The 57,476-nt window shown below is 65.5% G+C and carries 49 protein-coding genes and 3 pseudogenes (1 of these 52 running past the window's edge); 28 read left to right on the top strand and 24 right to left on the bottom strand.

Features of this window, described 5'->3' with window-relative positions:
- Positions 1 to 489 carry the 5' portion of a SulP family inorganic anion transporter gene (locus E3O22_RS04365; protein WP_134395346.1) on the bottom strand. Its footprint begins 1,029 nt before the window's first position, so only the first 489 of its 1,518 coding nucleotides appear in the window; it begins with the start codon at positions 487 to 489; its stop codon lies beyond the left edge, outside the window.
- Positions 490 to 1,369: 880 nt separating this feature from the next.
- Between E3O22_RS04365 and E3O22_RS04360 the strand changes: the two genes are divergently transcribed.
- Positions 1,370 to 3,472 carry a UvrD-helicase domain-containing protein gene (locus E3O22_RS04360; RefSeq protein WP_134395345.1) on the top strand — a complete coding sequence of 701 codons (2,103 nt, stop codon included), beginning with the start codon at positions 1,370 to 1,372 and terminating at the stop codon, positions 3,470 to 3,472.
- Between the two features lie 410 nt (positions 3,473 to 3,882).
- The gene (locus E3O22_RS04355; RefSeq protein WP_241976511.1) at positions 3,883 to 6,606 is read left to right on the top strand and encodes an HAD-IC family P-type ATPase; all 2,724 of its coding nucleotides are present in this window, start codon (positions 3,883 to 3,885) and stop codon (positions 6,604 to 6,606) included.
- A 984-nt stretch (positions 6,607 to 7,590) separates the two neighbouring features.
- Here the strand turns inward: E3O22_RS04355 and E3O22_RS04350 are convergent.
- The 3 genes and pseudogenes from E3O22_RS04350 to E3O22_RS16670 all read right to left on the bottom strand — a co-directional run.
- Positions 7,591 to 8,067 (bottom strand): annotated as a pseudogene (locus E3O22_RS04350) (transposase); the annotation flags it as partial.
- 241 nt (positions 8,068 to 8,308) lie between these two features.
- Positions 8,309 to 9,718: a CoA transferase gene (locus tag E3O22_RS04345; RefSeq protein ID WP_134395344.1), complete on the bottom strand. Its 1,410-nt coding sequence runs from the start codon at positions 9,716 to 9,718 to the stop codon at positions 8,309 to 8,311.
- 203 nt (positions 9,719 to 9,921) lie between these two features.
- Positions 9,922 to 10,041 (bottom strand): annotated as a pseudogene (locus E3O22_RS16670) (hypothetical protein); the annotation flags it as partial.
- Positions 10,042 to 10,178: 137 nt separating this feature from the next.
- On the opposite strand from E3O22_RS16670, the gene E3O22_RS04335 reads away from it, so the two are divergent.
- The 5 genes and pseudogenes from E3O22_RS04335 to E3O22_RS04315 all read left to right on the top strand — a co-directional run.
- Entirely contained in the window at positions 10,179 to 11,831 is a 1,653-nt protein-coding gene (locus tag E3O22_RS04335) for an ABC transporter substrate-binding protein (protein ID WP_134395342.1), read from the top strand.
- Positions 11,828 to 12,793 carry an ABC transporter permease gene (locus E3O22_RS04330; RefSeq protein WP_241976510.1) on the top strand — a complete coding sequence of 322 codons (966 nt, stop codon included), beginning with the start codon at positions 11,828 to 11,830 and terminating at the stop codon, positions 12,791 to 12,793. Before E3O22_RS04335 ends, E3O22_RS04330 begins: the two co-directional genes overlap by 4 nt.
- Positions 12,790 to 13,635 carry an ABC transporter permease gene (locus E3O22_RS04325; protein WP_241976509.1) on the top strand — a complete coding sequence of 282 codons (846 nt, stop codon included), beginning with the start codon at positions 12,790 to 12,792 and terminating at the stop codon, positions 13,633 to 13,635. The genes E3O22_RS04330 and E3O22_RS04325 overlap by 4 nt, the downstream gene beginning before the upstream one ends.
- On the top strand, positions 13,632 to 15,206 hold the full coding sequence (locus E3O22_RS04320; protein WP_134395341.1) for an ABC transporter ATP-binding protein: 1,575 nt from the start codon (positions 13,632 to 13,634) through the stop codon (positions 15,204 to 15,206). The genes E3O22_RS04325 and E3O22_RS04320 overlap by 4 nt, the downstream gene beginning before the upstream one ends.
- Before the next feature lie 2 nt (positions 15,207 to 15,208).
- Positions 15,209 to 15,357, top strand: a pseudogene (locus tag E3O22_RS04315) (ISL3 family transposase); the annotation flags it as partial.
- Positions 15,358 to 15,364: 7 nt separating this feature from the next.
- Here the strand turns inward: E3O22_RS04315 and E3O22_RS04310 are convergent.
- On the bottom strand, positions 15,365 to 15,634 hold the full coding sequence (locus E3O22_RS04310; RefSeq protein ID WP_134395340.1) for a hypothetical protein: 270 nt from the start codon (positions 15,632 to 15,634) through the stop codon (positions 15,365 to 15,367).
- A gap of 793 nt (positions 15,635 to 16,427) precedes the next feature.
- On the opposite strand from E3O22_RS04310, the gene E3O22_RS04305 reads away from it, so the two are divergent.
- A complete protein-coding gene (locus tag E3O22_RS04305; protein ID WP_166784551.1) occupies positions 16,428 to 16,889 on the top strand; it encodes an SRPBCC domain-containing protein in 462 nt (153 codons plus the stop codon).
- Between the two features lie 1,099 nt (positions 16,890 to 17,988).
- Here E3O22_RS04305 and E3O22_RS04300 read toward each other — a convergent pair.
- Positions 17,989 to 18,603, bottom strand: a complete 615-nt coding sequence (locus E3O22_RS04300; protein WP_134395338.1) for a hypothetical protein — start codon at positions 18,601 to 18,603, stop codon at positions 17,989 to 17,991.
- Positions 18,604 to 18,860: 257 nt separating this feature from the next.
- Between E3O22_RS04300 and E3O22_RS04295 the strand changes: the two genes are divergently transcribed.
- Positions 18,861 to 20,237, top strand: coding sequence for a DUF2254 domain-containing protein (locus tag E3O22_RS04295; RefSeq protein ID WP_134395337.1), 1,377 nt, complete (start codon positions 18,861 to 18,863; stop codon positions 20,235 to 20,237).
- 442 nt (positions 20,238 to 20,679) lie between these two features.
- Here E3O22_RS04295 and E3O22_RS04290 read toward each other — a convergent pair whose 3' ends face one another.
- From E3O22_RS04290 to E3O22_RS04275, 4 genes are all read right to left on the bottom strand, one after another.
- Positions 20,680 to 21,075: a hypothetical protein gene (locus tag E3O22_RS04290; RefSeq protein WP_134395336.1), complete on the bottom strand. Its 396-nt coding sequence runs from the start codon at positions 21,073 to 21,075 to the stop codon at positions 20,680 to 20,682.
- A gap of 796 nt (positions 21,076 to 21,871) precedes the next feature.
- A complete protein-coding gene (locus E3O22_RS04285; RefSeq protein WP_134395335.1) occupies positions 21,872 to 23,983 on the bottom strand; it encodes a glycosyl hydrolase in 2,112 nt (703 codons plus the stop codon).
- On the bottom strand, positions 23,980 to 24,711 hold the full coding sequence (locus E3O22_RS04280; protein ID WP_134395334.1) for an HlyD family efflux transporter periplasmic adaptor subunit: 732 nt from the start codon (positions 24,709 to 24,711) through the stop codon (positions 23,980 to 23,982). Before E3O22_RS04280 ends, E3O22_RS04285 begins: the two co-directional genes overlap by 4 nt.
- Positions 24,708 to 26,474: a glycosyltransferase family 2 protein gene (locus E3O22_RS04275; RefSeq protein ID WP_241976508.1), complete on the bottom strand. Its 1,767-nt coding sequence runs from the start codon at positions 26,472 to 26,474 to the stop codon at positions 24,708 to 24,710. Before E3O22_RS04275 ends, E3O22_RS04280 begins: the two co-directional genes overlap by 4 nt.
- Before the next feature lie 505 nt (positions 26,475 to 26,979).
- Between E3O22_RS04275 and E3O22_RS15820 the strand changes: the two genes are divergently transcribed.
- The 3 genes from E3O22_RS15820 to E3O22_RS04265 are packed head-to-tail and all read left to right on the top strand — an operon-like array spanning position 26,980 to position 27,852.
- On the top strand, positions 26,980 to 27,156 hold the full coding sequence (locus E3O22_RS15820; RefSeq protein ID WP_166784550.1) for a hypothetical protein: 177 nt from the start codon (positions 26,980 to 26,982) through the stop codon (positions 27,154 to 27,156).
- Positions 27,149 to 27,616, top strand: coding sequence for a hypothetical protein (locus tag E3O22_RS04270; protein WP_134395333.1), 468 nt, complete (start codon positions 27,149 to 27,151; stop codon positions 27,614 to 27,616). Before E3O22_RS15820 ends, E3O22_RS04270 begins: the two co-directional genes overlap by 8 nt.
- Positions 27,604 to 27,852 carry a tyrosine-type recombinase/integrase gene (locus E3O22_RS04265; RefSeq protein ID WP_134395332.1) on the top strand — a complete coding sequence of 83 codons (249 nt, stop codon included), beginning with the start codon at positions 27,604 to 27,606 and terminating at the stop codon, positions 27,850 to 27,852. The genes E3O22_RS04270 and E3O22_RS04265 overlap by 13 nt, the downstream gene beginning before the upstream one ends.
- A gap of 249 nt (positions 27,853 to 28,101) precedes the next feature.
- Here E3O22_RS04265 and E3O22_RS04260 read toward each other — a convergent pair whose 3' ends face one another.
- Both E3O22_RS04260 and E3O22_RS04255 read right to left on the bottom strand, forming a co-directional pair.
- A complete protein-coding gene (locus E3O22_RS04260; RefSeq protein WP_134395331.1) occupies positions 28,102 to 28,935 on the bottom strand; it encodes a shikimate 5-dehydrogenase in 834 nt (277 codons plus the stop codon).
- 60 nt (positions 28,936 to 28,995) lie between these two features.
- Positions 28,996 to 30,006: a LacI family DNA-binding transcriptional regulator gene (locus E3O22_RS04255; RefSeq protein ID WP_134395330.1), complete on the bottom strand. Its 1,011-nt coding sequence runs from the start codon at positions 30,004 to 30,006 to the stop codon at positions 28,996 to 28,998.
- Between the two features lie 223 nt (positions 30,007 to 30,229).
- Between E3O22_RS04255 and E3O22_RS04250 the strand changes: the two genes are divergently transcribed.
- From E3O22_RS04250 to E3O22_RS04210, 10 genes are all read left to right on the top strand, one after another.
- Positions 30,230 to 31,765 carry a sugar ABC transporter ATP-binding protein gene (locus E3O22_RS04250; RefSeq protein ID WP_134395329.1) on the top strand — a complete coding sequence of 512 codons (1,536 nt, stop codon included), beginning with the start codon at positions 30,230 to 30,232 and terminating at the stop codon, positions 31,763 to 31,765.
- Complete coding sequence (locus tag E3O22_RS04245) at positions 31,762 to 32,808, top strand: ABC transporter permease (protein WP_134395328.1); 1,047 nt, start codon at positions 31,762 to 31,764, stop codon at positions 32,806 to 32,808. Before E3O22_RS04250 ends, E3O22_RS04245 begins: the two co-directional genes overlap by 4 nt.
- The gene (locus tag E3O22_RS04240; RefSeq protein WP_134395327.1) at positions 32,801 to 33,964 is read left to right on the top strand and encodes an ABC transporter permease; all 1,164 of its coding nucleotides are present in this window, start codon (positions 32,801 to 32,803) and stop codon (positions 33,962 to 33,964) included. Before E3O22_RS04245 ends, E3O22_RS04240 begins: the two co-directional genes overlap by 8 nt.
- Before the next feature lie 2 nt (positions 33,965 to 33,966).
- Positions 33,967 to 35,031, top strand: a complete 1,065-nt coding sequence (gene rhaS / locus E3O22_RS04235) for a rhamnose ABC transporter substrate-binding protein (protein WP_134395326.1) — start codon at positions 33,967 to 33,969, stop codon at positions 35,029 to 35,031.
- A gap of 123 nt (positions 35,032 to 35,154) precedes the next feature.
- Complete coding sequence (locus E3O22_RS04230; RefSeq protein WP_134395325.1) at positions 35,155 to 36,615, top strand: L-fucose/L-arabinose isomerase family protein; 1,461 nt, start codon at positions 35,155 to 35,157, stop codon at positions 36,613 to 36,615.
- Between the two features lie 3 nt (positions 36,616 to 36,618).
- Positions 36,619 to 37,005, top strand: coding sequence for an L-rhamnose mutarotase (locus E3O22_RS04225; RefSeq protein WP_134395324.1), 387 nt, complete (start codon positions 36,619 to 36,621; stop codon positions 37,003 to 37,005).
- Positions 37,006 to 37,012: 7 nt separating this feature from the next.
- Entirely contained in the window at positions 37,013 to 38,179 is a 1,167-nt protein-coding gene (gene rhaI, locus E3O22_RS04220) for an L-rhamnose isomerase (protein ID WP_134395323.1), read from the top strand.
- Between the two features lie 129 nt (positions 38,180 to 38,308).
- Positions 38,309 to 40,345: a bifunctional aldolase/short-chain dehydrogenase gene (locus E3O22_RS04215; protein WP_134395322.1), complete on the top strand. Its 2,037-nt coding sequence runs from the start codon at positions 38,309 to 38,311 to the stop codon at positions 40,343 to 40,345.
- A complete protein-coding gene (locus E3O22_RS15815; RefSeq protein WP_166784549.1) occupies positions 40,342 to 40,485 on the top strand; it encodes a hypothetical protein in 144 nt (47 codons plus the stop codon). The genes E3O22_RS04215 and E3O22_RS15815 overlap by 4 nt, the downstream gene beginning before the upstream one ends.
- Positions 40,486 to 40,547: 62 nt before the next feature.
- The gene (locus tag E3O22_RS04210; RefSeq protein ID WP_134395391.1) at positions 40,548 to 41,993 is read left to right on the top strand and encodes a rhamnulokinase family protein; all 1,446 of its coding nucleotides are present in this window, start codon (positions 40,548 to 40,550) and stop codon (positions 41,991 to 41,993) included.
- 363 nt (positions 41,994 to 42,356) lie between these two features.
- On the opposite strand, the gene E3O22_RS04205 is transcribed toward E3O22_RS04210, so the two are convergent.
- Positions 42,357 to 43,247 carry a hypothetical protein gene (locus E3O22_RS04205; RefSeq protein ID WP_134395321.1) on the bottom strand — a complete coding sequence of 297 codons (891 nt, stop codon included), beginning with the start codon at positions 43,245 to 43,247 and terminating at the stop codon, positions 42,357 to 42,359.
- Positions 43,248 to 43,338: 91 nt separating this feature from the next.
- On the opposite strand from E3O22_RS04205, the gene E3O22_RS04200 reads away from it, so the two are divergent.
- The 3 genes from E3O22_RS04200 to E3O22_RS04190 are packed head-to-tail and all read left to right on the top strand — an operon-like array spanning position 43,339 to position 47,151.
- Entirely contained in the window at positions 43,339 to 43,956 is a 618-nt protein-coding gene (locus E3O22_RS04200; RefSeq protein ID WP_134395320.1) for a hypothetical protein, read from the top strand.
- Positions 43,957 to 44,003: 47 nt separating this feature from the next.
- Complete coding sequence (locus E3O22_RS04195; RefSeq protein WP_134395319.1) at positions 44,004 to 46,886, top strand: bifunctional diguanylate cyclase/phosphodiesterase; 2,883 nt, start codon at positions 44,004 to 44,006, stop codon at positions 46,884 to 46,886.
- Complete coding sequence (locus E3O22_RS04190) at positions 46,861 to 47,151, top strand: hypothetical protein (RefSeq protein WP_134395318.1); 291 nt, start codon at positions 46,861 to 46,863, stop codon at positions 47,149 to 47,151. Before E3O22_RS04195 ends, E3O22_RS04190 begins: the two co-directional genes overlap by 26 nt.
- Positions 47,152 to 47,166: 15 nt before the next feature.
- Here E3O22_RS04190 and E3O22_RS04185 read toward each other — a convergent pair whose 3' ends face one another.
- From E3O22_RS04185 to E3O22_RS04170, 4 genes are all read right to left on the bottom strand, one after another.
- A complete protein-coding gene (locus tag E3O22_RS04185) occupies positions 47,167 to 47,640 on the bottom strand; it encodes a Dps family protein (RefSeq protein WP_104102258.1) in 474 nt (157 codons plus the stop codon).
- A gap of 97 nt (positions 47,641 to 47,737) precedes the next feature.
- Positions 47,738 to 48,118, bottom strand: coding sequence for a hypothetical protein (locus E3O22_RS04180; RefSeq protein ID WP_134395317.1), 381 nt, complete (start codon positions 48,116 to 48,118; stop codon positions 47,738 to 47,740).
- Positions 48,111 to 48,707 (bottom strand): Asp23/Gls24 family envelope stress response protein, encoded by a 597-nt coding sequence (locus E3O22_RS04175; RefSeq protein ID WP_241976507.1) that lies wholly within the window; start codon positions 48,705 to 48,707, stop codon positions 48,111 to 48,113. The genes E3O22_RS04180 and E3O22_RS04175 overlap by 8 nt, the downstream gene beginning before the upstream one ends.
- Complete coding sequence (locus E3O22_RS04170) at positions 48,704 to 49,282, bottom strand: RNA polymerase sigma factor (RefSeq protein ID WP_134395390.1); 579 nt, start codon at positions 49,280 to 49,282, stop codon at positions 48,704 to 48,706. Before E3O22_RS04170 ends, E3O22_RS04175 begins: the two co-directional genes overlap by 4 nt.
- 123 nt (positions 49,283 to 49,405) lie before the next feature.
- On the opposite strand from E3O22_RS04170, the gene E3O22_RS04165 reads away from it, so the two are divergent.
- The gene (locus E3O22_RS04165) at positions 49,406 to 49,597 is read left to right on the top strand and encodes a hypothetical protein (protein ID WP_134395315.1); all 192 of its coding nucleotides are present in this window, start codon (positions 49,406 to 49,408) and stop codon (positions 49,595 to 49,597) included.
- Positions 49,594 to 49,767 (top strand): CsbD family protein, encoded by a 174-nt coding sequence (locus E3O22_RS04160; protein WP_104195005.1) that lies wholly within the window; start codon positions 49,594 to 49,596, stop codon positions 49,765 to 49,767. The genes E3O22_RS04165 and E3O22_RS04160 overlap by 4 nt, the downstream gene beginning before the upstream one ends.
- Before the next feature lie 19 nt (positions 49,768 to 49,786).
- On the opposite strand, the gene E3O22_RS04155 is transcribed toward E3O22_RS04160, so the two are convergent.
- The 3 genes from E3O22_RS04155 to E3O22_RS04145 all read right to left on the bottom strand — a co-directional run bounded on the left by E3O22_RS04155 (position 49,787) and on the right by E3O22_RS04145 (position 52,619).
- On the bottom strand, positions 49,787 to 50,761 hold the full coding sequence (locus E3O22_RS04155; RefSeq protein ID WP_134395314.1) for a magnesium transporter CorA family protein: 975 nt from the start codon (positions 50,759 to 50,761) through the stop codon (positions 49,787 to 49,789).
- Between the two features lie 36 nt (positions 50,762 to 50,797).
- A complete protein-coding gene (gene gtfA / locus E3O22_RS04150; protein WP_134395313.1) occupies positions 50,798 to 52,288 on the bottom strand; it encodes a sucrose phosphorylase in 1,491 nt (496 codons plus the stop codon).
- Positions 52,289 to 52,424: 136 nt separating this feature from the next.
- A complete protein-coding gene (locus E3O22_RS04145; RefSeq protein WP_134395312.1) occupies positions 52,425 to 52,619 on the bottom strand; it encodes a hypothetical protein in 195 nt (64 codons plus the stop codon).
- Positions 52,620 to 52,651: 32 nt separating this feature from the next.
- Here E3O22_RS04145 and E3O22_RS04140 point away from each other — a divergent pair, with 32 nt between their 5' ends.
- Positions 52,652 to 54,055 carry a recombinase family protein gene (locus E3O22_RS04140; RefSeq protein WP_134395311.1) on the top strand — a complete coding sequence of 468 codons (1,404 nt, stop codon included), beginning with the start codon at positions 52,652 to 52,654 and terminating at the stop codon, positions 54,053 to 54,055.
- A gap of 167 nt (positions 54,056 to 54,222) precedes the next feature.
- Here the strand turns inward: E3O22_RS04140 and E3O22_RS04135 are convergent, their stop codons facing one another.
- The 4 genes from E3O22_RS04135 to E3O22_RS15810 all read right to left on the bottom strand — a co-directional run.
- On the bottom strand, positions 54,223 to 54,798 hold the full coding sequence (locus tag E3O22_RS04135; RefSeq protein WP_241976505.1) for a hypothetical protein: 576 nt from the start codon (positions 54,796 to 54,798) through the stop codon (positions 54,223 to 54,225).
- Positions 54,799 to 55,414: 616 nt separating this feature from the next.
- Positions 55,415 to 56,743 (bottom strand): hypothetical protein, encoded by a 1,329-nt coding sequence (locus tag E3O22_RS04130; RefSeq protein WP_134395309.1) that lies wholly within the window; start codon positions 56,741 to 56,743, stop codon positions 55,415 to 55,417.
- The gene (locus E3O22_RS04125) at positions 56,740 to 57,285 is read right to left on the bottom strand and encodes an HNH endonuclease signature motif containing protein (RefSeq protein ID WP_134395308.1); all 546 of its coding nucleotides are present in this window, start codon (positions 57,283 to 57,285) and stop codon (positions 56,740 to 56,742) included. The genes E3O22_RS04130 and E3O22_RS04125 overlap by 4 nt, the downstream gene beginning before the upstream one ends.
- A partial coding sequence (locus tag E3O22_RS15810) for a hypothetical protein (RefSeq protein WP_166784548.1) occupies positions 57,285 to 57,476 on the bottom strand: 192 nt, incomplete at its 5' end. The genes E3O22_RS15810 and E3O22_RS04125, both read right to left, overlap by 1 nt.

The raw sequence follows: 57,476 nt of genomic DNA, 5'->3' as shown, positions 1-57,476 counted from the left end.
GTAGACCAGCCACGGCACGCCGAGCAGGTGGGGGAGCTGGGCCATGAAGATCAGGATCGCGAGAGCATTGACGAAGCCGACCATGACACTGCGGGGGATGAACCGCATCACCTTCGCCACGCCGAGCACCCCGAGCACCACCTGGAAGACCCCGCCCAGGATCACCGTGGCGATGAAGTAGTCCATCCCGTACTCACGGGCCACGGGGGCGATCACGAGCGCGATTGCGCCGGTCGCGGCGGTGATCATCGCCGGCCGTCCGCCGAGGAACGCGATCGACACCGCCATCACGAACGACGAGAACAGTCCGACCCGGGGATCGACGCCGGCGATGATCGAAAACGAGATCGCCTCCGGAATCAGCGCCATCGCCACGACAAGGCCGGCGAGCACCTCCCGGGTCAGCAGGCGCGGGGAGCGCAGTGCGGTAAGCACCGAAGGGTCGGCCTTATAGCGAGTGGATTTGGGCGAACTCGTGAGAACAGCCATGAGGCCTTCCGGCAGGGAACGAAGCCGGACCCGGGAGGACAGCCGACATGGAAACGCTACCCTAACGTCAGGTTAGAGGTGCTCAGGGGGTATGCGGCGTTGTCCGCGTTCGGCAAGGTCAGAGCGTTGATCTTTCTGCCAGTCAATCAACCCTTACGTGAGGTTTGATTTAGTCTGAAGTTGCACGAAAAGTTTTTGGACAGAAATCGCAGGGAGCATGGAAGTGGAACTACAGGCTCACAACTCGGACGAACGACGGCTTCAGCGCACTTCGGCGGGTGCTCTCGCAAGCGCGTATCCAGCTGCGGCAGGCGTGCTCATTTTCGGGCACTTGGCGACGGGGTCATCTGCGCCGTCGTACCGGTTGCTTACTGCAGTGTCCCTACTAGTGTTCTTTTGGGCGCTGGCTACCCACTGGCATCTTCGTGGCCACGTCAACCTTCGGCCCAAACGCCCGGTCCCAGCCGGTAGCGCTCGCACGCCCGCGCGATCCAGCATCCTGTATGCGTTCACTCCGGAGGCATGGCAAAATTTCCCCGCCTATTCGGGAACGCTGATGATCGCAAGCTACGCCGGATGCGTCGGCCTGATGGTCGTCGTCGTTTCCGCGGGCACGCCCGCCGCATCGGGGGAGACGGCGTTGGGATATTTCGCAGCTGCGGGCTTGTCTCTGTGCCTTCACGAGCCCGCTCGGTGGGCCTTCCGACGTCAACAACTGGGCCTGGAGTCGTCAACCTAACACATACGTTAGGGTAGAGTTGCGGTGTTTGGTCCTCACTGAAACGCCTCCACGTCGCGATGAGTTACGCCGCGATCAGTCCTGACCCGATCAGTTTGACGCGATGCACGCATCCGGAGTGCACCTCCGCAGGAGAAACACATGACAGACATCCTTACCAGCGAAGAAGCAGCCGAACATCGTTACCTCGCGAAGACGCTCGAGCTTCTGGAGTCGGCGCACGCGAACATGGTCGATTCGATCGACAGCACGGCCATCTCGATCGGCGAACAGAAGCGCCAGATGTGGGAGCATCAGCGCGATATGGATCACGCTGAGAAGGCGAATGCTCGCATGGAAGTCTCAACGACGATCACGGTCGGCAACTACGCGGTCAAATCGCGTGACTCACTTGAGCGGCTGAGAAACTCGCCCTACTTCGGGCGAGTCGACTTTCAGCACACTGACACGGATGCCTCAAAGCCGTACTACATCGGCGTGCACGGATTCTGGGACCCCGAGACGCAAGACCTCCGGGTGCACGATTGGCGTGCACCGGTTTCGAGTCTCTACTACGACTACGAGGCCGGTTCGGCGTCGTTCCTCGCGACTGAGGGTGTCGCCGAGGGTGAGATCACGGGTAAGCGCCAGTACAAGATCGAGGGCGGGCAGCTGCAATATCAGCTCGAGAGCTCGATCAATATTGGTGATGAGGTGCTGCAGCGCGAGCTCAGCGAGTCTGCCGATGACAAGATGCGCAACATCGTCGCGACGATCCAGCGTGAGCAGAACGCGGTGATCCGCAACGAGACGGCCAATGTGCTCATCCTGCAGGGCGTTGCGGGCTCCGGAAAGACCTCCATCGCACTTCACAGGTTGGCGTTTCTGCTCTACCGGTTCAAGGGCACCTTGTCTTCCAGCAACGTCATGATCCTGTCTCCCAATAAGGTCTTCGCCGACTACATCGCCGACGTCCTCCCTGAGCTGGGCGAGGAGCAAGTCGCGGAGATCGACCTGGACCGCATCGCCGCGCGCTTCCTCACCAAGGTCGTGCAGCACCAGACCTTCAGCGAGCAGGTCACCGGCCTCCTCGACAACGTCGACCATGCTGCCGCCGATCGGATGCGAGCCAAGGCGACCCCGGAGTTCGTCGAGGCGCTCAACGAGTGGATCGCCGCCCGGGCAAAGGACTTCGCGCCCGAGGGGATTCTGCAGCATTCAGAGCGGGTGACCGCGGACTGGGTCACGGAGACGTACGCGAGCGGACACACCTCGCCCGTTTTCACTCGACTGGATCGAGTTTCCGACAGCGCTATCCACCTGATGAAGCAACGTGTACTCGACAGAGAAGGCAAGTGGAGTGCCGCTGACTCGACCGGTGTCCGCAAACAGGTTCGCGCAATGATCCCCTTCAGAGACGCTCTCGCGCTGTATCGGGCGTTTTTCGATCAGCCATCGCGTCGTGGACAGTTCAAGATGCTCGATCGCAAGCGCATCGAGCACTCAGACGTTGCACCGTTGATCTACACGATCATTGCGACGGCACGCCACGACAGCTACGAAGACATCCGTCACCTGCTCATCGATGAAATGCAGGACTACACCCCCATCCAATACGCGGTTCTGCGAAAGCTGTTCGCCTGCAACATGACGATCTTCGGCGATTCCAACCAGTCCGTGAACCCCTTCAGCTCCTCGAACCTCGAGACGATTTTCAGCATCTTTCCCGACGCCGACTGCCTCGAGCTCCGCAAGAGCTACCGCTCGACCACCGAGATCACCGAATTCGCTCAGAACATCTCCCGCAACGACAAACTCATCCCCATCGAACGCCATGGCCAGCCACCGCAGCTCGTCGCCTGTGAAGCGCCGCAGGACGAGACCGCGCTCATTCTCGACATCATCACGACGCACGAACGAAGCGAATACCGATCGCTCGGCATCGTCTGCAAAACTCTCGACCAGGCGGAGCAGCTCTATCGATCCGTCGCGGCGGAGGGCATCGAACTCACCCTCCTCGATTACGACAGCAAAACCTTCACCGGCGGGATCATCATCACCTCAGCCCACATCGCTAAAGGACTCGAGTTCGACGTCGTCATCGTCCCGCACGTCAATGACACCACCTATGCCACCGATATCGACCGCAGCATGCTCTACATCGCGTGCACCCGCGCCATGCATCAGCTCCACCTCACTCACACCGGCACTGCATCGGAGTTTCTGCACTTCGCGCTCGAGCTCAGGCACCAGGAATCGCAATGAGCCGGTGGCGCCCGCGCCGACCAAGTGGCCCGGCCTCGGCCTGGTCCAGGTGTCATGCTGTGTTTCCGAAATTGCGTGCATTCAGCGTGGGCTTTGTGCCCACGTCGTGGGTGATGACGCACCCTGGAACCAATGGGTACCTCTCCACCTGGGGTGCCATTCTCGCGGGCTCTTCTCCCGCACAGATCGTCTCCTAGGCGTCGAGCGGAGATCACCGCGCGCGTTGCGCGGGGGATCCGCTTCCTTCCCGGTTCGGTGCGGTTTCACCGCACGACGACATGGCTGCCGCATGTGTGGCGGCCCGTCCCCCCCCTCCTCACCCATTCATCACGGACTCGTACGCAGAGTCGGGGACGCGGCTGTACCCACCCCTTTCGGTGGCCGATCCACGTTCCTAGAAAGGTGCTCCTTTGAGCGTCATCACCCTTCCCACATCGCCTGACTCAACATCGGGAATCCCGGCATCGCCGCACTCTCAAAGCGCATTAGCTGTACTCAGCGATCTCGTCAGCAGCATTGACGGGCTCAGCACCGCGGATGCAGCCCAACGTCTGGGCACGTATGGTCCGAATGCGCTGCCGGTTCCGCCGAAGAAGAACCCGATACTGCTATTTCTCGGCCACTTCAACGACGTGCTGATCTACGTTCTCCTGGGTGCCGCTGTTGTCACTGCCGTTTTCGGTGAGTGGGTCGATTCCGCAGTCATCCTCTCCGTCGCCGTCATCAACGCCGTGATCGGTTTCCTCCAGGAGGGTCGCGCCGAGAAAGCCCTCGATGGCATTCGCAAGATGCTGTCCCTCAACGCACAGACGAGACGGGGTGGATCCTGGCTCAATGCCGATGCGTCGACCCTGGTGCCCGGCGATATCGTTCGAGTGAAATCCGGTGACAAGGTCCCCGCAGACGTCCGCCTCGTCGAAGCCAGCAACCTCAGGGTCGAAGAGTCTGCTCTGACTGGGGAATCTTCCCCCGCGGGCAAGCAAACTGACCCCGTTCCCGCCGATTCGGGTATCGGTGACCGTCACGGGATGCTGTTCTCGGGCACCCTCATCGCCACGGGGAGCGGAGTCGGCGTCGTTACCGGCACCGGTGCGAACACCGAGATCGGGCGCATCCAGTCGATGGTTGCCGATACCGGCCGACTCGCCACACCGCTCACCCGTCAGCTCGAGGCTTTCAGCAAGAAGATCTCCCTGATCATCCTGGGCGTCGCAGGGCTGATGCTCGTCGTGGGCCGCCTCATCCATGAACGCGACTTCGGTGACCTGTTCTCGGCGACTGTCGGATTCGCCGTTGCGGCGATTCCCGAGGGGCTACCCGCGTTGGTGACCATCACGCTGGCCCTCGGAGTTCGCCAGATGGCGAAACATCAGGCCATCGTCCGCAAGCTCACCGCGGTGGAGACTCTTGGTTCGGTTACCACAGTCTGCACCGACAAGACCGGCACCTTGACGCGCAATGAGATGACTGTTCGCACCGCCATTACTGCACGTGGAGCGTTCCAGGTCGGTGGAATCGGCTACGCGCCCACCGGCGAAATCACCCACAATGGCGCGGCCGCGGCGCTATCTGACTTTCCCGATTTGGGCAGGCTCATTGAAGTGCTGGCCGTATGCAACGACGCCCGTGTCAGTGAAACCGAGGGGGTCTGGCATGTCGTCGGTGAGCCCACCGAAGGCGCCCTCCGCACCCTCTCCCTCAAATCCGGGTTTGACGATGCGGCCCACGAGCGACTCGGCGTCATCCCGTTTGAATCCGACAACAAATTCATGGCAACCCTGAATCAGTCGGCCGACGGAAAGCCGCGCATCCTGATGAAGGGGGCCCCGGATCGCCTCCTCAACCGTGCTACCCAGCAACTAGGTGCCGGCGGCGAAGTCGAGCCCCTCGACGAGGCGTACTGGACGCAGCACATCGACGACCTCAGCGCGCAGGGTCTGCGTGTGCTCGCCGCCGCAATCAGCGACGCACCTGTGGGAACGGGCTCCCTGCAAGTCTCCGACCTGGACACCGGCATGGTGTTTCTGGGAGTGGTCGGAATTGTCGACCCGCCGCGGCCCGAAGCGATTACGGCCATCGCCACAATGCAGGGCGCGGGCATTCGGGTGAAGATGATCACGGGCGACCACCCCGGCACAGCGCTGGCGATCGCCCGAGAGATGGGCATCGCCAAGGCGGACTCTCGGGTGCTGACCGGCAGCGAACTCGAAGCCATGTCGCAAGACCAGCTCGCGAAGATTGTCCGCGACGTCGACGTGTTCGCTCGCACCAGCCCGGAACACAAGCTCCGAATCGTCAAGGCGCTCCAATCCCACCAGGAAGTGGTGGCGATGACCGGAGACGGCGTGAACGATGCCCCGGCGCTCCGGCGGGCGGATGTTGGAGTCGCGATGGGAATTAAAGGCACCGAGGCTACCAAGGAAGCCGCTGACATCGTTCTCGCCAACGACAACGTCGCCACGATTCAGCGGGCCGTCAAGGAGGGCCGCCGCATCCGCGACAACCTTCAGAAATCCATTGTGTTCATCCTCCCGACGACGGCAGCCCAGTCCCTGGTGCTGCTGCTCGCAGTGGTGTTCGGGTTCACGCTGCCGCTGCAACCCACCCAGATCCTCTGGGTCAACCTCATCACCGCTGTCACCTTGTCTCTGGCGTTGGCATCAGAACCTGCGGAGGCCGGCATCATGCTCAGGAAGCCGCGAGCCCCCGGCGGATCCATACTTGACCGCGCGTATGTCGGGCGGATTGTCTGGGTTTCCCTGTTGATCACGGCAGCGACAATTGCAGTGTTCTTCCTCGAACAAGGGCTCGGGTCCACCACAGCGGAAGCGCAGACGACCGCCGTCACGATGCTCACCCTCAGCCAGCTCGCGTTCCTGTTCAACTCACGCTTCCTCCGGGCATCGAGCCTGACGGTGAAGGTCTTTCGGGGCAACCGTGCGATCTGGATCTCGATCGGCATTCTGCTGGTCCTTCAGCTCGTATTCGTCTACGCGCCATTCATGAACGTGTGGTTCAGCTCGACGGCCGTGGGGCTCCGCGAGTGGGGCTACACGCTAGGCCTTTCCGCGGTCATCTTCCTTCTCGTCGAAGCGCAGAAGGTTCTCGGTCGGTTACGCGTTCGCCGCGCCTGAGCGTCAGCGGTGAGGGGACGATCAGTCGATTGCGTTGGTTTCTTTCCTTGGGAGTAATGGCCAAGGTGACCACTGTCCGACAGGCGGTATCGCGGTTCGCGCGGACTTGACCCGGTCCTCGGGCAGGTCCGCGGCGCGGCTACGTCCGGATCGCATCCCGACCCCTGGATCATCGAGTCGGTATTTAACCCAGCCGCCTGACACGCGTATTCGCGGCCGCCGACTTCGCGGGCGACGTGGGCCCGCGGATGTGCTGCACCGAAGTGGACGCCCTCGCGGGGATGCTCCGTGCCGTCGGAGCCGACACCGCCGCCGACACCTGGGTATCCGCGCACGCCGAAGAAGACCAAGAAGGAGACAGTCAGCACCAGGCCTGATCATTTAAACGCCCCCCCTTGACGACGATCAAGGGGGGCGTTTGGTCACCCCAGCAACTCACCGACCGGAGTAATCGCCGACGACGGTTACGGCCGATTCTGGCGCGAGGACGGCGTCGGTTGTAGCGGCGCCGTCCCGGAACCTGGCAACGATGAGGCATCGGGCGAACTCTGCGCGCACACCCGTTGGGCGGACCGCTCAGCATCCTCCGACGAGGCTCCGGCGGGACCGACGGGACCTATTCACTCCAGCGAAGAGACCAAGCCAGACCAGGTCAACGGCCTCGTCGAGAGTTCAATGGCTTCAGAGGGTAGGAGTCTTCTTGACGTCGCGAAGCGCCAGACCGAGGCGGCCGGCTACTTCTGCCTTGGGGGTTCCGAGCTCGAGCATGGACGCGATGACGGCCGCCGCTGATGTGCGGGCGGCCGTGCTCTGCTGCGCTGCGCGTTCCTGGATGGCTACGATTTCCGCCTGTGCCGTCGCGTCGATCTCGTCGAGCGAGTCAGTGGCGACGAAGTAGTCGGTGGCCAGCTGCTCGAGCTTGTCTTCCTTCGCGCGGAACTCTGCCGCCTTCTCGCGTGCGCGAGAGCGGGCGGCAGTCTGCTTCGCAGCGTCGATGGGTCGGGTGCGGAACTGCTCGACCTGTTCGTCGAGGTCCTTAGCCATGATCGACACCTGCGACTTGGACAGGCGGGTGATGCCGAGGGACTCGACGAGTTTCTCCATCCGCCTGGTCGAGACCCCGAGCAGGTAGCAGGTCGCCACGACGCTGGTCAGGGCGGCCTCGGCGCGGCGGCGGCGCTCGAGGAGCCAGTCCGGGAAGTAGGTGCCGGTGCGCAGCTTCGGGATCGCGACGTCGAGGGTGCCGGTGCGGGTGTCGAAATCCCGGTGCCGGTAGCCGTTGCGGGAGTTGACCCGGTCGGCGGAGACTTGGCCGTATTCGGCGCCGCGGACGGCTTCCGCTTCGGCGCTCATCAGCGCGTTGATGAACGTGGTCAGCATCTGCCGCATCAAGTCCGGCGAGGCTTGCTCGAGTTGTTCGGACAGGAAACGGGCAGGGTCAATAAAATGGGGTGCGGTCATCGCGTGTACTCCTTCGGAAAAGACTTGATCGGTCTTTCCAAGAATCACGCGGTGGCCGCCTCACATCGGTGCAACACGCCCATCAGGGCCGGGGGGTTACACCACGCTATTGGACGCAACCCGGAATGGCCGGCACCACAGCAGCCAACAGGTGCGCTGCGCAGGGATGGCGCGACACTAACCTTCAGCGGGCGGCTTTCGCCATGCTGCACTTGCCGATGGCGCACCTTCCGGGTGGGACTTATCGCTCGCCGCTGGCGGATCGTGACTCGGCCCATTCCGGCTGGTCCGCTCCCCACTGGCTGCCGATCCACCTGTAGCGATTCGGACCGCCGCTAATGCTGATCGCGGGTGCGGCACAGGTGACGGTCCCTTTTAACGTTTCCGCGTTCACGGTTTGGATCTTGTATGGGCCGGCTTCGGTCTGCGGGGAATGAGGCTGGGCGAGTAGCTCGTGAGCGACCCGGGCCAGTGAAATGTCGACGGTCCACCCGTGCCCGTCGAGGTGGCGACGTCGAAGTGCTGACATGATCCCGGCGGCAAGTAGGTACCCGGCGGAGTGATCCAGTGCTTGGGCCGGCAAAGCTCCTGGCCTGCCAGTGCCGTCTGCGTGAATCTGGGCGATGCCGCTGGCTGCCTGGACGATGCTGTCGAATCCTCGGCGCTCGGCCCAAGGTCCGCTTTGCCCCCACGCGCTCACCCGGCCGATAACGAGCCCTGGATGGCGGTTGTGGAGTTCGACCGGCGAGAGGCCGAATTGGTTGAGGCTGTTCGGCCTGTATCCCGAGACAACAACGTCGGCGTCCGTCAGTAGCTGTTCGAGGCGGTCTCGATCCGGTTTGTAGCCGAGATCAAGGAGCGCGGAACGCTTCCCTTGCCCGGTGTCGAGGTACTGCCAGGGAAGTTCCGGCATGCTAGGACTGTCGATGCGAAGGACATCTGCCCCGAAGAACGCGAGGCTGCGAGTGGCCACCGGCCCGGCTATGACGCGGGTCAAGTCGAGCACCCGAACGCCCTCCAGGGGCGCGTGTCTGTCGGCCGACCCCAGGCTATGGAGGCCCGAGTCTCCTGCCTGCTGCACCAGGCTGATGAAGGGAGCTGCTTTCAGGGATTGGGCTTGAGGATGTCCTCTCCAACTGCTCGGGCTGCGAACCGCGCTGATCACCGCACCAGAATCTGATGCTTCATCCTCCAGATCGAGGGCGCTGCGGCGCGAAATTGCGCGAGCGACAACCTCGGTGGTGGCGGAGCCATCCAATCTCAGAAGTGAGCGCAAAGCCGCTTCGTGATGGGGATAGTTGGCGTGAGTGCGAACCCAACCGTCGCTCGAGGCGAAGAATCCGGACAGGGGCGCCCACGCTGGCGCGGGGTCCCCGTTCCACCGAAATAGTTGGTCACTCCGGAAGGCGCCGGCGACCAGTTGCGGCGCAGAGCCCACCCGCGGAACTTCGTCCGCCTTCGGATCCCGCACTTCCGAACGGACAAGGTGCAGTAACGAGGCCATCAGCTTGGTCGCCGCGATGCTGTCCGCGGCAAGATCCCCGACAGGCAATGGCGACGAAAGCGGCACCGGCCCGGACAAACGAACACGATCGGCTAGCTCCGGAAGTTCCGCGGAATCGGAGAGAAACGTGCTGAGGAAGGTGCCCATCGGTTGCCTCCCACGCCCTCGACCGTTCACACGTGGGCGTGAAACCAGGCGACCATCGGTGACTCCCACTCTATCCCCACGTCACGGATTGCAATTGATGTCATGAGGGGCCGGGCAATCACTTGACGGAATCAAAACGGGGGGAGAGCCGGCGGTAGGCCAGCCGAGGAACCCCTTCCGCGAAGGGAAATGAAGGTCGAGGTCTATCGAACCTGGCGTGTGAGTCGAAGGCCGAATGGGTGTGGCCCGGCTAAATACAAAACGAGCGCGCCGAGTAGAGGCGCGAATACGACGGCGATCATCCAGAGGACTTTCTCCACCTCGGACTGGTCGCGGGTTCGCGCAAGGCGGTTTACGCGGTCACTCGTTCCGGCCGGCCTGCTCCACGGGCAAGGTACGTTTAATGGGCGGAGTCAATTAGTTGCTAGTTTGATCCGCACCTGAGAAAGAGACCCCATTTATGCGCTCTCGCGCCCATACAACATCCTGGCTGCGCGCCGCAGCTGCCATTATCGCCACCGTCGCTGTGGTTACGGGGTGCAGTGCCACCGCCCAGAACACCGCGGCCGACTCCACTACCCTGACCTACGCCATCAACGGTGGCACGCTCAGCGGCGGCAAGATGGACATTCACTCATCGGCCTTCCAAGCCACCGCCCTCGTGATGCGCAATTCCTTCGATTCGCTCGTCTATCAGAAGGCCGACGGCTCCTTCGTGCCGTGGCTCGCCACGTCGTGGCAGATCTCCGACGACGGCCTGCAGTACACCTTCGACCTGCGCGATGACGTCACCTTCCACGATGGTGAGCCTTTCAACGCCGAGGCCGTCAAGGCCAACTTCGAGCACGTGGTCGCTCCCGAAACGGCGTCAGCGGATGCCGCCAGCCTCATCGGGTACGCCGAAACCGGTGGCTTCTACGCGGGCACCGAGGTCGTTGACGAGTACACCGTGCGGGTCGACTTCAGCCAGCCCTACGCCCCGTTCTTGCAGGCCGTGAGCACCGCCAAGCTCGGCTTCTACTCGCCCGCGGCGCTGCGTGAAAACGCAGCCCAGCTGCCCGCCGGCGGCCCCGGCATCTCGGTGGGCACCGGCCCGTACGTGCTGAGCGAGTACACGCCAGACCAGAGCATCGTCTTCACCGCGAACGAAAACTATAACTGGGCACCGGATGGCAGCACCCACCGGGGCGCGCCGGCCATCGACACGCTCGAGTTCCGCATCCTGCCCGAATCGTCGGTTCGCACCGGCGCACTCACGAGCGGTGAAGCACAGATCGCCAGCGACATCACCCCGAACGCCGTGGGACAGATCGGTGACGAGTTCACTATCGAAAACGTGACCATGCCGGGCCTGCCGTACACCCTGTTCCTCAACGAGGCGCACGGCGTCTTCGCCGACGAGAATGTGCGCCGCGCCTTTGCCCTCGGAGTCGACATCGGTCCGGCCGTGGAGAGCATCTACCAGGGGCAGGCGGAACGCGCGTGGAGTATCCTCTCCCCGGCCACCCCGAACTCCTACGATCCGAGCCTCGAAGACAGCTGGGCCTTCGACCCCGATCAGGCCAATGCCCTGCTCAACGCGGCCGGCTGGACCGAGCGCGACTCCGAGGGCTACCGCATGAAAGACGGAGCCCGACTCAGCGCGCAGTGGCTCGCCTACAACCCTGTCTCCGATGCCAACGCGAGCTTCGGAGACGTCGTGCAGTCTGACCTGCGCGAACTCGGCTTTGAAATTGTGCGCGACAACCGTGAAATCGCCCAGTACTACGAAGCATTCGACCAGCGTAATTACGACCTGTCAGACTGGAGTTTTCCCAGTGTCGACGCCGACGTGTTGCGCGCCCACCTGCACAGCGGCGGCTACAAGAACGGCTCATCCACCGCCGATCCGGTCGTTGACACGCTTCTCGACAACGCCATCGCCACGAGCGACCCGGCCGAACGCGAGGCCCTCTACCAGCAGCTACAGCAGTGGAACGCTACCCACGTCGCCATGGTTCCGATCACCGTGCCCACCGCGATCACCGCATACAGCAAGACCATCGAGAACCTGAGCTTCGACCTGTACGGGCAGCCGCTCTTTTACGAGGCGTCCCTCACGACCGCTCCGTGATCGAACGCCACGGGTACGCACGCGGCGCTGGCCGACCGGGCGCTCGCCTGCTCGGTCGGCTCGGCGGCATGGTGCTCGTGGCGTGGGGCGCCGCCACGGTGGGATTCTTCGCATTGCGGCTGATCCCGGGCGACCCGGTGAACGTGCTCATCGGGCTCGGCAACGTCTCGACACAGGTGCGCGACCAGATCCGCGAAGACTGGGGCCTCGCCGACCCGCTTCTCGTGCAATACCTCGGCTACCTCGGCCGCCTCGTGCAGGGCGACCTCGGAACGTCGTACCGTAGGCAGCAACCCGTCGCCGACGTGATCGGCCAGCAACTCGTGCCCACCGTGCAGCTGATGGCCCTCGCCGTTGTGTTCGCCCTCCTGCTCGCGCTCGGGTCGGCATTGCTTGGGCGCGGCCGGCGCACAGCACCGCTGGCCGGCCTGCTCGAACTCGTTGCCGTGTCGTCGCCCACGTTTTGGATCGGTCTCGTGCTGATTAGCGTCTTCGGCTTCGGGCTTGGCTGGTTTCCGGTCGTCGCCACGGTGGGGTTCGGCGCTCTCCTCCTGCCAGCAGCGACCCTCGCCATCCCGGTGGCCGGCATCATCAGCCAGGTGCTGCGGCAGGGCCTCGATGACGCAGCAGCGCTGCCCTTCGTCGACACCGTGCGTGCCCGTGGTGCCAGCCACACCCGGCTCGTCGTGCGCCACACCCTGCGCCACGCCGCCGCCAGCAGCATCACGCTCACTGGGTATATGGTCGGCTCGCTGCTCGGCGGGTCGGTGCTGGTCGAGACCGTCTTTGCCCGCCCAGGGCTTGGCCGCGTAGCCCTCAACGCCATCGTTGACCGGGACGTACCCGTGGTGCTCGGCATTATCGTGCTCGCTGCGGTGGCCTTCTCCGTGATCAACCTGCTCGTCGACCTTGTCGCCGACCGCATCGACCCGCGCCTGGAGACTGAGCAGGCCTACGCATGAGCGTCCTCGTCGCCGTCCGGTCACGTCGAGTCAAGCGGATGCCCGCCCCGGCACTCTGGGCCGCCGCCGGGTTCCTCGTGCTCCTCGTGGTTTCGGCCCTTCTGCCCGGGGTGTTCACCGCCGCTGACCCCCTGCGCACCGACATCGGTGAGGCGCTGCTGGCGCCCGGCCCCGGGCATCCGTTTGGAACGGACCAGACTGGCCGCGACGTGTTCGCCCGGGTGATCTACGGTTCGCGGTACTCGCTCGCCATTGGCTTCGGTGCCACGCTGATCGCTCTGGTCGTGGGGCTCGTGATCGGCTCATTTGCTGGGCTCATGCGCAGCCTCGGTGACGGTGTGCTGAGCCGCGCCATCGAGATCGTGATGGCCTTCCCGGAGTTTCTGCTGGCCTTGATCGTGATCGCAATCATCGGCCCGGGGGAGGCGAGCCTGCTCGTGGCCGTGGCCCTCGCGGTGATCCCCTCATACGCGCGCGTCGCCCGGGTGCAAACCCTCGTGGTCAAGCGCGCCGGCTACGTGGAGGCCGCGCGCACGCTTGGTGTGTCGCCCGCGGTGACCGTGCTGCGCCACGTGCTACCCAACACCCTCGGCCCGCTGCTGGTCATGGCCACCATGGGAGTCGGCACCGCTATCACTGCCGCCGCCGGCCTGAGCTTTCTCGGCCTCGGGCCGAAGCCGCCAACGCCGGAGTGGGGACTCATCCTCTCGGAAGGCCGCAATTTTCTCGCCAGCGCCTGGTGGATCGCCGTGTTCCCCGGGCTCGTGATCACCGCCACCGTGGTGTCGACAAGCATTCTAGACCGACACCTGCAGGCACGAAGCGCGCGGCGGCAGCGATGAGCGTCATCACGGTGCGCAACCTGCGCGTGGTTCTGCCGGGCTCGTCGACCGCCGTGGTCGACGGCGTCTCGTTCAGCATTGCCGCCGGGCAATGCCTCGGCATAGTGGGGGAGTCCGGTGCCGGTAAGACGGTGACCGGCCGCAGCCTGATCGGACTCACCCCGGAGGGCGCACGGGTGACTGCCGAGGAACTGACCGTGGCCGGAGTTGACGCTCGAGACCTGACCGAGCCGGCTTGGCGTCGCCTGCGCGGTGCCCGCGTTGGCCTCGTGAGCCAGGACGCCCTCGTCTCCCTTGACCCTCTGCGCCGGGTGGGCGCCGAGGTGGCCGAACCCCTCGAGGTGCACGAACCCACACTCGGCCGCGCCGACCGTGCCGGCCGGGTGCTGCAGCTGCTCGATCAGGTGGCCATGCCAGAGCCCGCCATGCGCGTGCGTCAATACCCGCACGAACTTTCCGGTGGCCTGCGCCAGCGCGCACTCATCGCCTCGGCCCTCGCGGCTTCGCCGGCCGTGCTGATCGCTGACGAACCCACTACAGCCCTCGACGTGACCGTTCAGGCCCAGATTGTGGTCCTGCTGCGCCAGCTGAAGGAGTCGGGCCTCGCGCTGCTGCTGATCAGCCACGACTTTACGATTATCCGCCGGCTCGCCGACGACATCGCCGTGATGAAAGACGGGCGGTTCGTCGAGTTGCAGCCTGCGGCCGACCTGTTCGCCGCGCCGCAGCATCCGTATACTCGCGAGCTTTTGGCGGCGGCGTCGCAGAGCCGACCGCCGGCCCCGCCGAACACCGGCCCCGTGGTGCTCGCCGCGCGGGACCTCGCCAAGACCTACGGCCAGGCGGCCGCGCAGCTACACGCTGTGAACGGGGTCTCGTTCGAGCTGCGCGCCGGCCACACCGTGGGCATCGTGGGCGAGTCGGGGTCGGGCAAGAGCACGGTGGCACGGATGCTGCTGGGCACGGAAACCCCGGACCGCGGCGATGTTCTGTTGCACGGTGAGCCCTGGAGCCGAGTGCCGGAATCGACGCGGCGGGCCCGACGCGGCGGCATCCAGATCATCCACCAGGACTCCCTGAGTGCCTTCGACCCGCGGGCGACAGTACTGCAGATCCTGTCGGAGGCAATCGCTCTGGATGGCACCCGGCTCGGGCGGCGTCGACGGCGCGAACGCCGGGCGCGGGCGATCGAGCTACTCGAGCTGGTGGCACTGAACGATTCCCTGCTGGGGCGGCGGGCGCACCAGCTCTCCGGCGGGCAGCGCCAGCGCGTGGCGATCGCCAGAGCGCTGGCCCGGCAGCCGAGTATCTTGGTCTGTGACGAGCCGGTGTCGGCGCTGGACGCGTCTATTCAGGCCCAGGTTCTCAAGCTGCTGGCATCCTTGCAGGAGACGACGGGGCTGGCAATGGTGCTCATCTCGCACGACCTCGCAGTGGTACGCGCGCTCAGCCACGACATCCTCGTGATGAAGGATGGCGTTGTCGTGGAGCAGGGACCGGCTGCGGCGCTATTTCTTGCGCCGCAGCATCCGTTCACCCGGGAACTGCTCGCCGCGCACGCCACGGCTTAGTCGGATCAGCCAACGGCCGGGTCGAATCCATGAAGACCAAGATCCGACTCATCACCCGCATCGCTTTCGGCTTCACATCCCCGACGCCCTGATCGCCCTCACCGTGCTCAGCCTCGGCGGCCATAAACCGGTACTCCCGAGCAGGGTTTAACCCACGGTTACGACAGGACAGCTTTGACGTACTTGATCGGCTCGACGCTGGCATTGCGGACGACCTGGAGAGATGTGTTGTGCACTTGCGGCGCGTAGTCGGAGACGTTGCGGTCGCGCCGATTGTTCCATGCCGAGTTGTTCTCAAACGTGGCCAGGTGCGCATACTGACCCGCTGAGGACGCTCCCAGCTCAAATGAGCCCTGCGAGCGGATCTCGGCCACGTAGTTCACGACCTCGTTGTGCTCGGCGACAACGACGGCGATCTCGGATCGCAATGTTTGGAACTGGTCGGAACTGGTCGGAACTGAAATAGCGATCCTTGCGGACCTTCCAGATGATCGGGCTGGCGATCAGAACCAGTGCAAGCGCGGCCAAGGCGGCAACTCCGCTTCCGGTGGTTCCGCCAAGGACGAGGGGCGCCGCAATGAGCAGCATGATTTAAAGCGGTTTGGGCATGATGCCATCTTTCCGTGATGTGACGTAGACAAGCTCATTCTGGCGGGCACTTCCGACACAAATGTCTCTTATCCAGCAAAAACGGGTCAACACCTCCAGTGGGAGCGAGGCAGAGGGCAGAGGAAACTCATGCGGGCTGGCGGCTGCGGATTAAATGACGATGCACGGCCAGGGATGCTCGAACGGCCGCTTTTTGGCGCTGCGAATTGTCCTGGTCGTGTGGTGGAGCGATGAGTGGCGGGTGGGTGCGCGAGGTTATGTTCGGAGCGGCGGGTCGAGTTCTGCGCCGTCTGCGGCGCCGGGTAGCACCTTGAGTGGCCAGTTGGCCTTGTAGTTGGAGTGGCCATCGCGGTCCCGACGTCGAGTCGTTGAACGTAACGGCCCCATGCCCGTTGGGGCAGTCGGTTTGCCTTGCGTTGCCTGCGTGGCACGGTCAGTGAGGAACTTAGGACGACATCTAATGCGTTGCCACTCGCGTTCACGGAGTTCTCCCGCCCGTGAACAGATACGCAATCATGGGTACGCTCGATGGAGTGCGTTTGCAGGACTAGTTGACGTGCCGCTCGGCGGGCAATGTCCCGTCGCGTTCAGCTCGAACGTGAAGGAAACACCGTGTCTGATCACGCAAGAATCAAGGGCCACACCGTGACCCGCACCGTGCACATCGAGGCCTCGCGCGCGAGCGTCTGGAAGGCGCTGACCGACCCCGAGGTGATGGTCAAGTGGTTCGGCGACGGTGTGGAGTTCGCCGCGCTCGAGCCCGGTGCTAACGGGAGAATCGACTGGGATGATTACGGCAGCTTCCCGATCGAAATCACCGAGGTGGTGCCCGACGGCTCGTTCGGCTTCCGTTGGTCGGGAATCCCCGCCGAAGAGCTCGACGAGTACTCGACGCACGTGCGATTTACCATCGCCGATGCTGGTACCGGGACGGATGTCACGGTGATCGAATCGGGCTTCGACACACTGCCCGGCGGCACCCGCTACCGTCGCGAACGTCTTGAGCAGAACCGAGAGGGCTGGGACGTCGAACTCGACGAGCTCGCGATCCTACTCGAGGGTGTCACCCAGTAGTTAACGAATACGGGAGAGTCGCTCGACGAGTTGGCCACGTTGCTCGGCCGGTCGAGGAATATTTGGCAGAGCGCAGAGGATGTGCGCGAAAGTGCCGAAAAATTTTTCACTGATTCCGCGGCCTCCGACTTATAGGAACAACCCGCCACAGAAAACCCCCTGCATCCCCTTGTTTCACTGGGATGCAAGGGGTTTTTTCTTGCCTGGATTGACCCAGCGGTAACGCAGCGGTAACGGGAACAGCTGTGAGCGGGGGTGAGCGGGTGTGAGCAAGTGCGAGTTGAGGCGCGTGGTAGTGAGGCAACCCCCGCGACAGCCGGATAGCCGGCTTCTTTCTGGCTACGATCTCCATGGTGCGCCATGGCGCCTCGAGAGCAGCCGATTCGACGTCCTCGCATCGGTGACGGCGAGGGGGTGCGCTGCCGGTGAGCGCATGGAGATGCACGGCCTCGACACGCCCACCGTGTCTGGGAATATGCTGTGTGGCCGATGTCTCTGAAATGCACACTCATACACCCTCGTCGGAACGTGTACATGTCCGGAAGCGATGCGACCCATCTGCGCCGGCGCTGACCAGTAACAGCAACACCCCTGATTTCCGGCACGACGAGGCGCACCCGAAACCCGCCGAAGATGAAGTACGGGGGCGCGTACGTTAGTACTGGGCGAACGTGAGCAGAAACCCGGCGCGGTCAAGGATGTTGTTCTGGTGCCGTTCGCGGTGGCGGCTCAAGTCACGCAGTCTTCGAGGTCGTCGGCCATAGGCGAACGACCTGCTGTTCTTCGAGGCTGTCATAGGGCCGGGGGTGCGTCGCACGTCGCAGCCGCGCTCACAGATCTGTTCGCTTGTACGGTGAGATTGAGGCCAAGGTGCGAGCGGCAAGCGTGTCGCACCCCATCCACGCGCATCTTATTGCGTGCGTCGTCTCTAATCAGCGGAACCGGACCTATCCACGACAGTTCGCGACTCTGTCTCCACCGCGCGTGGACAGCGCACGGAACTCGACATCGTCGCGGTCGACATGATCATCGAAGGTCCCACGGTCATGCCCCCACCGACGAGGAGCGATGACCACTTCGGTTCCCGCCGACGCACCCTTCACGCGCTGCTGCGCCGGTCTGTCTCCGGGGCGGTTCCTCGAAGGAAAAAGGCCCCCAGTGTTCCGGCAAGGGTGGCGAACACGGCGACCGAGTAGGTCGCCAAGAGGATATGTAGCACCCGCGGGAACCCGTCAACCGACGTGATCCCGGACCCGGTCACCGTTGTCAGGGTCGCTTCGAAGAGGGCATCCGCGTAGCTATCGTAGGTGCCCGTTGCGTACAGAAGCTGGCTTGACCCGAGCGCGACGACTGCAGTCACCGCCGCCAGCCACCCGATGCGACTGGTCAGCAGCCGTCCGGCGGAACGTGTGCCCCGAACACTCGCCGACAGGATGCCGCCCAGGCGTCCCACACGAGCCAGACGAAACAGTCGCAAGGACTGGAGCGATCTGAAGAAGCGGAGGAAGGGCACAAGCAGGAAGATCACCTGCCACCAGTTCCGCTTCCAGAACCTCAGCTGGAAGCGTGCGACGTAGGCCCGCAGGAGGAATTCGGCGACGAAGACGAGCCAGAAGACCCAGCCGAGAATCGTCAGACCGCTGACAAGGGCCTCTTGGGTTGCCACCAGTTGCCCGAGGACGACGAACAGAAAGAGCAGACCGAGTATCCCCATCGGTTTGTCCAGTGACCTCGCGAAGGACTCCGCTCGGCTGAGTTTCGCCTCGCGCACCGCAGAGTCGTCGATAGTGTCAACGATTGCCGACCACCCTCCTCTTGTCCTAAGCTCTCACGGGTTCTTTCAGGCAATTCTTTCGTATTCCGGCCTTGCTGCAATGGCAACGCCCGAACGAGCGTCGCGGATTACGAGTCATCCGCGCTCGCACACCCTGTACCGTCTAAGAGACATGCTCATCTAACCCGGAGGACGACATGGCGCTGAGTAACCCGCGACGGCGAGGAACACGCCGCCTGGCCGAGAGCCTCAGCGCGCAACTGTGGCCCGTCCCCGCCATCGCGATCTCGCTCGCTATTGGGCTTGGCATCGGGCTCCCCATCCTCGACCAAGCGATCGACGACGATCTGCCCGCGTGGCTCACCGTCTACCTGTTCCAGGGGGGAGCGGATGCCGCTCGCGCCGTGCTTCAGGCGATTTCCGGGTCGCTCATCACGGTCACCGCGCTGACCTTCTCACTCACCGTCGTCACCCTTCAGCTTGCGAGCAGCCAGTTCTCGCCGAGGCTGCTGCGCACATTCACCAGCGACCGGATCGTGCACACCACCCTAGGGCTGCTGCTCGGCACCTTCGTGTATTCCCTGACGGTGCTGCGCACCGTGCGCACGGGCGACGACAACCGGGATGTGTTCATCCCGCAGATGGCGACGACATTCGCCTATGTGCTCGCGGTCGCGAGTGTCATCGGCCTGGTTGCCTTTCTCGCGCACCTCGTGCGCGAGCTGCGGATCGAGACGATGCTGACCACGGTGCACCGGGAGGCATCCGGTGAGCTCGAGCGCACGTTCCCCGAAGATGCCGGAGCAACGGTGACCGTGCCGTCCGGGGGAGGCTCGGGCGAGATCCTCGTGGGTGCGGCAGAATCTGGGTTCCTCCTCTCGGTTGACGAGCACTCCGTGCGCGAGGTCGCGACCGCCCACTCCGTGGTTATCCGGATCGATGCGCTGCCCGGCTCGTCCCTGGTGCGCGGAGTGCCGCTCGCGACGGTCTGGCCGCAACAGGCGGGCACGGTGATCGCCGCGGACGACGTGGCCGAGCTGCAGACGAGGGTGGCGGCGGCGGTGTCGAGCGGTTCAGAGCGAACGATCGTGCAGGATGCCGGCTTCGGACTGCGCCAGCTCATCGACGTGACGGCCAAGGCGCTCTCGCCGGGCATCAACGACCCGACGACCGCAGTGCACGCGCTCGGGCACGCCGCGGCGCTGCTGTGCGATCTCGCGGGCCGGGACCTCGGGCCTCGACTGCTACGCAACGACCGCGATCGGGTGTGTGTGATCGTGCGCCGGCCGTCCTTCGGCCACTTCCTCGACCTCGTGGTCGCACAACCGCGCCTCTACGGCATTGCCGACCCCGCGGTCACGGGCCGGCTGCTGCGCCTGCTGCAGGAAGTCGCCTGGAACGGCGAGCACCCTGCGGTGCTCGCCGCGGTGCGCGATCAACTGGCGCGGATGCGGGAAGCGATGGCCCGGCAGGAGTGGATCGCCGCGGATCGCTCCCGGCTGAACGTGCTCGCGACCGAGGTCGACGATGCGCTCGACGGACGCTGGTCTGCCACGGCCTACGAAACAGCCTGAGCGGTCCGGAGCGCCTCAGTCCCCGGGTGTGGTACTCGGCTCCGGCACGATACGGCGCCTCGTCGATGACCGGGCTGAGATCGGCGCCGTCGGGAGATTCGAGAGTGCCCTGACGCTGGTCGAGCGAGATATGGGCCCTGGGGACCTGGGATCGGTCGTAGTCGACGTCGCCGGGACCCGGGTTCGGGAGGAGGTCCTCCACTAGCACGAGGGTGAAGCCTCGGGCCCTCAGGTCGGTGATGATTCCGGGCACCGCGTCGACCGCGGCCGTGACGCTGGCGTCCGCGATCATCGCCCATCGAATCGATGGTTCGGCGCTCTCAGAAGTTCCGGGCGAGCCACAAGCTCCGACGCCGATTCGTCCGAGGAACTCTAAAGGTCTAAATCTAAACAGCCTGTGTCGTGGGCCGAACCTCCAGAGGGACGGTCCGGGTCTGAATCTTCAGAGCGATGCGTGCCAGGTTCGCCGAGTGGCGAGCCGGGCGGTCAGGAAGAGCGCAACGCCGACGATTCCGAGGATCGCGGCGAACGTGATTCCCCAGTCCCACACGCTCGACTCGGTATGCACCAGGAGGAGTTCGCGGTCGCTCGTGAAATAGGAGCATCGGACCCCGACGGGAAAGAACGAAAATGCACCGTCCGCGGTCCAGCCTGCTGAGGGCAGAGCCAGCTTGCCTAGTTCGGGGTTCTGATAGCAGGATTCGCCGATACCCGCATGTGAGATGAACGCCAACTGCAGCCCAGCCAAGGCCATGAGGGCCATCGACGGGAGGCCGAGGATCCAAGACCGCCCAGTCACGGCGAGGAGCACGGGAAAAACCGGTCTGTGGAGTTTCATTTCGTGTACCCCCTCCTTAACAAAGTACGTGCTACCAGACACCAGGTAAGCGTTTAGGGACTGACTGGAAAAAATCGCCTGCAGACAGAGTCAAGGCCCATAGCCGAACGTTGAGCGGCGCGGAGCCACGCCTGATCCGCAAGCCCTTGCAGCACACGGGACACAAATCGTCCGCAGTTCCGGGTAAAAGTCTCAGCTAGAAATCAATCCAACGACCATCTGGAGCTTGCGAAATCGCTTTCACGGAACTACTTGGAGGGTTCCTCTCCGCATAGGAGACCAATACCGCGGCGACGATCGCCGCCACGACCGCCAGCACGAGAGCTATCGCGACGATGAGTATCATCCAGGAGGCGGATCCTCGCACCGAATCCGCTCTTCCTGCGATGGCTCCCAACAGCATGGTTCCCGCGGCTGCCCCGACGGCGGCCAGCGAAACGCGCATGCCTGGCCGTCTCTCAAACCATCGGTCAAACAGTGCAATGGAGGCCCAACCTCCAACACCGGCCCCGAGCATATCCGCGCACGGCGCGCAAACTCGGTATCGATCGGAGCCCGAGCGATGTCCGGCCCGTGCATTGGCGCCGTCGCCCGTAAGCCGGAGCATGACTGCCCCAGGACGACGGCCTCCTGATGGATTCCCCGGGCGGAGACCAGCGCGGTGCGAAGTCGCCCTTTCGCGGTCGCGTACCGTGACCGTGCTGTTGACGCAGTGATTTCGAACGTTTCGAAGAGCAGGTCGGGGTCGGTGACGTGCGGGAGGGCGGTGAGGGTCGCCATGATCCCCGATTCTCCCCTATCCGGCCGGAGGCGACCCCCACCGCATCAGCCACGCCAGGAGATAGGCACGGCTGTTGCCGTCGTCGATCCTCTCCTCCGGCAGACTCTCGGCGTCCGCCAAGGCTGCGGATGCGGCCTCCCGGCCCTGCAACGCGGCGTACATCAGTAGGTAGTCCCCGAACATCACGTCGTACCGATCCGCGTCGACGCCGCCGGTCGGCAACGCGTCGGCGAGGTTTGCCTGCACCCGGTCGGGGTCGCCGCCGAGGTATCCGGCGACGGGGCTCATCGGCAGCACCAGGATGCCGAGCATGGCGCTGGGTTCGGCGCTGAACCAGGTGGCGTAGTCGCGCTTGCCTCCCCACACCAGTGAGGTGACGGTGTGTTCGAAGCCCTCATAGACCGGGTCAGCCAGGTCGAAGTCGGTCCAGTAGGCGCGGGAGGATGCCGCCTCGCTGGAGAGCATCCACTCGGCCTCGGTCGCCAGATCCGCCTGCCCGCTCACGTCGCCCCACAGGGCCAGGCCGTTCCACGCGGTCACGGCTTCGGAGCTGGATTCCTGGTTGTTGCCGTCGCCGAACGGCGAGGTGCCGCTGGCCCAGGAATGGCCGGCGTAGGCGTCGAAAACCCGGCGGTCGGGGAAGAAGTCGCTGCCACCACTCGTGGCCAGGTCGGCGGCGAGCAGGTTCATCACCGGTGCCCAGCGCCCGACGGCCTCGGGGTCGTCGGCCGCGACCACCGCGGCGGCGTAGAAGAAGTAGCCGTAGTGGAAGTGGTGGTCGTTGAATTCCTCGGAGCCGAACGAGGTGGCCAGGCCCACAAGACCTTTGGCGTCCGGGTCGTAGACGAAGCAGCGCTCGGTGCCGTCGACGCACCCGTCCGGGTCCATCCACTGGTCCAATGCCTTGGTCAGTCGATCGGTCAGCTCTGTCACGGCGTCGTCGGCGCCCACCTGCCGGGCCACCTCGAGCAGGTTGGCGGCCCGGTAAAGGGACTTGCCGCCGAAGTAGGTGTCGGCGGCGAAGGTCTTCGTGGCCGCCACATCCGATCGCACCTGGTCGGCCAGGCGCTGACGTTCATCGTCGCTGAGCCCCGTGAGGTCCAGGGCACCCGACGGCGCGATCGTGGGCACAGACCAGGACAGCGTCGTGCCAAGGCACACCGAGAGCCCCCCATAGATGCTCGAGTATTCCCCCTCTCCGCAGTCGACGTCATCCGCGAGGCCCGCCAGTTGATGCGGCATCGCGGCGACCAGGGTGTCGCCGCCGTCACTGGTGTCGTAGTGGATGGTCGTGGTCGCTGATTCCGCATCGGTTCGGTACTCGACGCTGGTGCCCACAACCGGGTGCACCGCTGCCTCGGCGAAGGTTTCGAGCTCGCCGCCTTCCGGCAGTGCGAACCAGGTGACGGATTGGCCGGCCTCGAGCGACAGGTCGGTGCCGTCTGAAAGCGTTCCCGCGCTGACCAGGCCGTAGGTGCTGCCGGCCACATCGGCCGTCCACACGCCATCCGCTGTCTCCGTAAAGGCGGTCGACATCGACACGGCAACATCCGTCGCCGCCGTGAACGACACGAACGGTGAGCCTCGGGCGATCACCGTGCGGCCGAGCTCCGAACCATCGCTGGACTGGCTGACGGTGACCGACGCCTCATCGTATGCCGTCACCTCCTGATCCGGGTTACCTTCGGATGCGCCGATGCGTACGCCGATCTGCCCGGTGAAGCCGCCGCGGATCACGTTGGTGTCAGCTGACACCTCCGGCAGTCCGAAGGCGAATCCACTGTCGGTGAGTTGGAACGACAGCGGCAATGGGAACACGGGCATGGACTCCTCACCGAACACCAGGCCGGAGAACCACCGGTTGGTCGGCGGGATGAGCCCGTCGGCCAGTCGCGCTGCCGGTAGGTCCTTCACGGTCCGTTGAGGCATGTCCTCGACGAGCGAGGAAACCTCGCTGGTGGGGAAGACGGCCGCCCCCGACGAGGCCGCTTTAGCCGTTGCCGGCGCCGTTGCCGGCGCCGAGGTCGGCGCGGGGGCATCCGTCATGGTGCACGCCGCGAGGGCAACGACAGTCAGGACGGCAGCGGCCACGGTGATCGATATCTTCGGTGACTTGTGCATACTCATAGGCCGATCGTTTGAAGGAAGTTGAACAGGCCGTCGCTGGCGCCGGCGAGGGGGCCGTCGTCGCGCAGGGCGATCGTCGCCGTCACCGGCGTTCCGGGAGCGATGAGACCGTTCGAGGCACCGTCGACCAGGTCTGGACTGAGCACCTTGGCCGTGGTCTCCGCCTGGCCGTCCGTCGTCTGCACATCCAGGGCTTCCATGGTGCCGGCCATCCGGGTCTGATTGGGCAGCACGATGTCCACGGCAGCGCCGGGTTCGATTCTGGCGTAGTCGCCGCTGGTGAGCACGTAGTCTGCTGACACGAACAGGGAACCGGTCTTGTCGATGACGGCGAGCACCTGGCCGGCCTGAACGAACGAGGCTCGCTCGGTGCTGATGTCGGTGACGGTGCCGTCGACGGACGCGGTGAGGGTGAGCACCCCGTCGTCGGCCACCGAGTATGCGACGGTGTCCGCCGTCACCAGCCCCTCGGCGAGATCGGCCAGCAGGGTGGGACTGTGCAGTGTGAACAAGGGTTGGCCCGCCGTGACCTGGTCGCCATCGTCGACGAGTCGGTCCAGTACGGTTCCGCCGTAGTCGGATCCCACCGGATACTCGGCCGCTTGGATCGAGGCCGAAACGCTCATCACCTGCGCCTGCCGTTGATTGAAGATCAGCGTGAGCACGGCCACGATGCCGACGACCATGATGAGGCCGAAAAAGAGTTTGAATCGATTGGCCCAGGTCATGCGGGCACCACCTCTCGGGTCTGTCCGTGCGGGGAGGATACGGGTCGGCCTTCGGGTGCCGATCGCCGCCCTGACATGCGACGCCGGGAGCGGGCCTGCCGTGCCCGGCGCGACTCGAACATGGCCGTGACAACGAAGGTGCCGAGGATGAGGGTGTTCGTCACGTTCCAGGCCGTGGCCAGGGTGAGCGTGCCGATGCCGACATCACGCCAGATTGCAACCATCGAGGTCAGGAGGAGGAATACGAAGAACAGCACCTGGGGGATCATGAAGTCGAACGGCGACCGCACCCTGGATTTGTCGCCGGTGGCGCTCCAGTGCTGCTCTTTGCCGACGAGGACGTTGATCAGCGCTGCCACGTAGATGGGGAACGATGCTGTGACGAGCATGAGAGTCTCCCAGCGGAACGAGCCCATCGTGTAGAACGCCAGCACCACCTGCATCAGATAAAAGCCCGCGTAGTACAGCAGCCAGGTCACCACGGTTGTGGAGATGTTCATCGGTTGCAGGTCGAAGAAGATTTCCAGTGGCGGCACCAGCAACAGCAGCAGGGGGGCGATCCCGGTGAGGTAGAAGGATGCCGTCACCAGGTACTGCAGGCGCTGGTCGAAGGTGAGACTGCGGCGCCGGCTCAGCGGGTTGCTCTGAAACAGGATCTCGAAGCCGCCGGTAGCCCAGCGCAGCTGCTGCTTGGTGTACGCCTCCACGGTGTCTGGTGCATGCCCGGTCGCCAGCACCGTGGGGATGTAGATGGTCTTCCAGCCCCGCTCGTGCAGTTTGAGCGACGTCCAGACGTCTTCGGACTTGGAGTCGGTGTACATGCCACCAACGTCGTTGATGGCATCCCGGCGGAAGATAACGTTGGTTCCCACGCAGAACGCGGCGTTGAACCGGTTGCGTCCGGGTTGGATGAACCTGTAGAAAACGGCTTGCATGTATCCGGCGCCGCGCGAGATGACGTTGTGCAGGTTGCTGTAGGCCTGCGGGGTCTGCACGAAGGCGACCTTGTCATCGATGAAGAACGGCAGGGTCTCGATCAGGAACTCGCGTTCGGGCACGAAGTCAGCGTCGAAGATCACGAAGTACTCCGCCGTGCTCATCGTGAGCGCGTGATTGACGTTGCCCGCCTTGGCGCCATTCGAGCTCAGCCGGCGGAGGTAGCGCACGCCCAACTCCGCGGCAAGGTCACGTACGTCGTCTGAGTGGCCGTCATCGAGCACCCAGGTCAGGTGCTCGCCCTGCATCGCCCGCACCGCGGTAACAGTTGTCCGGATCACGTCGATGTCCTCGCCATAGGTGGTGACGAACACGTCGACGGTGGCCGGCTGGTCGCCCAGGTGCAGGGGCCACCGCTCTGGCCGGTCCGCCAAGCCATCCTTGGCAACGGATCGGGTGTGCACGAGGCTCGCCCGCGCCTGGTGGAAGTTGAATTCCCGTGGGTCGCCCGACCCGGACAGGATCGTCCACATGGACAGCAGTGCCTGGAAGATCAGGATCGACTCGGCCAGGATGACCAGCGAATAGGGCAACCAGTCTCCTCGACTGGCCGGGTTCAACAAGAATGACGAGTAGGCGAGGATGCCGAGGGTGGCGATCAGCACCAGCATCACGAGCGACGGCGACTGGGCGTGGGCCGAGGCCATTGGTCGGCGCGGGCGGATGCCGGTCGTCGCTTCGTGCGCGGGGATCCGGTGCATGGCTTCCGGTAGTACCACCGATTCCGGTGGAATGGGTGCGCCATCGCGGGGATGGAGGGTGGCCATCTGTCTCTCTTTCACTGCCGGATTCGGGTCCGGGATTCGCAAACGGGGTCTCGGGCGAGGTTCGCGGGGGTGTGCTGAACGTCGATAGTGCCCGGGAGCGCACGTGAAGGACCCATCTTGACAGGCAGGGAATGCTGACTGGAGGAGAATGGGTGGGCTTCGTCGGCCGTGGTTCGCAGGATCTATCGAGATCGGGATCCGAAACGGATCGGGATGAGGAAGCAACGACGAGGCGCCACTGGGTCTGGGTGGCTGAGACAACGAGCGGGAAGGTCTAGTTCGACCGTTCGATGTGGCGGTTATAAGCACGCTAAGAGAAGATCAAACGATCCGCAAAGTCGTTGCCGAAGATTTCTCGCTTTCGTAACAACACCGTAACCTCGCTATAGGCCGCCTGCCGACCGGCGCCGCTGCAGCATGGGGCAGATCGGACACCCCACCGGCGGCATCGGAGACCGGGTTCAGGCTGAAGCGGGACGCGCAGGCATACCTCGACACCGTTGAGGTGTCGAGGCTCCAGGGGGCGTACATCGCGCCGAGCGACGGTCTCTCGCTCGTGTGTGTTCTCGGAGCAGACTGGCTCGCGGCGCACAAGACCGCCGTCAAGCCGACGTGGGGAGCCCGTGCCGTCGGCTCGATCCGTCACACCACGGTGCAGACCTGGATCTCGAAACTTGCGTAGGACCAGCGGCCGGCGCGCATACCTCTCGCACCAGCAGGTCGAGCGGCTGGCTGTGGAATCGAAATACCCCGACTTCGTTGGCTTTCTGGCGTACACCGGTCTCAGGTGGGGGGAGGCGACCGGACTCAGGGTCAGGCACATCGACCAGGCGACGCGGAGCTTCCGGATTGAGGAGGACGCCGTCAGTGTGAACGGCTATGTCGTGGTCGGCACTCCGAAGACCCACGAGTGCCGCTCGGTCGACTACCCGGCATTCCTGGACAGCGCGATAGCGAACGCGAGCCAGGGCAACAGTGCCGACGCGCTGCTCTGGGGTGACGGCGTGATTAACCTGACCCCAGGCCATGCGCACAAGGGCTGGTTCAGGGGTGCCGTCATGCGCGTGCGTGCCTCCGAGGAGAAACAGCCAGCGAGGCCAAGCGCCTCAAGCGGGAGGAGCCTCCGATCATGCCGCGGGTGACCCCGCACGACCTGCGACACACGGCGGCATCACTCGCGATCAGCGCGGGCGCGAACGTCAAAGCGGTGCAGCGAATGCTCGGCCACGCTTCCGCCGCGATGACTCTCGACCGCTCTGCCGACCTGTTCGGGGACGACCGGGACGACGTTGCCGAGGCACTCGACGCAGGAAACCGGCGCCATATCCTCGTAAACCAGTCGATTCGGGGGTGTTGGGCGACGAGCATCGGGTCGTGATACGGGTTCAAATCCCACCGGTACCGCGCCAGGGTTGTTCTTAGAACTGGTTGATTCTGTTCCTAGAACTCGTCCCAAAACGAATGGCCTCCGACGTTTCGGAGGCCGTTCGTCGATTCCGGGGTGGATTGTCCTCGCGGGGAGGGGTTTCCTGAACAGTATCCCCTGGAGGCAACGAGGGCCCCGGTCACGTCACTCGAACGCCGACTGGAGCGACCTGCTTCGGCGTCGACGTGGTTCAGGCGCGCGCTATCGTGCGTGAGTGCGGGCGAAGGCGGATGCCGCGGCGACCTGCTCCGGCGCCGGCCGCACCCCGGTGTAGCGCTCGAACTGCTCCGCTGCCTGCAGCGCGATGACCTCGGCCCCCGTGATCACGGTCTTGCCTGCCGCGCGCGCGGCCCGGATGAGCGGAGTCTCCGCGGGCAACGCCACCACGTCGAACACGCAGGTCGCGTCGGCGAGCACCTCGGCGGAATAGGACAGGTCGTTCGCCTCGGCACCGCCGGTCATGCCGATCGGGGTGACGTTCACGAGCAGCGGTGCGGTGAGGCCGGTCGGCTCGGCCGCCCAGCGGTAGCCGAGCTCGGTGGCGAGAGTCCGGCCTCGAGCCTCGTTCCGGGCGATCAGGGTGCCGTGCTCGAACCCGGAATCGCGGAAGGCCGCTGCGACGGCCTTCGCCATTCCGCCGCTGCCGCGGAGCAGGAACGGGGTGGTCGGGTCGAGGGCGCGCGCGCGGATCAGATCGGCGGCGGCGATGTAGTCCGTGTTCGAGGCCCGCAGGCAGCCGTTGTCGTTGACGATCGTATTGATCGACGCGATGGCGCTCGCCGAGTCATCCAACTCGTCGACCAGGGCGATGACGTCTTCCTTGAAGGGCATCGACACGGAGCAGCCACGGATGCCCAACGCCCGCACGCCGCCGATCGCGGCGGCAAGATTCGTCGTGGTGAACGCCTTGTAGATGAAATCGAGCCCCAGCTCGGCGTACAGGTAATTGTGGAAACGCGTGCCGAAATTGCTGGGCCGGGTGGCCAGGGAGATGCACAGGCGGGTGTCTTTGGTGAGCAGGGGCTGCAGTGTCATGCGGTCAAGTTTAGGAGCGGAAGCGCCGGCGCAAGCCCGGGCGGGAGGAGCGGGACCCAGTCAGCCGGCGGTGGACTCCCGCACGATCAGCTCCGGTTGGAACTCGATCTGCTCGTGCACGAAATCGTCGCCGCCAGCGGCTTCGCGCAGCAGCAGGTCGACGGCCGTGTGGCCGATCAGGGCGCTCGGCTGGCGGATCGAGGAGAGCGGCACGATGGCTGCCGCCGCGAAAGCGATGTCGTCGTAGCCGATGAGCGCCACGTCTTCGGGGACCCGCACATCGCCCAGCATGCTCAGGGCCTGCAGCACGCCGATGGCGAGCAGGTCGTTCGCCGCGAACACGGCGTCCGGCCGGTCGACCGGGTCGCGGGCGCGCAACTGCTCGCCCACGAAACGCCCCTGCAGCACCGAGAGGGACTCCGTGCTGATCACCTCGAGCGACACGTTCGGATGCTCCCGCACGGCCTGGCGCGCGCCCTCCAGCCGGTCGGCAACCTGACGGATGCTCTGCGGCCCACCCACGAACGCGATCCGGGTGCGCCCAATCGAGGCCAGGTGCTCCGCGGCGAGGTGCCCGCCGGCCACGTCGTCGACGGCCACGGAGGAGAAGCTGTGGTCGGCTGTCTGCCGGTCGACGAGAACGGTGGGAGTGCCGCGGGCGCGCAGCCGCACGAGCCGGTCCCCGACCTCGCCGAGCGGGGAGATCAAGACTCCGTGCACACGCTGCTCTTCGAACAGGTCGAGGTAGGCACTCTCCCGGTCGATGTTCTCGTCGCTGTTGCCGAGAAGCAGGGTGAGACCCGCTTCGGCGGCCCGGTCCTCGGCGCCGCGCGCGATATCCGTGAAGAACGGGTTGGCGACGTCGAGCACGACGAGCCCGATGCTGCGGCTGCGGCCGGCCCGCAGTTGCCGGGCAGCGTCGTTGCGCACGAAGCCGAGGTCGGAGATTGCCGTCTGCACCCGTTCCACGGTTGCCGGGGAAACCTTGCCCGGCCGGTTGAGCACATTGGAGACGGTGCCGACCGACACCCCGGCGCGAGCCGCGACTTCGCGCACACTCACCGTTGCCATCGTCACCCTTTCGCCCCGCGCGTTGCTGCCTCTAGGTGAAGTGTAGATCACCGCACCGCAGATTGAAACGAATCAATACGCGAGACCCATTCGAGGTCTCGGTTGAATCTCATTGCGGGAATTGCACTTTTTCTGCTGTTGACGGATGCCCCAACCTCACCCTATATTCGCTGATACACGATCTCTGAAACGATTCACCCTCAATGTGGAGGCACTCGACGCCATGCAAACTGAATCCCTGCCCGCAGGCGATCGGCCACCCGAACCTCGCTTGACCCTCTCCGGTGCCGTCAAGGCATTCGGACCGGTCGTCGCCCTCGCAGACGGGAACATCGAAATCCTCCCGGGTGAGATCCACGCCCTGGTCGGGGAGAATGGGGCCGGCAAGTCCACCCTCGTGAAAATCCTGGCCGGGCTCTACCGCCTCGACGCCGGTGAGTTCCAGGTTGAAGGGCAGCCGGTGTCGTTCCGCACCGTGGCCGACAGCAAGGGCGCCGGCATCTCCGTGATCTATCAGGAACCCACCCTGTTCCCCGACCTCACGGTGGCCGAGAACATCTTCATCGGGCGCCAGCCGAAAGGCAGGCTGGGCCTGATCAGTCGGGCCGCCATGCGCACCGCCGCCCGCGACCTGTTCGACCAGCTCGGCGTGCGCATCGACCCCAACCGGGTGGCCGAGGGCCTGTCGATTGCCGACCAGCAGATCATCGAGATCGCCAAGGCCATCTCCCAGGGCGCCATGGTGCTCGTCATGGACGAGCCGACCGCCGCGCTGTCGGGCATCGAGGTGGAGCGCCTGTTCCAAGTTGCCCGCAACCTGCGGGGCCAGGGCGCGGGCATCCTCTTCATCTCGCACCGGTTCGACGAGGTGTTCGCCCTCTGCGACCGCATCACCGTGATGCGGGACGGCCGCTACATCGCGACTCACGTCACCAGCACGGTGACCGTCGACGCGATCGTGCACGAGATGGTGGGACGCGATGTCGGGGCGCTGTTCCCCAAGGAGGTCGCCCCGGTGGGCGACACCGTGCTCTCCGTGAAGGGGCTCGGCCGCGCCGGCCTCTTCGCAGACGTGACCTTCGACGTCAAGGCCGGCGAGGTCGTGGCCCTCGCCGGACTCGTCGGGGCCGGGCGCACGGAGGTCGCCCGGGCCGTCTTCGGCATCGACCCCTACGACCGCGGCACGGTCGAGTTCCTCGGACAGCGCCTCAAAGCGCACAGCCCCAAGGCCGCGATCGACGCCGGCATGGGTTTCGTGCCCGAGGACCGCCGCAAGCAGGGACTCGTGATGGACCTGTCCGTGGGCCGCAACACCGCGCTGACCCTGCGCGACCGGGTCGCCCGCTTCGGCATCATCAACGGCCGCGCCGAACGCGCCGCCGCCGTCGAGTGGAGCCGGCGGCTGCAGGTCAAGACCTCCTCGCAGGAATACGCCGCATCCACCCTCTCCGGCGGAAACCAGCAGAAGGTCGTGCTCGCCAAGTGGTTGGCCACCGACCCGAAGTTTCTGATCGTCGACGAACCCACTCGCGGCATCGATGTAGGTACCAAGAGCGAGGTTCACCGGCTCATCTCCGACCTCGCCAATCGGGGAATCGCCATCCTGATGATCTCGAGCGAACTGCCCGAGGTGCTCGGCATGGCCGACCGGGTGCTCGTCATGCACGAGGGGCGCATCACCGCCGAGCTGAGCCGCGCCGAAGCCACTCCCGAATCGATCATGCACGCGGCCACCGCGTCACTGGAGCGTACACAATGACCACTGCCCCGACCCGGCCGCCCGGCACGGGTGAGCACACCCCCGCCGCGGCGCCGTCCCGACTGGGAGCCCTCCTCCGCCTTCGGGAACTGCCCGTCACCGTGGCGCTGATCGCCCTGGTGATCATCACCACCGTGGTGAACCCGCTATTCCTCAGTCCCCAGGGGGTCAAGGACCTGCTGCTGAACGCGACCATCGTGATCATCCTCGCCGTCGGCCAGGCCCTCGTGATCATCACCCGCAACGTCGACCTCTCGGTCGGCTCCATCCTCGGCCTGGTCGCGTTCGGCACCGGCACCCTCTTCGCGACCGTTCCGGGCCTCCCGATCATCGTCGTGTTCCTGGCCGGGATGCTGCTGGGCGCCGTCCTCGGCGCGATCAACGGCCTCCTGGTGACGGTCGCCAAGGTTCCCGCGCTCGTGATCACCCTCGGCACGCTCTATATCTATCGCGGGCTCAACAACGCCTGGGCCGGCGGCACGCAGTACTTCGCCGGGGACCGGCCCGACGCTTTCGGTTCGCTCTCGGTCGACACCGTGCTCGGCTTTCCGCTGATCACCCTGATCGCCATCGTCGTCGTCGTGATCGTGGCCGTCTACCTGGCGGGCACACGCCCCGGCCGCGACCTCTACGCGATCGGCTCGGACCCGGATGCCGCGACACTGTTCGGCATCCCGGTCAGCCGCCGCGTGTTCCTGGCCTTCCTGACCAACGGGGTGCTCGCCGGCCTCGCCGGGGTGCTCTACGCCAGCCGCTTCAACTCGGTCGGAGCCACCACCGGCAGCGGACTCGAGCTTGCCGTCGTCGCCGCGGCGGTCGTCGGCGGTGTGGCCATCTTCGGCGGCAGTGGCTCGGTCGTCGGCGCGGCCATGGGGGCCTTGCTCCTCACCACCATCACCAGCGCTCTCACGGCCCTGCGGGTCGACAAGTTCTGGCAAGAGGCCATCGTCGGCGTGCTGATCCTCAGCGCCATCATCATCGACCGGATCGCCAGCGTGCGAACGGCCCGCAAGCTCCGAACCAGTGAGGCCCGCAATGTCTGAGCCCAGCTCTTCCGCCATCCGCAGCGCGCCGGTGCCGCCGGCGGACAAGATCTCCTCCCTCGACACCCGGCTCATCGACACCACCAAGACCCTGCCGACCGAGCCGAAGGGCCGCACCGGGGCCGCCCGCATCCTGCTCGGCCGCGACGCGATCATGATCTACCTGCTGCTCGCCTTCGTGCTCTACGCGAGCATCGCGATTCCTCGCTTCGCCTCCCCGGTCACGGTCGGCTTCCTGCTGCTCGACGTGATCCCGGTGCTCCTGATCGCCATGCCGATGACCCTGGTCATCATCACCGGCGAGATCGACCTGTCCGTGGCAAGCATCGCCGGGCTGACCAGCGCGCTGATGGGCGTGCTCTGGGCCTCCGGCCTCGACATCGAGCTGGTCCTGGCGATCAGCCTCTTCGCCGGGGTGGTGGCCGGAGCCTTCAACGGGTTTCTGATCGCGGTGGTCGGGTTGCCGTCGCTGGCGGTCACCATCGGTACCCTTGCGCTCTACCGGGGGCTGGCGCTCGTGGTGATCGGCGACAATGCCGTCGCCAACTTCCCGCCCGAGCTCACGTCCTTCTTCACCTCGAAGATCGGCGGCACGGGCATCCCGACCGTGATGATCGGCGTCGCCGCCGTGGCCCTGTTCTTCGGGGTGTTGCTGCACCTGACCCCGTTCGGTCGCGGCCTTTACGCCCTCGGCTTCAGCGCGGAGGCCGCCACCTTCGTCGGCATCCGGGTGGCACGGGCCAAGTTCTGGCTCTACGTGGGCACCGGGTCAGTGTCGGCGCTCGCCGGGATCTACTGGACCCTGCGTTACTCCAGCGCCCGCAGTGACAACGCCAGCGGCCTCGAGCTCACGGTGATCGCGGCCGTTCTGCTCGGCGGGGTCTCGATCTTCGGCGGCAAGGGGTCGATCCCCGGGGTCATCGCGGGCGTGCTCCTGATCGGCACCATCAACTTCTCCCTTCGGCTCGAGCGGATCTCCGACGTGGTGCTCATCATCGTCACCGGATCCCTTTTGATCGCATCCGTTGTCGCACCGAGTGTTTTCGAGGCGCTCCAACGCTGGCGGCACGGCCGCAGGATGCACAAAACACTTCCCCAGGTACCTGCCTCGGGATCAATCAGCGCCACCGCACCTGGCGTCCAGGAAAGGAAATGACAATGGAGTTCATTCGCAATCACACCCGGAAAGGCGCGGCAGCCCGGCGGCTCGCGACGGTGACCGCGGTCGTCGCCGCCGTCGCACTGCTTGCCGGCTGCGCCTCCGACACCGGGACCGACTCCGCCGGCGGCGGAACCGACGGCGACCTCAGCATCACCTTTATCCCCAAGCAGCTCAACAACCCGTACACCGACGTGGTGCTCGGCGGCGGGGAGGCCGGCGCCGAAGAGGCCGGGTTCGCCGCGACCGAGGTCGTCGGCCCGCTCGAGGCCAGCGCGTCCAGCCAGGTGTCCTTCATCAACGCGGAGACCCAGGCCGGCACGAAAGTCATCGTGATCGCCGCCAACGACCCGGATGCCGTGGGTCCGGCCCTCGAGGAAGCCCGGGCCGCGGGCGCCAAGATCGTCGCCTTCGACTCGGACACCAACCCAAAGTACCGCGACGTGTTCATCAGCCAGGTCGTCGCCAAGGACGTCGCCCTGATCCAGGTCGAGCTGATCGCAGAACAGATCGGCGGCTCCGGTGAAATCGCGATCCTGTCGGCCACCGCGAACGCCACCAACCAGAACGAGTGGATCAAGTTCATGGAGGAGGAGCTCGCCTCCAACCCCGCGTACAAGGACATCACCCTGGTGGCGAAGGTCTACGGCGACGACGACGACACGAAGTCGTTCCAGGAGGCCCAGGGTCTGATGCAGGCCTACCCGAACCTCAAGGGAATCGTCTCGCCGACGACGGTCGGCATCGCCGCCACGGCCCGCTACCTCTCGACCTCGGAGTACAAGGGCAAGGTCGCGCTGACCGGGCTCGGCCTGCCGAACGAGATGCGACCGTTCGTCAAGGACGAAACCGTCACCGCGTTCGCCCTCTGGGACCCGGCCCAGCTCGGCTACGTCGCCGCGTTCGCCGGCAAGGCGCTCGCCGACGGCGACATCACCGGCGCCGAGGGTGACACCTTCGAGGCCGGCGAATTGGGCGAGCGCGAGGTCGGCGCCGACGGCATCGTCATCGTCGGCCCGCCGACGGTCTTCGATGCCGACAACATCGACGAGTACGACTTCTAGGTCGCACGCGCGCCGCACTGAATCGCGGCACCCGGTGGGGCGGATGCCCAGGCATCCGCCCCACCGTCCCTACTCATGCAGTCCCGCGGCGAGCGCCGCGGTGCTCTCCGACAGGAGCCAGCCATGAACGAGAATCTTCGCCGCTCGGCCAGCGAACTGCTGGAGCCGAAGAAACGCAGACCCACCCGGATCGGGTTGGTCTCCGGGGGACTTGGCGCCTACTGGCCACAGTTCCCCGACCTGCTGCCGCAGCTGCAGGCATCCTCCCGCTATGTCACCGAACGCTTCGACCAGCTCGATGCCGAGGTGGTCGACGTCGGGTTCATCTCCGACGCGCAGGAAGCCGGCATTGCCGCCGAGAAGCTGCGGCTGGCCGACTGCGACCTGATCGTGGTGTTCCTCGCCACCTACCTGACCTCGTCGATGGTGCTGCCGATCGCGCAGCGGGCTAAGACGCCCGTGCTGGTGATCGACCTGCAGCCGACCGAGGCCATGGACCATGCCGCCTTCGACACCGGACAGTGGCTCGCCTACTGCGGCCAGTGCCCGGTGCCGGAGGTCGCCAATGTGTTCCGGCGGGCCGGCATCACGTTTCGCTCGGTGTCCGGTTACCTCCGCCAGGAGAGCGCCTGGGACCGCATCATCTCGTGGGTGCACGCGGCCGGCGTGCGCGCCACGCTCCGGACCGCGCGGCACGGCCTGATGGGCCACCTCTACCCGGGCATGCTCGACGTGTCCACCGACCTCAGCAGCGTCTCGACCACCTTCGGCTCGCATGTCGAGGTGCTCGAATTCGACGACCTCCGCGAGCGCGTGAACCAGGTGACGGATACCCAGATCGCCGACCGCATGCTCCTCGCCGAGCAGCTGTTCCAGGTCGACGCCTCCGTCAATGACGAGGACTTCGCCTGGGGCGCGAAGGTCTCCGTGGGCCTCGACCGGCTCGTGGCGGACTTCGACCTCGACTCGCTCGCCTACTACCACCGCGGCCTCGCCGGTGAGCAGCACGAACGGCTGGGCGCCGGCATGATCCTCGGCGCCTCGATCCTGACCGCCCGGGGCATCCCGATGGCCGGGGAATACGAGCTTCGCACCTCGATCGCGATGCTCGCCAGCCACGCGATCGGCGCCGGCGGCTCGTTCACCGAGATCCAGGCGCTCAACTTCTTCGACGGCGTGGTCGAGATGGGCCACGACGGCCCCGCTCACCTGGCGGTCAGCGCCCGGGACCCACTGCTGCGCGGTCTCGGCGTCTACCACGGCAAACGCGGCTGGGGGGTCTCCGTGGAGTTCGACGTCACGGCCGGGCCGGTCACCACCTTCGGCATCGGGCAGGATCCCGACGGCCGCTACGTGTTCATCACCGCCGAGGGCGAGGTCGTTCCCGGGCCGCTGCTCGCCATCGGCAACACGACTTCCCGCGTCGATTTCGGCGGCGACCCCGGAGTCTGGGTGGACGAATGGAGCCAGACCGGCATCGGCCACCACTGGGCTCTCTGCCTCGGGCACCGCGCCGTCGACATCAAGGCCGCCGCTAGCCTGCTCGGCCTGGAACACCGGCACGTCACGCTCGGGGGGCGGTAGTCCGTGCAGCGCGTGTGCTTCCAACTTCAGGTCAAGCCCGACCGGATCGAGGAATATACCCGGCGGCACGCCGCCGTCTGGCCGGAGATGTTGCGGGCCCTGCACGAAACCGGTTGGCAGAACTACTCCCTGTTCCTCCGGCCCGACGGCCTCTTGATCGGGTACTTCGAGACGGAGTCCCTCGCGGCGGCGCAGGCGGGAATGGCGGCCACCGAGGTGAACGCCCGCTGGCAGGCCGAGATGGCTGAGTTCTTCGAGAACCTCGAGGGCGCTCCGGACGAGGACTTCCTTCGGCTTGCCGAGGTGTTCCACCTCGAGGACCGGCTTGACTCGATTGATGCAGTTGAAACGATTCATCTAGAATTCAAACCGACCCCCACAGAGAAGTGACACGACGATGACGACATTCGACTCCATCACCGCCCAGCTCGCGGCGCAGGCCATCGAGCTGCCCTCCTGGGCCTTCGGCAACTCCGGCACCCGGTTCAAGGTGTTCTCCACCCCCGGCACGCCGCGCACCATCCAGGAGAAGATCGCCGACGCCGCCCAGGTGAACGAATACACCGGGCTGGCGCCGACGGTCGCGCTGCACATCCCCTGGGACAAGGTCGACGATTACCCGGCACTGTGCGACTACGCCGGCGAGCGCGGGCTGACGCTCGGAACGGTCAACTCGAACACGTTCCAGGATGACGCCTACAAATTCGGCAGCCTTACCCACACGGATGCCGCGGTGCGCCAGAAGGCCATCGATCACCACTTCGAGTGCATCGACATCATGCACTCAACCGGGTCCGTCGACCTCAAGATCTGGCTCGCCGACGGCACCAACTATCCCGGCCAGGGCGATATCCGCGGCCGTCAGGATCGCCTCGCGGACTCCCTTGCCACGATCTACGCCCGCCTCGGGAAGAGCCAGCGACTCGTGTTGGAGTACAAGTTCTTCGAGCCCGCTTTCTACCACACGGATGTCCCCGACTGGGGAACCAGCTACGCCCAGGTCGCGGCCCTCGGCGACCGGGCACTGGTCTGCCTCGACACCGGCCACCACGCCCCCGGCACCAACATCGAGTTCATCGTCGCGCAGCTGCTCCGCCTCGGAAAGCTCGGCTCCTTCGACTTCAACTCCCGCTTCTACGCCGACGACGACCTGATCGTGGGCGCGGCCGACCCGTTCCAGCTGTTCCGCATCCTCTACGAGGTGATCCGCGGTGGCGGCCTCGGCTCGAACTCGACCGTGGCGTTCATGCTCGACCAGTGCCACAACGTGGAGGACAAGATCCCCGGCCAGATCCGCTCGGTGCTGAACGTGCAGGAGATGACGGCGCGCGCGCTACTCGTCGACCGCGAGGCGCTCACCGCGGCGCAGGAGTCCGGGGACGTGCTCGTCGCCAACGGCCTGCTGATGGACGCCTTCTACACGGATGTCCGGCCCGACCTGGCAGCCTGGCGCGAGTCTCGCGGACTCGCGGCGGACCCCATGGTCGCCTACGCGGCATCCGGTTACCAGCAAACGATCGCGGCCGACCGCGTCGGCGGCATCCAGGCCGGCTGGGGTGCCTAGCCTCGTCCCACAAGCAACTGTTGCCGTTTCGGACAACTGTGGCCGCCACGCCGGCATCAGTTGTCCGAAACGGCGACAGTCGTTGCTCCCAGAGTCTCACCGAACCGATTTTTGAAAGAAAGTGTCGCAATGACAAACCCCACCGCTGCCGAACTCATCGCCCGGTCCAACCGGCTCGGCTCCGACCCTCGCAACACGAATTATGCCGGCGGTAACACCTCCGCCAAGGGCACCGAGATCGACCCCGTCACGGGCGAGAGGATCGAGCTGCTCTGGGTGAAGGGGTCAGGGGGAGACCTGGGAACGCTGACCGAGTCGGGCCTGGCCGTGCTGCGCCTCGACCGGATGCGCGCCCTCGCCGGTGTCTATCCCGGGCTCGACCGGGAGGACGAGATGGTCGCGGCCCTCGACTACACCCTGCACGGCAAGGGCGGCGCGGCCCCCTCCATCGACACGCCCATGCATGGGCTCGTCGATGCGGCGCACGTCGACCACCTGCACCCCGACTCCGGCATCGCGATCGCGACCGCTTCCGACGGCGAGGCTCTCACGTCTACGATCTTCGGCGACCGGGTGGCGTGGGTGCCGTGGCGCCGGCCGGGCTTCCAGCTCGGCCTCGACATCGCGGCGATCAAGGATGCCAACCCGCAGGCCGTCGGCTGCATCCTCGGCGGCCACGGCATCACCGCCTGGGGAGAGACCAGCGATGAGGCCGAGGCCAACTCGCTCTGGATCATCCAGACCGCCGCCGCGTACATCGCCGATCACTCCACGGCCGAGCCTTTCGGCCCGGAACTGGCCGGCTTCACCCCGCTCGCGCCCGAAGAGCGCCGCGCCAGGGCGGCGGCCCTCGCCCCGACGATTCGGGGTCTGGTGTCCACGGATGCCGCCAAGGTCGGCCACTTCACGGATGCCCCCGAGGTGCTCGACTTCCTGTCCCGTGCCGAGCACCCCCGACTGGCGGCCCTCGGCACGAGCTGCCCCGACCACTTTCTCCGCACGAAGGTCAAGCCGCTGCTGCTCGACCTGCCGGCCACGGCATCCGCCGCCGACTCCCTCGCTCGCCTTCTGGAGTTGCACGAGCAGTACCGGACCGACTACCAGGCGTATTACGACCGGAACGCGGCGGCCGAGTCGCCCGCGATCCGCGGCGTGGACCCGCTGATCGTGCTCATCCCGGGCGTCGGCATGTTCAGCTACGGCGCGAACAAGCAGACCGCTCGGGTCGCCGGCGAGTTCTACCTCAATGCCATCAACGTGATGCGCGGCGCCGAAGGGCTCTCCAGCTACGCGCCGATCGACGAGGCCGAGAAGTTCAGGATCGAGTACTGGGCGCTCGAAGAGGCCAAGCTGGTGCGGATGCCCGCGTCCAAGCCGCTCACCGGCCGGGTCGCCCTGGTGACCGGGGCGGCATCCGGCATCGGCAAGGCCATCGCCACCCGCCTCGCGGCGGAGGGCGCCTGCGTCGTGATCGCCGACCTCGACCTTACGAAGGCGCAAGGCGCGGCAGCCGAAATCGGTGGGACGGATGTCGCGATCGGGGTGCAGGCCGACGTCACCGACGAGGGCCAGGTGCAGGCATCCGTCGACGCTGCCCTGCTCGGGTTCGGCGGGCTCGACCTCGTGGTCAACAACGCGGGCCTCTCGCTCTCGAAGTCGCTGTTGGAGACCACCGTCGCCGACTGGGACCTGCAGCACAACGTGATGGCCAAGGGGTCCTTCCTCGTTTCCCGGGCGGCGGCCCGCGTGCTGATCGACCAGAAGCTCGGCGGCGACATCATATATATCTCCTCGAAGAACTCGGTCTTTGCCGGCCCGAACAACATCGCCTACTCCGCGACCAAGGCCGACCAGGCGCACCAGGTGCGGCTGCTGGCGGCCGAGCTCGGCGAGTACGGCGTGAAGGTCAACGGCATCAACCCCGACGGGGTCGTCCGCGGCTCGGGCATCTTCGCCGGCGGCTGGGGCGCCAAGCGCGCCGCCGTCTACGGCGTACCGGAGGAGGAGCTCGGCACGTACTACGCGCAGCGCACGCTGCTCAAGCGCGAGGTGCTGCCCGAGAACGTCGCCAACGCGGTTTTCGTGCTCTGCACGAGCGACCTCAGCCACACAACCGGACTGCACATCCCGGTCGACGCCGGCGTCGCCGCCGCCTTCCTGCGATGAGCACCGCCGAGCCCGACCCTTCCGGTCGAGCCCTACCGTTGCGCCTGGCCAACTCGACCGCATCCGTCGAACTCGGCGAACTCGTCGAACTCGGCCGGGCCGGCGCCGGCCTGCCGAGAGCAGGGCTCAACTCGTGGTGAGATCACGGTACAGCGCGGGCACGGTCGCCGCGATCGACCTCGGCGCATCGAGCGGCCGGGTCATGCTCGGCCGTGTCGGCCACAACGAGTTGCGCCTGCGGCCGGTGGCACGCTTTCCGAACAACCCGGTCCGCACCATCGACGGGCTGCACTGGAACATTCTCGAGCTCTACCGCAACGTGCTCGTCGGCCTCCACGCCGCCGTTCGGGAGGAGCCGAGGCTGATCAGCGCGGGGATCGATTCCTGGGCGGTTGATTACGCGCTCCTGCGCGGCCGGCGGATGCTTGGCAACCCTTACCATTACCGCGACGAACGCACCGGGGGAGGAGTGCACGCTACCCACGACCTCGTCGCTCCGGCCGACCTCTACGCCGGCAACGGCCTCCAATTCCTGCCGTTCAACACGCTCTACCAGCTCGCCGCCGACCGTCTGGCCGGCAGCCTCGACGACGTCGACACGATGCTGCTGATCCCGGACCTGCTCGGCTTCTGGCTGACGGGGGAGCAGGTCGCCGAGCGCACGAACGCGTCGACGACCGGGCTGCTGCGGATCGGGGGCGGGTCGCGCGCAGCGGCCGGGCGAACCGTCGCGGCAGCTGCCATCTCGGCGGCCACGGTAACGGCCGCCTCGGCCGCCGCGGACTGGGACGATGCTCTCATCGAGCGGCTGGGCCTGCCCCGGTCGATCTTCCCCCGACTGGTCAGCGCGGGGGAGCGGATCGGGTCCCTGCTGCCCGATGTCGCTGCCGAGATCGGATCGGCCACGCGCCTGGATCTCCTCGCCGTCGGGTCGCACGACACAGCATCCGCCATCGTGGCCGTGCCCATGACCGGCGACACTGACGCCTTCATCTCCTCGGGCACCTGGTCGCTCGTCGGAGTCGAACTGGCCTCGCCGGTGCTGACCGAGGCGAGCCGCGCCGCCAACTTCACCAACGAGGGCGGCGTCGACGGCCGGGTGCGCTACCTGCGCAATGTCATGGGTTTGTGGCTGCTCAGCGAGTCGCTGCGCACCTGGGAGGCGCAGGGCAGCACGTTCGAGCTGCCGTTCCTGCTGGCCCAGGCCGCGCAGGTGACCGGCCCGGTCACGGTCTTCGCCGTGGACGACCCCCGTTTCCTGGCACCCGGAGACATGCCGGCGCGCATCCGTTCCTACTGCGCCGAGCACGGCTTGCCGGTGCCGGGCACCCCGGTCGAACTCGTGCGCAGCATCGTCGAGAGCCTCGCGGCTGCCTATGCCGAGACCCTCCGGGCCGCGAGCGAGCTGTCGGGAATGAGTGTCCGTGCGGTGCATATCGTCGGCGGTGGGTCGCAGAACGACCTGCTCTGCCAGCTCACCGCGAACCGAACGGGGCTGACCGTGCTGGCCGGCCCCGTCGAGGCCACCGCGATCGGGAACGTGCTCGTGCAGGCCCGTGCCCAGGGTCTTGTGACCGGAAGCCTCGACAGCCTGCGCGCCCTGGTCGCCCAGGCGTATGCCCCGCGGCGCTACCGGCCCGCGGCCTGACGTGTGCCGGTGCTGCCTGCCTCGGGGCGGAGCCGCCCCGACTGCCCGCCGCGGTCGAGAAGGGGCCAGGGTGGATGGCGCACAGGGGCGCCTATGTCCCGGGCCCCGGGGTGTCGGTGCGCGAGGTACGCGTCGCTGAACGCCCAAATTCAGTCGTCGTCACGGTGAACGATGATCGTCGTCCCGCGCCCGGGAATTGTGTCGCCGGTGAGCACCGACCCGTACGGTCCGTCAGTGGGCAGCGGCAACCACACGGAATCCGCGGCGTGCTCCGGCGTGAGCCGAGCGAACCGTTCACTCGCCGCGCTGAGGTCCGCGTGGTGATGCGTGATCAGGATCGGCTCGATCGCGCGAGGCGGCCGCTCAGGCCCAGAGGCCGATGCTGAGCTGGAGGTGCGCGTCGCTGCCGAGCACCGCCTGCCCCATCGGGGCGATGGGAACCGGCAGTTGCCATTGCCCCTCGCTGGACTTGCCCGGTGCCCAGTCGAGCTGGTGGGGCAGCTCTGCCTGTTCGGCGATTCGACCGGCGAGGGTGCTATTCCACTCCCAGGTCACGCTTCTGGCCGCGCCCTTGTCGTTCACCTCGACGTCGACGATGAGCGTGTCCTGCCAGTCCGCGATCGGCTCAAGGTGTGCCCCGAAACCGTGGATGCCGCCCGTCTCCTTGAGTGAGATGACCTTGAGGTCGAGGGCGTAGCGGCACTTACGCACGTTCTTCGGCTGCAGGAAGATTGTCATCAGCGGGACCGGTGACAGCGGCCCGGCGATGCCCTTCTTCGTGGCGTTCAGATCGATCGGGCAATAATGATCGGCCGTCTGCTCATGAATAAGCGCAGGCACGCCACGGATGTCCAGCCTCGCCTCGCCCTGCCAGATGCGGTCCTTACGATCGAGCTCCACCCCGTGCAGGGCGACCTCCACCCGCAACCCGCCGAATAGGAAGCGGGAAAGGTTCTGGTACGTTTCCCCGGAGTTGACCAAGCCGTATCGACCCGAGTGGGAGCGATGGATGTAGGCCCGCGCGCCCCCGTAAACGTAGGCGTTGCGGATCGCGACGAGACCATCGGTCTGCACGCCCATGACCGCGGACGACAGCCCGGCGGCCACGGAATAGTCCCGCGAATTCGTGCCGACGATGCTGAGGATGCGGGAGGGAGGGAAGGAGCCCACCATGCGCCGGGGGTCCCACCGGCCCGTTTTCGGGTCGGTTTCCCGGGCAGGGTCGTGGGTGGCCGGCAGCATGTACTCCTGCATCTGCCGGGGGAGAAGATATCGCTCGCCAGCGGCACGAACCGGTCCATGAGCCAGCCCCGATCGGGCCGCCGAGCTCGGGGGAGATTCCTCCATGCGGGGTCCCGATCGTGCAGAGTTTCGACACCGCTTCGGCGGGGTCGGCCAGTTCGCGCTGCAGGACGGTGCGGCAGATCAGCCCGCTCATGAAGTGGGCCACGAGGTAGACAGGTGGTTCGCCGCGCGTCTTGGCACGCACCAGATCGATGAAATCGACGAGACCCCTGGCCGCGCGGCCGATGTCAAACGATTGCGGCTCGACCCCGAATGTGCCCGATGCGGTGTCGTAGAACCGGTGGATCCAGACGGAGTCCGGTTCCAGCGTGCAGGGATCGGCATTGATCAGGACGTTCTGCTGGCTGCCGGCCACTTCGATCCGGTACTGCTGGTCCTTGACAAGTCGCAGCAGCGGACCCTCGTATCGATAGAATCGGGGCTGCCCGCTGGCCCCCACCCGCACATGAGTCGAGCCCTCGTTGAAACCGTAAAACGGGCTATCCGCCGCATCGTCCATGGCATTCTGGCCGCCGGCAAAGCCCCGCACATAAATGATGGGGTAGCGTTCGCTCATCGCGTCTCCATTCGCAGGTCACGTGTCACGGCAGTAATCACGGTGACACGACTGGACGTGTTCGGCAAGCGGGTGGCGGTCCTGAACCGATCTCCCCGCTAACCCCGCACCGAAACCCGTCGATAGAGAAAACTGAGAGGTGCGACACGATGGATGCAGAGCCGCGCGAGACCGCGAGCACGACGATCGGACTGCTTCTGCGCCATGTCCGTGAGCGCGGTGGGGAGGGAGCCGTCACCGAGGTGCTCGCCCGGGCGGGCGTGCAGCACGATGCAAAGACTCTCCTGAACACGTCCGCGTGGGTCAGCTACGCCACCCGCATCCGGCTGTTCGAGGCCGCAACCGCGGTGCTCGGTGACCCGAACACCATGTTCACCGTGGGCACCGGTGCGGTCCGCGGTGACGTCCAGCCGGTGCTGGTGCAGCTCCTAAGTGTGTTCGCCTCACCCGGAGCAATTTTTCGCCAGCTGCCACGCATGGTGCCGAAGTTCACCACAACGTCGACGATGGATGCAGTGCGGGTCGGAAAGACCAGCGCGACCGTGCGCTATCGCCTCCACGACGGCTATCGTCCATCCCGACTCGACTGCCAATACGCCCAGGGACTGTTTTCGTCCGTTCCGGTCATCTTCGGCCTCGCCCTTGCCCACATCAGCCACCCGCAGTGCCAGTCGGACGGCTACCCGGCGTGCGAATACGTGCTGACCTGGTCAACGCGGGTGCGTTGGTGGTCGTGGCGCACGCGGAGTCGCTGGGTCGACGCATCCCTCGGCGTACTGCGCGACAAGGTGCGGGAGGTGCAACTGGCCGCGGCTGACCTCGTTAGCAGCGACGATGTCGACGAGGTGCTCGCCCGAATCGTCGATCGCGCCGCCTCCGCCGTGCTCGCGCCGTCGTACCTCCTCATCGTCGAACCTGCCGGGGGCGGCGCGCCGCTGGTCCGCCACCGAGGGCTTGGCGACGAACGTGGCGCCGATCTCGTGGCACGGATGCTGCGCGGCGAGCAACTGGGCGAGCGCGCGCTGGTCGTCGACATCGCCTCCAATCGCAGGATCCACGGGCATCTGGCCGCCGTGTTCACGGAAGGACACACCGCGATGCTAGGAGATCGGGCCCTGCTCGAGGCCTACGCCGGACACGCGGCCGCGGCCCTGGACCTGTTCACGGCGCTCGAGGAATCCCGCCGGGAGGGAGTTCGCACGGCCGCACTGCTCAACCTCGCCCACCAACTGGCGATCAGCGACAGCGTCGAGGCGATCGCGGAAGTCATCGCGTCGGCACTGGCGGCGATCGTCGGCAGTGACGCGGCATCCGTTCTCCTCTGGGACGCCGACCTTGGTGAGCTTCGCCCTGCCTCAGCCGTCGGTTTCGAGCCTGCCGATCGCGAATTCTTCATGCGTACGACGCTGACTGTGGAGCAGACGCCGGAGCTTCTCGGCCTTCTCAGGCGGCAGGAACGCGTTCTGATCACGGCTGACGACGCCAGCCCGGCCCTGGCGGAACTGCTCCGTGCCATCGGTTCACACAACGTTGTCGCCGTCCCCCTTCTCGCCGGGGATATGTTGATGGGCGTCGCGACGGCCAGCTGGGTTGCCCCCGTCGCGGCCGAGGTCCTGGCGGAGGCCATCACCCTGATCGAAGGTGTCAGCCACCAGGGAGAAACGGCCATGCAAAGGGCCCGGCTGCTTGAGACTGTGAGGCACCAATCCCAGCACGATGCCCTGACGGGCTTGCCCAACCGAGCGCTGTTCGCGCTGCTGCTCGACACCGCGCTGGCAGAGTGCCAGCCTCACAGCCGAACGGCGGTGCTGTTCTGCGACCTCGACAACTTCAAACGCGTCAATGACCGGCTGGGCCATCGCGTCGGGGACGAGCTGCTGCGGCAGGTCGCGGCTCGCCTGCGCGCCGAGGTTCGAACCAATGACATTGTCGGCCGCCTCGGTGGCGACGAGTTCGCGGTGCTGGTCACCGATCTCGACGGCGAAGATTCGGCCATCGAGCTGGCCCACCGAGTGGTCGGCTGCCTGAATCCGCCTTTCCACCTGGCCGGCCAGCACGTGCGCATCTCCGCCAGTGTGGGTGTTGCCTCGCACAGTGGACAGGGGGGTCGCGGCGAGCAGCTCCTCGACGCGGCCGACGCCGGGATGTACGACGCAAAGAGAACGGGACGGAATCAGATCGCCGTCGCCCGCACCGAGGTGCCGGGTAGTGCATCATCGAACCTGGAATCACCGGGGGAAACCGACACGTCACTGCTGGTCGAGCTGGCCCGTGCCGTCGAGGCAAACGAGATGAGGCTCTACTACCAACCTGTCGTGGACATCTCCCGTTTCGGCGAGGAGACGGTGGTGGGCGCGGAAGCCCTCATCCGCTGGGCGCACCCGCGACTGGGCGTTTTGGCCCCGGGCGCGTTCCTGCCGCTGGCGCAGGAACGCGGCCTCATCACCGAGATGGACCTGTGGGTGATCGCGACCGCGTGCCGGGACGTGGTCGAGTGGCCGCAGCTGGGCGCTCGTCCTCTGGGCGTCGCGGTCAACCTCGACGCCGCCACCCTTCTGGATCGTAGGCTCGTGTCGACGGTTCGCACGGCTCTCAACCGCAACGACCTCGCACCGGAGCGACTCACCCTCGAGGTGGTGGAGAGCAGATCTCTGGTCGACCTCCCCGGCATCGTCGAGCGCCTGGTGGAACTGCGCCGCCTGGGCATCCGCATTTCCCTGGACGATTTCGGCACCGGCTTCTCGACCCTGGCCTGGCTCAACACCCTTCCCGTCGACCAGATCAAGATCGACCGCAGCTTCATTCAGGATCTTCCCGACGCCTCTTCCGTCTCCCTCGTGCAGGGAATCCTGGCGCTGGCGTCGAAGCTCGACGTGGAGGTGATCGCCGAGGGGGTGGAGACCACGGAACAGCTCGATAGTCTCCGCACCAGCGGCGCCGTGCTCGCCCAGGGCTACCTGTTGGGCCGCCCGAGCGCGACCTGGGACCCGATGGCTGGAAGCGCGGTTGCGGCGGCCCGACGCGGGGCATAGCGCACGAATCGAGGCGTGCTCGCCTCAGCGCGGCCTGGCCGCCGGCGGCCGGCAGGACGGCCAACTGGTTCAGTCGTTCGGGGACACATCGCTCGCGATGACCCCGGCACCCTCGATGATGCCGTTCTTCCCAGAGCGCGAATTCGATGCCTGCAGCAGGGCGGCCGACGCGGCCCTGCTCTGGTGGGTCGAATTCAGCGTTGGAGAACAGCAGGCGCTCGTCGGCCAGGTGATCGATCGGATCGGCCGTGCTCTGGGCGGCTGAATGCAGTGGGCAGGCTCAGGCCAGCATGCTGCGCAGCATCCACGCCGTCTTTTCGTGCACGTCGAGGCGACGCACGAGCAGATCGGTGGAGACCTGGTCGGGAGCACCCTCGGCGAGGGGCAGTACCTCCCGGATGGTGCGGGCCGTGGCCTCGTGGGCGGCGACCAGGCGACGGAGCATCTCCGGGGCATCCGGCAGGTCGGTGTCCTCGCGCACGACGGCGAGCTCGGTGAACTCACGGTAGGTGCCCGGCGCCGGGGTGCCCAGTGCACGGATGCGCTCGGCGATGTCGTCGACGGCCAGCGCCAGCTCGGTGTACTCGTCCATGAACATGGTGTGCAGAGAGTGGAACATGGGGCCAACGACGTTCCAGTGGTAGCTGTGAGTCTTGAGGTACAGGGTGTACGAGTCCGCCAGCACCCGGGACAGGCCGTGAACGATCTTTTCGAGCTGCTGATCCGGGATACCGATGTCGATTATCTGACTCACTGGTGACTCCTTAGGTCGTGTGGGTATTCACGCTACACACCCGGGGTGTGACGCCCCCGTGAGGACCGGCGGCCAACCGCAGTGACCGCGAAACAGGTCAGTCGATCCGGGCCACGGTGACCGCGATCTCGGTCACGGCCGGGTTGCCGTTCTGGTCGAGCTGATCCGTGATCGCATTGTGCACGCGGCGGCTCACGTCGGTGGCCGCGAAGGGTGCGGCGACGCCGATCTTGACCGCGATCTTCAGGCCGCCCCTTTTCTCGGAGACGGAGACGGAGCTGGTCGATTGCGGCTTGCCGGTCACGGCTTCGACGGTGGTGGCGATCACCGAGGCGACCACGGTTGCCACGAGCGGGGCTGCCGAATACATCACATCCACGCCGGGGACTGCCAGTACCGCCTCGTCGAGTTGAGCGGTCAGCTGGGCCGGCGTCCCGGGGTCGGGCGCCGGCGCTTCAGGTGCAAGGGCGTCACTCATCGCTGCTCGCTTTCGCCGGCGGTGGTACGGGTTGGTACAGGTCGCCGATGGTGATGTCGACGGCCTCGACGGCGAGTTCCGTGTGCTGGCGAAGTGCGGTGTAAAGCGCCTCCCGGAGCTGCTCGGCGAGCGGTGGGATGTTCCTGCCCTCCAGAACCGTGGCATCTACGCGCACGGTGACGGGTGCGCCGGGCTCGCTGACCTCGCCGTCGAGGCGGCACCGGCCGACGATGATGTTCGGCACGCCGTCACCGGCGGCACGCAGAATGCCGCGCACCGCACCTTCGGTCACGCTCAGGCGAGCGGTGGGGGAGGGGTGGCTGATCGGGATGTCCCGGCCCGCGCGCGCCTCCAGATTGATGTGCTGCAGAATCGAGTTGACCCAGCTGTCCTCGCGTTCGGCTTCGCGCTCCACGTCCTTCCGGAACAGGGCACGCTGCGTGCGCCGGAGCCGCTGCATGCCGCGAAGGGCGATCTTGCACTCGGGGGAGCCGTCGATGCTCGGGTCAGCCGGGGTGCGGTCCCGGTCGAGGTAGTCGCTCAGCTCTTCGAAGGTGTGGCCCGCGAGCTCGTCGGAGAGGTTCATCATCGCCATTCCTCCATCTCTTGGAGCAGAGTCTTCCGAGCTCGGGCGAGAAGCCCACGAACCGTTGAAACGGGAAGGTCCAGTTCCTCCGCGATCTCGCCGTAGCTGCATTCCGCGAGTTCCCGCAGCATCCAGCAGCGGCGCTGGTCCTCCGGCAGATCGCCGAGGACACGCGTCAGGGCCTCGGTTTGAGACTCCGCCTCTACCAGTCTATGGGGGGAGTGCCTCTCCGGTGCCGGGGCGTCGGTGAGATCGATGTTGAGGTGCGGACGCCGGGCACGCAGCCGGTCGACGCTTTTCCGGCTCACGATCCGCATCAACCAGCTCCTGACGGCGGCGCCGTTGTCGAGGGTGGGCAGCTGCTGCCAGGCGGTGATGAATGACTCCTGAACGACGTCGTCCATCTCGTCACTTGATCCGAGGACCCGGCTGGCATACACCCGCATCAGCGGGCCGTAGCGACGCACGAGTACCTCAAACGCCCGAATGTCCCCGTCGGCGGCGCGATCGGCCAGGGTCTGGTCGGTGAATGACTCAAGCGGAGATGCGAGCGGTGCCCGGGTCGGGGTCGTTGTCATCATTCCTCCACCCTTTCACCCGCCGTGTCCAAAAGTTATTTGACAAATCCGTGTGACAAATGTGCCACAACCCACGTCGTATTACTGACAGCCTTTGTCAGCCGCAGACCGGAAGGACTCCCGATGTTCCACTCACCCGCCGTCGACGACAGCATATCCGCCGGCGCCGTTATGCCCACGTTCGATGCGTTGCTCGTCGGTCCGGCCGATGATGATGGTGACGCCGGGGACTCGACGGCTGCGACCGCATACGTCTGGGGCACACGCGCCTGGCTGCCACCGACGCAACACCACTGGAAAAAGAAGACGCTATGAGTGCATCCGACAAGATCGAGAACGCCGCCCAAGACCTCAAGGGCAAGGCCACTGAGGCCGTGGGCAAGGCCACCAAGGATGATTCCAAGGTTGCCGACGGCAAGGCAGAGCAGTCTTCGGCGAGTGTGAAGAAGGCTGGCGAAAACGTCAAGGACGCGTTCAAGCACTGAGTTCTTCACGCAAAGAGCGTCATATCCAGTCGTTGCGCTTGAACAGCACGTAGAGCAGCGCCGATAGCCCCACGATCAGCGCGGCAGAGCTGTAATAGCCCAACGGCTGGGCGAAGCCGGGGTAGGGCACGTTCTGGCCGTAGAAGCCCGTGATGGCTGTGGGCACGGCGACGATGGCCGCATAACCGGTCACCTTCTTCGTGATCACGTTGAGCCGGTTGCCCTGAATCGCCAGATTCGCCTCAAGAATGGCGGTGGCCTGGTCACGCAGGCTCTCCGTCCATTCCATGACGCGCAGCACATGGTCGTACACGTCTTGGAAATACGGACCCATCTCGTCCCGCAACAGGTGCAGATCGCGCCGCAGCAGCGTGTTCACGACCTCGCGCATGGGAAGGATGACCCGGCGTAACGTCAGGAGACTCTTGCGCAGTTCGAAGGAGGCCCGCTGCACCGCTTCCTGCTTGGTTCCCGGCAGGAAGAGTTGGTCCTCGAGTTCTTCGATTTGGTCGTCCAGTGCTTCGACGGCGTCGAAATAGCCGTCGACGAGGTGGTCGAGCAGGCCGTGCAGGAGGAAGGCCACTCCGTTCCGGGCCAGATCGGACGCCGAATCCCAGCGGGCCACGACGGCCTCCAGGTCGAAGGCTCCAGTGTGCACGGTCACCAGGGCCCGGTCGGTGATGAACGCCGCGATCTCGTGCGTGGTGACCTGAGCGGTCGCCACACCGAATTCGGCCGAGTACGCGGACAGGAACAGGTGGTCAGGGTAGCGGTCGAGCTTGGGTCTCTGTTGCAGCGTCAGGGCGTCTTCGACCGCCAGTTCGTGCAGGCCCAGCTCGCCCGCGAGGTGGGCGAGATCTTCTTCGCCGGGATCGGCGAGGTCCACCCAGACGACGGCGCCGGACAGGGCGAGGTGCTCAGACACCTCGCTGAGCGGGAAATCCTCGTCGACGAGAGAGCCGTCGCGGTAGCAGCGGGTACGGGGTGTGGGCACACTCCAGTCAAGCCCGATCTCGACCGATCTAATAGGTCAGCGCGCGGGGGGCTCCCAGGCGGCGATGGATGTGACGGTGTCGAGCACCTGCGTGCGTCCGGCATCCGTCAGCTCGATGCGGAGGCTCGGTGAGTCCAGCGTCATCGCCACGGTGAGTCGCGCGACGGCGTCCGCACCGGTCCAGAGGAGTTCGAGTCGGTCGTCACCGATGGCCGTCCAGGAGAAGTCGCCGTCGAAGGCCGGGTGCGTGCTGCGGATGCGGGTCAGGCCGAGCTGGGCCCGGGTCACGTCGGTCGCGAGGGCCCGTTCGACCTCCTCCGCCGTGTAAACGTGGCGGTTGACGTCGCGGCCGTTGCCGGTGCGCTCGAAGAGTTCCGTGTCGTCGAGGCCGCCGAGCAGTCCCACGTAGTACACCTGCGGTCGGCCGGGCAGGAAGTGCTGCACGGCGCGGGCCAGAAGATAGGGCACTTCCTCGCCGCCGAGGACGCTGTAGAACGTCGCGTTGATCTGGTGCGGCAGCGTGAACCACTCGGGCACGACGGATGCGATGGAGGAGTGGCCGTGTGTGGCACGCTCCGCCCGCGCGAAGATGTCGATCATCTCGGCCTGGGTCAGCAGGCCCGGCTTGTCGCCGATCGGCCCCGCGTCGATTATGCCGATACCGTCGTGAGTGTCGAGCACGGTGATGGCGTTCGCGGGGCGGATCTTGAACCAGTCGGCGAGGCGGTCAACGGTTCCGGTGCCGAGCGAATGAAGAAGCAGAGGCGCCAGCGCGAAGTCGTAGACGCGGTCGACCAGCGGGGCGATCGCGAGCTGCTGGCTGTAATGCGCGTGCACCTCGACCAGCACCTCGAGGCTCTCCTCGTGGGCCATGGCCACGACCGTGCGGGCGAACTCGAGGGTCTGCTCGGTCATGAAGCTATCGGTTCCGGGGGTCTTCACGGCGTAGCCGACGGCGTCGAGGCGCACCGTTGTGACGCCGCCGGCGGCCAGCGTCTGCAACACCCGACGCAGATAGGCGAGGGCCGCGGGGTGGTTCACGTCCAGGTCGACCTGGGTGGGCATGAAGGTCGTCCAGACGAGGTGACGGCTACCGTCGGCGCCCTGGAAGGCGGTGAAGGGGAGTCCAGGTCGCGGCCGGTAGAACGCCGTGATGTCCTTCTCGGTGCCGCCGTTCGGGAACACGGTGTCGAAGGTGAGGAACATGCCCTCGGAGGTGGAGGCGGTGCCGTGGGCCAGCCAGTCGATGAACTCGACCGACGAGGAGGAGACGTGGTTGACGATGAGGTCCGCGGTGAGCCCGCGCGTGCCGGCGAGGCTGCGCATGTCGTCCCAGGTGCCCAGGCGGGCATCGACCGCGGCGTGGTCGATCGGGTCGAAGCCGGCATCCGCGCCGTCGAAGGGAACGTAGAACGGCAGCACGTGCACGCTGCCGAAGGCCCTCAGCGGGCCGTCGAGGAGCGCCTGCAGATTGTGGATGGTGCCGCCCAGGCGGTCGGCGTAGACGAGCAGCTCGATTGTGGTCATGTTCAACTCCGGTTCGACTCGGCGCGGCAACGAACAGCACCGATTCAGAAGTTACGGCACCCGGTGGACCAGAGCAATTCCGGTGGCGGTCCTGGGGCCGCCGAGCTTTCGGTGGTCGAGCCTGTCGAGAACACGGTCATTCCTCGTCCCCAGTGACGGTCTTCCGTTCGGCCGCGTCGGTCATCCGGGTGCGCGATGTGGTGGCGTTTCGCCGGGTGCGGGGCCCGGTCTCGAGCCAGGGTGGTGCCATGATCTGCGCGGCGCCGTGCAGCATGCGGATGTTCCAGCCGGAGGCGGCGAGGTAGCGGTGGTGCCACCAGCAGAGCAGCACCCCGTTGTCGGTGCAACGCTAATGTGACCTCTATGAAGATAGTGACAGCCGCGGCTGTGTACGCACGTATTTCCTCCGACCAAACAGGCGAAGGACTCGGAGTGCAACGCCAACTTGAGGACTGTCGGAAGCTGGCCGCTGAGAGAGGCTGGACGATCGCCGAGGAGTATGTCGACAACGATATTTCAGCGTATCGAGGCCAGGCGCGCCCGGAGTACGCGCGAATGCTCACCGACATCGCCGAGGGCCGCCGCGACGCAGTGATTGCCTACCACCAGGACCGACTGACCCGCCGACCGATGGAGTGGGAACAGTTCGTCGATCTCTGCGACAAGGCGGGCGTCGAGCAACTCGCCACGGTCACCTCGGATATCAACTTCGGTAACGACAACGGTATGCTGATCGCCCGAATCACGGCAGCCGTCGCCGCGAACGAGTCGGCCCGAAAGTCCGCTCGGATCAATCGCAAGATCCAGCAGAACGTGGAGTTGGGCAAGCCCAACGGTGGCGCGCAGCGCCCCTTCGGTTACGACGAGGACAAACTCACCGTCCGAGAATCCGAGGCTGAAATCGTGCGTGCGGTAGTCGACCGCTTTCTTGCGGGTGAGTCCGTACGATCTCTCGCGTCGTGGATGAATGAGCAGGAGATCCCCACCACAGCGGGCGGGACGAATTGGCGAACATCAACTCTCCGCGGGATTCTCCGGTCCGGGCGCATTGCCGGTCTGCGTGATCATCACGGCGAGGCAGCGGGGCCGGCCGCGTGGCCGGCGCTCGTCAGCGAAGCGAAGCACCATCAGATTCTGGCTATGTTCGCAACCAGGATGAACTCTGGCAGGCGTGCACCACGCCGGTATCTGTTGTCCGGGCTGCTGCGCTGTGGGAAGTGCGGTTCCCCGCTCTACAGCGCAGCCCGAGAGGACCGCCGCCGATACGTATGCTTGTCCGGCCCGGATCACCGGGGCTGCGGTCGACTCACCGTGGTGGCGCAACCAGTGGAGGAACTAATCTCCACCGCCGTGCTGATGCGGCTGGACACACCAGTCATGGGCGACACCTTGTCCGGGCGCGCGGCAGCGGACGAACGCCAATCTGCACTCTTAGCCGAGCTGCAGACTGCACAGTCCAAGATGACCGAGCTAATGGAGATGTGGGCGGCGGGTGAAATCTCCCGGCCCGAATTGAGGGCCGCGCGCACGCCCCTCGAAGCGAGAGTCGAGAACGCCCAACGTCAACTCGATCAGATCACTGGCACGCACGCCCTTGATGGTCTTGTCGGCCATGGTGAGGAACTGGCGGCGGGTTGGGACGCCTTGAACCTCGACCGTCAGGTCGCCATTGTTCGAGCGGTGCTGGACTACGCGACTATTCTTCCCGGTGTCCTAGGCGCACGGACGGTAGACCCTTCCCGTGTCGTTCCCAGCTGGCAGCTATGAGGCACGGCGCGCAGCGTCCGGCGCTGCGCGCTCGTCCGGCTGCACACCGCCCCTCAGCAGCACGCCAACCAAGGCAACCACAGCAGGATTAGTCACCCCTACGGGCACGCCTTGAGCCACACAGGAAGCCTCAAGCCACACCCGCACGACAGCCCGGTCGATAGCCATCATCGACCCCACTGCGCCCAGACAGCGGGCGGACCCTTCCAGTCTTCATTCTCCGCCGACGACCACTGATGAACCGGAGCAGACGAAAACAAGTCTGACGCCTGTTCCAGGACATCGCCCGCAGATGTGCCCGACAACGACAGCACTTCCGGTTTGAAGCCCTGAGCCACGTCATACCGATGCAGGCCCAGTACGCGGGCATCCAAGTCGGTGAAGGTCTTAGCCACATACTTCGACAAGTACCCAGCAGCGCGCCGTGCCTCGGAGAGTGGCCCAGAGCCGACCGGTAGATCCCCAAGCAACTTGATGTGCACGAAACCGTGGCCCCAGGCGGATTCGATCAACGATCGCTTGATGTATCGACCAACCGCGAAGTGCGCATGCAGACCGTGACCGGACTTGTGCCACTCCGGAACCCACACATACGGCAGCGGCTTGCCGCCCAGTGACGTGCGAAGCGAGCGGAAGAACTCGCCCAGGTGGAAACGTAACAAGGCTGGATCATGGCAACCCTCACCAGCGAAGGTCAGCGTGCCGAGCCGATTGAGACGATTCGCAGCGCAGTAGCGGCGCAAAGATGCACGCGCACGACGCCCTGCCTCCGATGCCGAACGTTCAGGATCGACAGCGAAACCACGTGATACGTATGAGGGTGTCCGGCGCGTTGAGCCGTGGAAAGTGCCACCGCCCTCGCTGGCTTCGGGATAGAGCGAAAAAGTCCAGCCCGAGTCCGGGCGGGCGAGAGGGCGTAGAGAAGGTGGGCAAGGTGCAAGAGACATGACGGCCTAGTGATCGAAAGCAACGGGATCACTGATTCCCCAGGAGGCGAGCACCCACTCAATGGAAGGGCCACACAGGGACCGCACGAGCGGTTCGCCGAGGATCAGCTCCCGGTTTTCCACCGAGCATGGCCTTAGACACCCGGCTGCGATCCGACTCCGGCCTTTTCTGGCTTCGACTCGCGGACCCGTATCTTGCGGCCCATTGCCACCAGGCCGGATGCGGCCTTCGGAAACTTGGTAGCGAGTCATGTCTACAGCACGAGTTACACGCCTGTCATTAGTTCACAGGCAAAACACGGCTGCCGCGGAATAGGCCGCGCTTCGCGCGACCAATTCCTTGCCCTCGATCGCCCTACCGGGCTCCCGAGTTATGTTGCTTATTCAAGTGAAGTGAGGTGGCTTCGCCACCTCAGGCAAGATGTCTCGCGCTTCCCCAGCGGAGGTAGTAGGCAAAGAAGGGATCGGCTATGTGGAGAACAGAGTTGGGCCCATCCTCGACATACTCGAGAACCGGTTGGACCCCACCGGCAAGAGTTCCATCGTCACCGTCCAGTTCTTCTTCTGTGGGCGCTGGCTCAGAAAGCCTTGTAAGCGCGATACGGCTCATCTGAAGGAGAACGCGCGTATTCTGGTGAGGAGCGGGCGCGGCCGTACCCTCCAGCACTTCTCCAACTGATCGTCCGACTTCCTCTTTGGATAATGAAAGTTTGGGACCGGTTGCGGCAAGTGCCGCCAGTACAAGGCCATACCCGTCCACGATCACGCCATTCTTCAGCGTCCAACTTGTCCGCTTCTTGCTTCCCTCCTCCGGACCGCTAAGGAGTCTCTTGAACCAACTCCCCATCGTGGCGTCGACGTGTGCGGTGAAGAACAGGTCCCAGTCAGGCGGTGGCTGGAGGCGCTTGGAAATGGGCGATGTTTCGTGCAAGTCATTGACCTTGCACAGTTCTCGACACAGTCGCTGCATGATATGAGGGCTACCGAAGCTCATCTGGGCAAGCCTTTTGGCAATAGAAAAGTCCTCGTCCACCGCGTTGAGGAGCGGGAAACCCTTGGCAGCGATGACCAGAAGCTCATCAACGTCCCACAGCTCAATTTCGAAGGGGTCCACCCTGCCGATCATGTCTTCGACCACGGATGTAGAGTCATTCACTCTGTGAGAGATTGCAGTGAAAATAGCAGGCAGGCCCTTGTAAACGAGCGGCTTCACAGCTCGGACGATCTCGGTCTGAACTGGGCGAGTGATGAAGTGGAAGTCGTCCACAACCAGCGTTCGCCCCGACGCTAGCAGCGCCTTCTTCACCCCAGCGGCCAGCGACCGCACCGTAACCGTCTGTGTCAATTCACTACTACCGGCCGTGAAATCTCCACCGCCCTCTGCGTTGACTAGGAAGGGCAGACCACCACTAACCCTCGCAACAGCAGTCGCAGCTGTGTTCTTTTCTTTCTCGACCCCGATCTGAACGTGGAGACCTAGTTCATCGCCGATTATCGACCAGAAGGTGTCCAAGTCGTCGAGACCTTGACCGTCAACCCAAATGGGATTGTCGATAACGCGCTCCAGGAGAACCGTCTTGCCGGTCTTCGTTGGACCGACAAGGGTGAGAATCGATCCGCGTTCGCGCACGTACTCGAGCAGTTTCTGCTCAAGTTGGTGGTCGGAGCGGGAGTTGTACGTGTGCTCTGGGTAACGGCCCGGCACGAACACCTCGGTGGTTTGAACTATGTCTATGGTCACAGTCGAACGCTATCGCGCTGACTGCAGTGCGCTGTGCAATTCGAGGGGTCGTATTTGCAACTTGTGCCGTTGTCGGTGTGCGTCGGTCCGCTCTCGGAGTGCGGGATCGCGTGGTGGATCTCGGCCATCCCGGCCGGGATTTTGCAGCCCGGGATGATGCAGGCGCCGTCGCGGAGTTGGATCGTCCGGCGTTGCGCGGCGGTGAAGCACCGTTCGGGTGAGCCGAGGGCGATGATGCGGCCCTCGTCGGTGATGACGACTTTCTGTTGTCCGCCGGTGCTGATCAGGTCTGTGACGGCGCTGATCGAGATCGGGGTGTCGACGCCGTCGATGGTCGGGGCCTCCCCGGCCCGGGAGGCGACGTCGAGGATCACGGCGAGCACGTCGTGGCGCCGCTGGTCGGGCGTACGGTCGTCGCGTTCGAGCGGCGCCTGCTCCCGCTCGGCGTCGGCTTCTTCCGCGGTGTGGAAGGCGACCGGGGCGCTCTTCGGCGACAGGTACGCGTCGAAGAGGCGGTGCAGCTTGCCCGCGATCTCGGGCATCAACGCCCCGAGACCGGCACGATGCCGTCGCGTTCGCGGCCGAGCCGGATCCCGCGCACCATCAGGGCGTGGTCGTTGGGCCGGGACTCGTCGGGTGCGAGCACGGCCCTCCAGACCGCACCCTGCAACCGGATCTCATCCGCCGACGCCGGCACCGGGGTTTCGGAGCTGGTGCCGGTGGCCGAGGCGAC

Origin of the sequence: Cryobacterium sp. TMT2-18-2 (genome assembly GCF_004402245.1) — a bacterium.
GTDB classification, from domain to species: Bacteria; Actinomycetota; Actinomycetes; order Actinomycetales; family Microbacteriaceae; genus Cryobacterium; species Cryobacterium sandaracinum.
The sequence above is the reverse complement of the archived record's forward strand: the minus strand, read 5'-3'. Positions and strand labels throughout refer to the sequence as shown.

Bases quoted from the DNA above. Each gene is read 5' to 3' on its own strand.
- E3O22_RS04260 (WP_134395331.1), bottom strand. From the start codon at position 28,935: ATGACACTGCAGCCCCTGCTCACCAAAGACACCCGCCTGTGCATCTCC.
- E3O22_RS04325 (WP_241976509.1), top strand. From the start codon at position 12,790: ATGAGCGTCCTCGTCGCCGTCCGGTCACGTCGAGTCAAGCGGATGCCC.
- E3O22_RS04175 (WP_241976507.1), bottom strand. From the start codon at position 48,707: ATGATGAACCTCTCCGACGAGCTCGCGGGCCACACCTTCGAAGAGCTG.
- E3O22_RS04210 (WP_134395391.1), top strand. From the start codon at position 40,548: ATGCTCGGCCGTGTCGGCCACAACGAGTTGCGCCTGCGGCCGGTGGCA.
- E3O22_RS04345 (WP_134395344.1), bottom strand. From the start codon at position 9,718: ATGGGCACCTTCCTCAGCACGTTTCTCTCCGATTCCGCGGAACTTCCG.
- E3O22_RS04160 (WP_104195005.1), top strand. From the start codon at position 49,594: ATGAGTGCATCCGACAAGATCGAGAACGCCGCCCAAGACCTCAAGGGC.
- E3O22_RS04195 (WP_134395319.1), top strand. From the start codon at position 44,004: ATGGATGCAGAGCCGCGCGAGACCGCGAGCACGACGATCGGACTGCTT.
- rhaI (WP_134395323.1), top strand. From the start codon at position 37,013: ATGACGACATTCGACTCCATCACCGCCCAGCTCGCGGCGCAGGCCATC.
- E3O22_RS04290 (WP_134395336.1), bottom strand. From the start codon at position 21,075: ATGAAACTCCACAGACCGGTTTTTCCCGTGCTCCTCGCCGTGACTGGG.
- E3O22_RS04140 (WP_134395311.1), top strand. From the start codon at position 52,652: ATGAAGATAGTGACAGCCGCGGCTGTGTACGCACGTATTTCCTCCGAC.
- E3O22_RS04300 (WP_134395338.1), bottom strand. From the start codon at position 18,603: ATGGGGATACTCGGTCTGCTCTTTCTGTTCGTCGTCCTCGGGCAACTG.
- rhaS (WP_134395326.1), top strand. From the start codon at position 33,967: ATGGAGTTCATTCGCAATCACACCCGGAAAGGCGCGGCAGCCCGGCGG.
- E3O22_RS04250 (WP_134395329.1), top strand. From the start codon at position 30,230: ATGCAAACTGAATCCCTGCCCGCAGGCGATCGGCCACCCGAACCTCGC.
- gtfA (WP_134395313.1), bottom strand. From the start codon at position 52,288: ATGACCACAATCGAGCTGCTCGTCTACGCCGACCGCCTGGGCGGCACC.
- E3O22_RS04230 (WP_134395325.1), top strand. From the start codon at position 35,155: ATGAACGAGAATCTTCGCCGCTCGGCCAGCGAACTGCTGGAGCCGAAG.
- E3O22_RS04205 (WP_134395321.1), bottom strand. From the start codon at position 43,247: ATGCAGGAGTACATGCTGCCGGCCACCCACGACCCTGCCCGGGAAACC.
- E3O22_RS04275 (WP_241976508.1), bottom strand. From the start codon at position 26,474: ATGGCCACCCTCCATCCCCGCGATGGCGCACCCATTCCACCGGAATCG.
- E3O22_RS04245 (WP_134395328.1), top strand. From the start codon at position 31,762: ATGACCACTGCCCCGACCCGGCCGCCCGGCACGGGTGAGCACACCCCC.
- E3O22_RS04180 (WP_134395317.1), bottom strand. From the start codon at position 48,118: ATGAGTGACGCCCTTGCACCTGAAGCGCCGGCGCCCGACCCCGGGACG.
- E3O22_RS04335 (WP_134395342.1), top strand. From the start codon at position 10,179: ATGCGCTCTCGCGCCCATACAACATCCTGGCTGCGCGCCGCAGCTGCC.
- E3O22_RS04360 (WP_134395345.1), top strand. From the start codon at position 1,370: ATGACAGACATCCTTACCAGCGAAGAAGCAGCCGAACATCGTTACCTC.
- E3O22_RS04255 (WP_134395330.1), bottom strand. From the start codon at position 30,006: ATGGCAACGGTGAGTGTGCGCGAAGTCGCGGCTCGCGCCGGGGTGTCG.
- E3O22_RS04125 (WP_134395308.1), bottom strand. From the start codon at position 57,285: ATGCCCGAGATCGCGGGCAAGCTGCACCGCCTCTTCGACGCGTACCTG.
- E3O22_RS04240 (WP_134395327.1), top strand. From the start codon at position 32,801: ATGTCTGAGCCCAGCTCTTCCGCCATCCGCAGCGCGCCGGTGCCGCCG.
- E3O22_RS04280 (WP_134395334.1), bottom strand. From the start codon at position 24,711: ATGACCTGGGCCAATCGATTCAAACTCTTTTTCGGCCTCATCATGGTC.
- E3O22_RS04170 (WP_134395390.1), bottom strand. From the start codon at position 49,282: ATGACAACGACCCCGACCCGGGCACCGCTCGCATCTCCGCTTGAGTCA.
- E3O22_RS04200 (WP_134395320.1), top strand. From the start codon at position 43,339: ATGCGGGGTCCCGATCGTGCAGAGTTTCGACACCGCTTCGGCGGGGTC.
- E3O22_RS15815 (WP_166784549.1), top strand. From the start codon at position 40,342: ATGAGCACCGCCGAGCCCGACCCTTCCGGTCGAGCCCTACCGTTGCGC.
- E3O22_RS04320 (WP_134395341.1), top strand. From the start codon at position 13,632: ATGAGCGTCATCACGGTGCGCAACCTGCGCGTGGTTCTGCCGGGCTCG.
- E3O22_RS04285 (WP_134395335.1), bottom strand. From the start codon at position 23,983: ATGAGTATGCACAAGTCACCGAAGATATCGATCACCGTGGCCGCTGCC.
- E3O22_RS04165 (WP_134395315.1), top strand. From the start codon at position 49,406: ATGTTCCACTCACCCGCCGTCGACGACAGCATATCCGCCGGCGCCGTT.
- E3O22_RS04215 (WP_134395322.1), top strand. From the start codon at position 38,309: ATGACAAACCCCACCGCTGCCGAACTCATCGCCCGGTCCAACCGGCTC.
- E3O22_RS04295 (WP_134395337.1), top strand. From the start codon at position 18,861: ATGGCGCTGAGTAACCCGCGACGGCGAGGAACACGCCGCCTGGCCGAG.
- E3O22_RS04265 (WP_134395332.1), top strand. From the start codon at position 27,604: ATGCCGCGGGTGACCCCGCACGACCTGCGACACACGGCGGCATCACTC.